Raw genomic sequence first — 57,671 nt, forward strand, 5'->3', positions numbered from 1 at the left:
TCTCCCAGCCCCGGATGTCCTTCCGACTCGTCGTGGAGGGGAGCAGCAGCATGGAATACCGGATCGTGGAGAAGCCGGACTTCCGGATCGTCGGCAAGAAGGCCCGGGTCACCCTGATCTACGTGGGGATCAACCCGGGGATCGCCGAGTTCATCAAGGGGCTCGACAAGGACACGGTCGCTCGGATCGCGGCCCTGTCCGGGGACGACCCGGCCGGGATCCTCTCGGTGAGCGACGACTTCTCGCCGAACCGCGAGGAGGGGTCCGAACTCGACTACTGGCACGCGGTGGTGGCGCGCGACGGTGTCGCCGTCCCGGCGGATCTGGATGTGCTCGACGTCCCGGCCGGCACCTGGGCGGTGTTCACCAACACCGGGCCGTTCCCGCAGGCCCTGCAAGAGATGTGGGGGGACGTGGCGAGCCAGTGGTTCCCGTCCAACCCGTACGAGGCCCGGCCGGGTCCGGAGATCCTCCGGGTCCGCCCCGTACCGGGGACGGGCGACGCCGAGGCGGAGCTGTGGATCCCGGTGGCACGGGCCGTGCGCAGCTGACGGATGGCGGGCGGCAGCCGACGGGCTCCTGCTGTCGGCCGCCCGTCGCCGGACGCCCGCCGCCGGACAACGGCCGACAGATAACCGATGACGAATAACAGATGACAGCTGACAGATTTCGAAATCTGTCAGCTGTCATCTGTTCGTCCACCCCGTTCGGCCCACCACCGCCCGCCAAGCTCCGCCCCCGCCCCGCATGCTGGGGCGGGAGGTGCGGGGGCCGAGGCGCCGAAAAACCCGGGAGTTCCCGAGCAAGCTGCGAGGACAGACGCCATGAAGCAGACCTCCGTGACCACCAACGCCCCCTGCTGGACGGAGCTGGGCACCTCCGACCCGCCCGCCGCCCTGGCCTTCTACACCGAGCTCTTCGGCTGGCAGGTGGACGACACGGCCCGCCCTGGGCACGGCGACTACACCCAGGTGCTGGTCGGGGGCGCCCCGGCCGCCGCCATCACCCCGCGCTACGCCCCGCAGCAGCCGATCGCCTGGACGGTCTGCATCGCGGTCGCCGATGCCGACGCCACCGCCGCGAGGGTCAAGGAGTTCGGCGGGCGGGTCCTGAAGGACCCCACCGACGTCTCCGACTTCGGCCGCTTCTCGGTGGCCGCCGACCCCTCCGGCGCGGTGCTCATCGTCTGGCAGGCCCGCGCCTTCCGGGGCGCCGGGGTGTTCAACGAGCCCGGCTCGCTCGGCTGGGTGGAACTGCTCACCCGTGACCCGGCCGGCGCGCTCGCCTTCTACCCGGAGGTCTTCGGCTGGTCCGTCGCCCCGTCCGAGCACTACCCCCAATGGGGCCTGGACGGACGGGACTTCGGCGGCATGCTGACGATGGACGACCGCTTCCCGCCCCAGGTGCCGCCGCACTGGCTGCCGTACTTCGCGGTCGCCGACGTCGACAACACCGTCGGACGGGCGACGGCGCTCGGCGGGGACGTCCTGATGCCCGCCACCGGACTGCCGGGGGGACGGCGGATCGCCGTGCTGCGCGACCCCCAGGGCGCCGCGTTCGGGGTCTACACCGCCGGCGCCGAGGGCTGACCGGCCCGCCGGGCGACGCGCGAGCGCCGCCACCCGGCCACGGCCATCAGCGCCGCCCCCACCGTGACCAGCAGTGCCCCGAGCGGCACCACGTCGCCGATCCGGTCGTACCAGGTCAGGGTTCCGGGCGCGGTGAGCGGCAGCCGGACGTTCAGCGCGCCGGTGCCGCCGGTGCCGAGCCGGGCGAGCTCCCGGCCCTGGGCGTCGAAGGCGGCCGAGACCCCGGTCAGCGAACCCTGCACGGCCGGCCGCCCGGTCTCGGCGGCCCGGATCGCCGCCAGCGAGACGTGCTGCTCGGGCGCCCAGGTGCGCTGGAAGGTCGAGGTCGAGGACTGGTAGACCAGCACCCGGGCGCCGTCCCGGGCGGCGGTGCGGGCCATGTCGGGGAAGGCCGACTCGAAGCAGATCAGCGCCCCGACGGGCAGCGGCGCGCCCGCCCGGTCGGTGGCGGGCAGGACGTGGAAGGACGTGCCGGGCGCCCGGTTCTCGCCCGCCGCCCGGCTGACCCCGGCGATCCAGCCGAGCGCCGGCCGCAGCGGGATGTACTCGCCGAACGGCACCAGCCGGATCTTGCGGTAGCGGTCCACCACGCCGGCGGGGGAGACCAGTACCGCGTCCTTGGAGATCCGCCCGTCCGCCTTGCGCGCGTCCTCCCCGGCGACGACCTCGGCGCCGGTGGTCGCGGCGAGCCCGCGCAGCGTGTCCAGCGCGGCCGGGTCGCGGTCCAGGTCGGCGGTGGTGCTGCTCTCACCCCACACGACCAGGTCCACCGGCTGCCCGACGAGTCCGGCCGTGATTCGCGCGCTCGCCTCGAACCTGGCCCCGGGGTCCTCCACGATGCCGGGCTGGACCAGTGCCACGGTCGCGGCCCCGTCCCTGGCGGGCGCCTCGCGCAGTGCGAACAGCAGCGGGCCGGAGGCCAGCACCAGCACGACGGAGCCGGCGGCGACGGCCCGCGGCCGCCGGTGCACCGCGGTCAGCGCGATCAGTACCCCGGTGTTCACCGCCGCCACCGCCGCGCTGACCAGCCAGATCCCGCCGGCCGAGGCCAGGGCGAGGATCGCCGGGTGCCGCCACTGGGTGGCGCCGAGCAGCGCCCACGGGCCGCCGAGCGCGGGCCAGGACCGTGCGTACTCGGTGGTCACCCAGACCGCCGGGACGACCAGGAGCGCCAGGAGCGCGCGCCGGGCGGAGAGCGGGGGGTGCAGCAGCCGGTGCACGGTGTACCCGACGCCGCTCTGGAGCGCCCCGAGCAGCACCGCGAGCACCGGCAGCCCCGGCCCGATGGACGGGACCAGCCAGGACATCGCCGCGAGGATGAACCCCGCCCCGAACCACCAGCCGCGCACCGCCGCCTCCCGGCCCGACGGCGCCCGCTGCATCAGCAGCAGCCCGGGCACCAGCGCGATCCACGCCAGCCACGCCTGCCCGGGTTCGGGGAAGGCGAGCACCGGAACCGCTCCGGCCGCCAGCGCTCCGACCCGCCCCCGGTACCGGTGCGGCGCGTGTGGCTCCCGCCCCTCGGTGGGGGTCGTGGTCGTCGTGGTCGGAGCAGGGCCGGTGGGAGCGGTGCGGCGCGACATGCCCCGTATTGTCCGCTCGGACCGCCCTCGGTGCCAGAGGGCCGCACGCGAGGCCGACGCGGATCGGCGGACAGGCGAATCATCGGAACAGCTGGATCACCCCCGAAATCACCTGCGTGAGGAGATTGGCCGCGGAAAGGAGGCCGACCGTGACCTTGATGCGCTCGAGGAGTTTCCCGTTCCCGGCCGTGCTGGTTTCGGTGTTCGTCGTCATGCTTCAAATCTGGTGTACCGGGACGTGTCGAATACGGGGCCGGGCAAAGCGTTACCGAGTGATACGTGGCGGGACCCGGCGGGACGGGAGTGGTGTAACGTTTTACGAGGGATTACGGAAAAAGGGGGCAATACGTGCAAAATGGTGGAGCGCTCGCCGACCTGACCATGCGACTTCGTGAGCTGCACCTCAACGCCGGCGAGCCCAGCACCCGCCGGATCGCCGCCGGGACCGCCGGCGCGGTGAGCCACAGCACCGTCCACCAGGCGCTGACCGGCAGGCGCCTGCCCAGGTGGGGTGCGCTGGAGCTGATCGTGGAGGCGCTCGGGGGAGATCCGGAGGAGTTCCGCGCCGCCTGGAAGTCCGCTCGGCTTCAGGAGGACCGCCCGGAGGAACCCGCCGACCGGGCGATGCCCGCGGGCAGTCGCCGCTATCGGCTGTCGGAAGGGACGGAAACGGGTCTGGGGAGGCAGCGCATTGCGTACCGCATCGCCGAGAGAATGCTCGACTCCGGAAATCATCAAGAAGCTGCGGAATTCCTGAAGAAGGAATTCGAAGGGAGCCCTCGGAGCTCGTTGACGGTGTTGTACCTGCGCGCTCTGGCCAAGTCGAACGACAGCGGGATCACAGCTGTTCTGAAGATGCTCCGGGGCGTGGACATGGAGTCGGCGGACGCGGCCGAAGCGGTCGCCGATTACCTGGAGGACCACCTCGGGGACGTCGAGGCGTCGCTCGGACACATGCTGAACGCCCTTCGGCTCGACCCCGGCAACGGGCTCTACGCCTGGTCCGTGGCGGGCTATCTCGACTACCTGAACCGTCCGGAGGAGGCTCTGCCGTACTACCGGCGGGGCGCCGAGCTCTTCCCGACCGACAACCTCTGCGTGGCCGGCTGTGCCAGGGCGTTGGTCAAGGCCGGCCAGTTCGCCGAGGCCGAGCGGGTCGCCCGGTCGTCGGGCAGCGACGACATCGAGGTCAAGGAGTGGCTTGCCCAGGCCCTGGCACTCCAAGGGAAGTTCGACGAGGCGGAGCAGGAGCTGCGCCCGTTGACGGACCGGGCGTACATCGCGCAGATCCTGGCCCGGATTCTGCTGACCGCCGAGAGGTACGACGACGCGCTGAAGCTGGTGGAACGACGCGTCGACGACGACCACGTCGGTCTCGCCTTCCAGGCCACCTACCTGGACGTCCTGATCGCCGCCGGCCGGACCGAGGAGGCCGAACGCCGGCGGGCCCGCCTCGAAGCGCAGTGGTGGGAACGCGAAGGCCGCCGGTCCTGACACCGGCGGCCTCCGCTCAGCGGGGCGTCACTCCTCGCCGCCCTCCAGGTCACCCTCGGTCTCCAGGAACGCGGCCTGCAGCTGCTCGATCAGCTGCGGGTCCGGCTGCTCCCACAGCCCGCGGCTCGCCGCCTCCAGCAGCCGCTCGCTGATCCCGTGCAGCGCCCACGGGTTGGCGCCCGTGAGGAACTCCCGGTTGACCGGGTCGAGGACGTACTCCTGGGTCAGCTTCTCGTACATCCAGTCCGCGACCACGCCCGTGGTGGCGTCGTAGCCGAACAGGTAGTCCACCGTCGCGGCCATCTCGAAGGCGCCCTTGTAGCCGTGGCGGCGCATCGCCTCGATCCAGCGCGGGTTGACCACCCGGGCGCGGAAGACGCGGGCGGCCTCCTCGGTCAGGGTGCGGGTGCGGACCGTCTCCGGGCGGGTCGAGTCGCCGATGTAGGCGGTCGGCGCCTTGCCGGTGAGAGCGCGCACGGTGGCCACCATGCCGCCGTGGTACTGGAAGTAGTCGTCCGAGTCGGCGATGTCGTGCTCGCGGGTGTCGGTGTTCTTCGCGGCGACGGTGATCCGCTTGTACGCGGTCTCCATCTCCTCGCGCGCCGGGCGCCCGTCCAGCCCGCGGCCGTACGCGTAGCCGCCCCAGACCGTGTACACCTCGGCCAGGTCGGCGTCGGTGCGCCAGTCCCGGCTGTCGATCAGCTGCAGCAGGCCCGCCCCGTACGTGCCCGGGCGGGAGCCGAAGACCCGGACGGTGGCCTTGCGCTCGTCGCCGTGGACGGCGAGGTCGGCCTGGACGTGGGCGCGCACGTAGTTCGACTCGGGGGACTCCTCCTGGGCGGCGGCCAGGCGCACCGCGTCGTCCAGCAGGGCGACGACGTGCGGGAAGGCGTCCCGGAAGAAGCCGGAGATGCGCAGCGTGACGTCGATGCGCGGGCGGCCCAGCTCCTCCAGCGGGATCGGCTCCAGGCCGGTGACCCGGCGCGAGGCGTCGTCCCAGACCGGGCGCACGCCGAGCAGGGCGAAGGCCTCGGCGATGTCGTCGCCGGCCGTGCGCATCGCGCTGGTGCCCCAGAGCGAGAGCCCGACCGAGGGCGGGTAGGCGCCGTCGTTGTCGGCGGTGTACCGCTCGACCAGCGAGGTGGCGAGGGCCTGGCCGGTCTCCCAGGCGAGCTTGCTGGGGACGGCCTTCGGGTCGACGGAGTAGAAGTTGCGGCCGGTCGGCAGCACGTTGACCAGGCCGCGCAGCGGCGAGCCGGACGGGCCGGCCGGGACGAAGCCGCCCTGGAGCGCGTGCAGCACGGCGTCCAGCTCGTCGGTGGTGGCGGACAGCCGCGGCACCACCTGGGTGGCGGCGAAGTCCAGCACCTGGCGGACGGCCTCCCGGACGGTCTCCGGCAGCTCGGCGGTGACCTTCTCGACCGCCTCGGGCGCCCAGTCCTCCGCCTCCATGGCCTCGACCAGGGCGCGCGCCTTGGCCTCGGCCGCGTCGGTGGCGCCGAGGGTGAGCGCCGCCTCGTCCAGGCCGAGCGTCTCGCGCAGGCCGGGCAGGGCACTGACGCCGCCCCAGATCTGCCGGGCGCGCAGGATGGCGAGCACGATGTTGACCCGGTCGGTGCCGGCCGGAGCCTGGCCGAGGACGTGCAGACCGTCGCGGATCTGGGCGTCCTTGACCTCGCAGAGCCAGCCGTCGACGTGCAGCAGGAAGTCGTCGAAGCCGTCGTCCTCGGGGCGCTCGTCCAGGCCGAGGTCGTGGTCGAGCTTGGCGGCCTGGATCAGGGTCCAGATCTGGGCGCGGATCGCCGGCAGCTTGGCCGGGTCCATCGCGGCGATGTTGGAGTGCTCGTCCAGCAGCTGCTCCAGGCGCGCGATGTCGCCGTAGGAGTCGGCGCGGGCCATCGGCGGGACGAGGTGGTCGACGAGCGTGGCGTGGGCGCGGCGCTTGGCCTGGGTGCCCTCGCCCGGGTCGTTGACCAGGAAGGGGTAGACCAGCGGCAGGTCGCCGAGGACGGCGTCCGGGCCGCACTCGGCGGACAGCGCGGCGGTCTTGCCGGGCAGCCACTCCAGGTTGCCGTGCTTGCCGAGGTGGATCACCGCGTGGGCGCCGAAGCCGCCGTCCTCCTGGGCGGCCTCGATCCAGCGGTAGGCGGCCAGGTAGTGGTGGCTCGGCGGCAGGTCGGGGTCGTGGTAGATGGCGACCGGGTTCTCGCCGAAGCCGCGCGGCGGCTGGATCAGCACGAGCAGGTTCCCGGAGCGGATCGCGGCCAGCACGATGTCGCCGTCCGGGTTCTGCGAGCGGTCGACGTACAGCTCGCCGGGGGCCGGGCCCCAGTGCTCCTCGACGTGCTCGCGCAGGCCCTGCGGCAGGGTGGCGTACCAGCGGCGGTAGTCGGCCGCGGGGATGCGCACCGGGTTGCGGGCCAGCTGGTCCTCGGTGAGCCAGTCCTGGTCGTAGCCGCCGGCCGCGATCAGGGCGTGGATCAGCGCGTCGCCCTCGTGGCCGCCCTCGCCGCCGTCGAACGAGGGGAGGTCGTTCCCGAGGTCCATGCCCTCCGCGCGCAGCCGCTCCAGCAGCCGCACCGCACTGGCCGGGGTGTCCAGGCCGACGGCGTTGCCGACCCGGGCGTGCTTGGTCGGGTACGCGGACAGCACCAGGGCGAGGCGGCGCTCGGCGGCCGGAACGTGCCGCAGCCGGGCGTGCTTGACGGCGGTGCCGGCGACGCGGGCGGCGCGCTCCGGGTCGGCGGCGTAGACGGTGAGGCCGTCCTCGTCCAGCTCCTTGAAGGAGAACGGGACGCTGATCAGGCGGCCGTCGAACTCCGGCACGGCGATCTGGGTGGCGGTGTCCAGCGGGGACAGGCCGTCGTCGCTGGCCTCCCACTGGGCGCGCGACCAGGTGAGGCAGAGCGCCTGGAGGATCGGGCGGTCGAGGGCGGCCAGCGCGCCCGCGTCCCAGGCCTCCTCGTCCCCGCCGGCCTGGGCGTCGGCCGGGCGGGTGCCGCCGGCGGCGAGCACGGTGGTGACGATCGCGTCGGCCTCGCCGAGCGCGGCCAGCAGCTCGGGCTCGGCGCCGCGCAGCGAGGCGCAGTAGTAGGCCTTGGCCCGGGCTCCCTGGTCCTCGACGGCCCGGCAGAGCGTCTCCACGAAGGCGGTGTTGCCGCTCATGTGGTGGGCGCGGTAGTAGAGCACCGCGACGGTCGGGCCCTCGGTCGTACGGGCTTCGCGCTCCAGCGGGCCCCAGGCCGGGGCGGAGGCGGGCGGGGCGAAGCCGTGGCCGGTCAGCAGCACGGTGTCGGAGAGGAAGGCGCCCAGCTCGGCCAGGTTGGCCGCGCCGCCGTGGGCCAGGTAGGCGTGCGCCTCGGCGGCGATGCCGGCCGGGACGGTGGACAGCTCCATCAGCTGGGCGTCGGGGGCCTGCTCACCCGTCAGCACGATGACCGGGCGGGGGCCGGCCAGCAGCGTGTCCAGGCCCTCCTGCCAGGCGCGGCGCCCGCCGAGCAGGCGGACCACGACGAGCTCGGTGCCCTCCAGCAGCGCGGGCAGGTCCTCGGGGGTGAGTCGGGCCGGGTTGCCGAGCCGGTAGCGCACCGGGCCCTCGGAAGCGCGGGCGCTGAGCAGGTCGGTGTCGGACGTCGACAGCAGCAGGATCATGTGAAGGCCCTCCCGGCCTTGTCGGTGGCCAGGGCGGCCGGGATCTGGGCCGGGTCGGCCGCTGAGGTGGCCGGAACGGCCGCGCGGTCGACCGGGGTGGTCGTGGCGGCGGCCGGAACGGCCGTGATGGCGGCCGGGGACGCGGGCGCGGGCATGCGACAGCGCTGGAACATGTCTGCCTTCCTCGGGGTCCGCGCCCCGGGCCGGTGGAGGACGGCAGGAGTTCCTGGCTCCCGCGGCCGACCGGTCTACCGGTGAACCGCGGTCACAGTGGCGGGACCGCACCGGGTTCGCACCGGTTTCCTCCCCTGCGCCGTCGCTGGCGTGTGGGCGGCCCGCTGGGACCGCCCGTCAGCATCGTACGGGGTACGGCTGACCTGGGGGAGAGTGAGCTTTCGGACGTTCGGGCATGAGAGGCGACGACGAGGCGGCGGTGAAGCGGGGCCGAAGCGGGGCCGAAGCACGACGAAGCGGGGGCACAGCGGGGCCGAAGCGGGGGGCGGGGCTGGTGGTGAAGCCGATGAGGTGGTCGGGGTGCGGCCCGGGTGTGATGCAGCGGACGGAGGCAAGCGATCGGATCATCTGTATGCTCGCCGCCATGCCACCGACACCCGACGCCACCGCGCCGGGCGCCGCAGGACCCGACCGGGAGGTGCCCGACCGGGGGCGTGCGGACGCCTGCCCCGGAGCGCTTCGTCTGCATACGGCCGACGACGGCGCCCTCGCCCGGATCCGCCTGCCCGGCGGGCTGCTGACGGGCCGTCAGGCTCTCGCCCTCGCCGAGGCGGCCGAGGCCCTCGGCGACGGCGAGCTGGAGACCACCTCGCGCGGCAACGTCCAGCTGCGCGGCCTGGCCCCGCACTGCGCGGCCGAGCTCGCCGACCGGCTGCGCGCCGTCGGACTGCTGCCCTCGGACACCCACGAGCGGGTCCGCAACATCGTCGCCTCACCGGCGGCCGGACTGGACGCCGCGGGCGGCCCCGGCAGAGCCGATGTGCAGGCCTGGGTGCGGGAGTTGGATGCACGACTGTGCGCGAGCGACTGGGCGGCCGGGCTCTCCGGCAAGTTCCTGTTCGCGCTGGACGACGGGCGGGGCGACGTCGCCGCGCTCGACGCCGATGTGACATTGATCGCAGGCCCGGACGGCACCCGGCTGCTGCGCCTCGGGCGAGCCGACCGCGGACACCCGGTCGAGGCCGGGCAGGAGGTGACGGCCGTGCTGGACGCGGCCCGCTCCTTCCTGGCGGCGCTGCGGACCAATGGGCGCAAGGCCTGGCACCTGCGCGAGGTCCCTGACCTGCTGCCGGCCGGCCCGGTGCCGCTGCCCGCTTTCGCCGGTGCCGCGCCCGCCGTCGGTGCGCTGCCCGGCGGGCTCTCGGTGGGACTGCGCTTCGGCCGGGCGGGCGCCGGGCAGTGGCGGACGCTGGTCGCCGCCTCGGCGGGCGAACTGCGACTGACCCCCTGGCGCGGGGCGGTACTGCCCGGCGCTCCGGCCGACCGGCTGCCGGCGCTCGCCGCGGCCGGCTTCCGTACCGAGCCCGGCTCGGCCTGGGAGCGGGCCACCGCCTGCACCGGGCTGCCGGGCTGCGCCAAGTCGCTGGCCGACGTCCGCTCGGACGCGGCCCGGGCGTTGGACTCCGGTGCCGCGTTGGACTCCGGTGCCGGTGCCGCGGCGGGAGCGGGTCTCGCGGTGGAGGCCGGTGCCGGGCCCACAGGTGTGCTGCCCGTCCACTGGTCGGGCTGTGAACGGCGCTGCGGCCACCCGGCCGGGCGCTGGGTGGACGTGCTCGCCACAGGGCGCGGCTACCGGGTGACGGTGAATGCCGCGGGAGCCGGTGCGACGGCTGCCGATGCGGTGGACGTCAAGGACGCGACGGGCGTCGACGTGACGAACGAGGAGATGGCCGAGGCGGTCGCCGAGGCCAGGAGGACCACGAAGTGATCGAGTACGAGAAGGACGGCGCGTCCATCTACCGCCAGTCCTTTGCCACCATCCGCGCGGAGGCCGATCTGGCCGCCCTCCCGGCGGACGTCTCCCAGGTCGCGGTGCGGATGATCCACGCCTGCGGGATGGTCGACCTGGTCGAGGACCTGGTGTACTCGCCCGGTGTGGTCGCCTCCGCGCGCGCCGCGCTGCACGCCGGTGCGCCCATCCTCTGCGACGTCAACATGGTCGCGAGCGGCGTCACCCGCAAGCGGTTGCCCGCCGACAACGAGGTGATCTGCACCCTCACCGACCCGTCGGTGCCCGAACTCGCCCGGAAGATGGGCAACACCCGCAGCGCCGCGGCCATGGAGCTGTGGCTGCCCCGGCTGGAGGGCGCGGTGGTCGCCGTCGGCAACGCGCCGACCTCGCTGTTCCGGCTGCTGGAGATGATCGAGGCGGGCGCACCGCGACCGGCCGCGGTGATCGGCGTTCCGGTCGGCTTCATCGGCGCCGCCGAGTCCAAGCAGGCCCTGGCCGAGCACCCGTCCGGTCTGGAGCACCTGGTGGTGCGCGGCCGGCGCGGCGGCAGCGCGATGGCCGCCGCCGCCGTCAACGCGATTGCGAGCGAAGAAGAGTGACGGAGCATCAGAACCCCACGGGCCGGCTGTACGGTGTCGGGCTCGGCCCCGGCGACCCGTCGCTGGTGACCGTCCGGGCCGCCGAACTCATCGGCAAGGCCGACGTGGTGGCCTACCACAGCGCCCGGCACGGGCGGTCCATCGCGCGCTCGATCGCCGAGCGGTACCTGACGGACGGCCAGATCGAGGAGAAGCTGGTCTACCCGCTCACCGTCGAGACCACCGACCACCCGGGCGGCTACCGCGGCGCGCTGGACGACTTCTACGAGGAGGCCGCCGACCGGCTGGCCGTCCACCTGGACGCCGGGCGCGACGTGGTGGTCCTCGCCGAGGGCGACCCGCTCTTCTACGGCTCCTACCAGCACATGCACAAGCGGCTCGCGCACCGCTACCCGACCGAGGTGGTGCCCGGCGTGACTTCGCTCAGCGCGGCCGCCGCCCGGCTCGGACAGCCGCTGACCGAGGCCGAGGAGACGCTCACCGTCATCCCCGGCACGCTGCCCGAGGAGGAGCTGACGGCGCGGATCGCGGCCGCTGACTCGGCCGTGATCATGAAGCTGGGGCGCACCTTCCCGACCGTCCGCCGGGCCCTGGAGCGGGCCGGGCGGCTGGCGGACGCGCAGTACGTGGAGCGGGCCTTCATGGCGGGGGAGCGGGTCGCGCCGCTCGCCGAGGTCGAGGACGAAACGGTCCCGTACTTCTCGGTCGCGGTGCTGCCGAGCAAGGTCGCGCCGCTGGAGCCGGAGATCCGGCTGTCGGACGGCGTCGGCAGTGTGACCGTGGTCGGCACCGGGCCGGCCGGACCGCTCTGGCTGACCGCCGAGGCTCGCGGCGCGCTGTCCGAGGCCACCGACCTGGTCGGCTACACCACGTACCTGGACCGGGTGCCGGAGCGGCCGGGGCAGCGGCGGCACGGCTCGGACAACAAGGTGGAGTCGGAGCGCGCCGAGTACGCCCTGGACCTCGCCCGGCGCGGGCACCGCGTCGCGGTGGTCTCCTCGGGCGACCCGGGGGTGTTCGCGATGGCCACCGCGGTGCTGGAGGTCGCCTGCGAGGAGGCGTACCGGGACGTCCCGGTACGGGTGCTCCCGGGGATGACCGCCGCCCATGCGGCCGCCTCCCGGGTCGGCGCCCCGCTCGGGCACGACTACGCGACGATCTCGCTCTCGGACCGGCTCAAGCCCTGGGACGTGGTGGCGAAGCGGCTGCGCGCCGCCGCCGGGGCGGACCTGGTGCTCGCGCTGTACAACCCGGGCTCGAAGTCCCGGACCACCCAGGTCGGGCTCGCCCGGGACCTGCTGCTGGAGTACCGGGCGCCGGAGACCCCGGTGGTGATGGCCCGCGACGTCGGCGGCCCGACCGAGCGGGTGCGGATCGTCCGGCTGGGCGAGCTGGACCCGGCGCTGGTCGACATGCGGACCGTCCTGCTGATCGGCTCCTCGCAGACCCGGACGGTCGAGCGGGGCGGCGGCGTGGAGGTCGTCTGGACGCCGCGGCGGTACCCGGAGGAGTAACGGGCGACGGATGACAGCGAACAGATTTCATCATCTGTTCGCTGTCATCCGTTATCTGTCATTCGTCAGCTGTCAGTCGTCGGCTGTCGGCCGTCACCCGTTGGCCGCCGCTCGCCGGACCCCGGCCGCTGCTACCGGGTCGGCTTGGTGAGCAGCAGCTCCGTGTTGTGGTCCCCGTCCGTGCCCAGCAGCGCCGTCGGCCGGCCGTTCGGGTCGTTGTACGACAGCTCGCGGTAGAGCGCCGCGAGGTTGGCGTCCGAGGTGCCGCCGAAGTCCGTCCCGTACGGCGCGGAGGACTCGATCAGCGTGGTGAACAGCGAGAGCGTGCCGTCCCCGTTGTCCGCGATCTCGATGATCCGCCCGTGCTGCGGGTAGTCGATGTGCGAGGCGGTGTTGATCTCCCAGAACGCCCGCTCCGGCACCGCGTGGCCGTGCGGCGTGATCTTGTTCATGTGGGTGTGCCCGTTCACCCACGCGACCACGTTCGGGTAGCGCTGGAGCAGCGCCACCAGCTCGTTGCCGTCGTGCCGCCCCTCGAAGATGTTGCGCGGGTCCGGCAGCAGGTTGCCCATCGTGCCGCTGGTGTGGTGGCTGAAGACGAGGATCAGCTCGTCCGTGCTCCCACCGGTCACCTTGCGTCCGTCGGCGTCGTACCAGTGTCCGCTGTGCGCCTTCAACTGCTGCTCCAGCCAGCGCAGTTGCGCGGTGCCCAGCGAACCGTCGGCGAACCCGGCCTGGTTGGTGGTGTCCAGGCTGATGCCGACCACCTTCTCCGAGATGCGGAAGGTGTAGTAGAGCTTGCCGCTGTTGGCCATGTCCGAGGTGAAGCCGTGCCCGTAGGGGCCGGCGCCGGTGACCGCCGGGTTCAGGTGGGCCTTGGCGAACTCCTTGAGCGTGAACGGCCGGCGGCGCTCGTCCGGGGTGACCTTGCGCACCAGGTCGCCGCTGGCGATCAGCTTCGCCAGCAGCAGCACGGCGCCCGCCGGGTCGCGGCGCAGCGAGTCCGTCAGCTGGGCTGCCGTGGCGTCGTCGCAGCCCTCCAGCTTGTACTGGCCGGTGTACAGGTCGTTCAGCAGTCCGAGGTCCGGCAACGAGCCCTCGATGCTGTCGTCGTGGTTGCCGACCGTGGTGTACCAGGGCGTGCGCAGGCCCGGCGCGTCGAAGGGGCGGCCGGCGGCGGACAGGAAGCCGGGTATCTGCGGGAAGCCCTTCGCCTTGTAGCCGTCGCTGTAGGAGAGTTCGGGGTTCCAGTAGGCCGCGTTGCCGGAGTTCTGCACCCCTTCGTAGCGGCTCGGGTCACCGGTGTTCTGGGCCAGCCGGCCGCCGCCCATGACCTTGAGGTACCAGTCGAGTTCGGCGAGCTCGTGGTTGTCGGTGTTGTCGCCGGTGGCCATCACCATGCTGAACGGCATCCCGGTGTAGGGGCCGCCGGCGAGCGAGTTGACCCGCTCGACGAGGGCCGAGACACCGCGGGCGTTCAGGGCCTCCTGCGGCCGGTAGGCGCTGCCGTTGAGCTTGGCCAGGTACTCGAAGCGCACCGGGGACTCGGTGTCCACCAGGTGCAGGTCGCTGAACTGGACGAAGCTGGCGAGGCCGGTCCGGCGGTCGTCCCGTCCGGTGGTCGCCGACGCCAGGTCGCCGCGCACCATCAGCGGCCAGCCCGGTCCGGCCGTCAGCCGCTTGTAGCCACCGGTGCCGACCGGGGTGGCCACCTGCTCCAGCGTGGTCCCGGTGATCCTGACCGCCCGCTCGGCCGTCGTCGCCAGCGCCCGGTCGCGCGCCGCGGCCGAGGCGAACTGCGCGCCGCCCAGCGACAAGGCCGACCAGGCGGCGGCCACCGACGTACCGGTGAGGAACGTACGCCGACTCATCCCTGCCACAAAAACCCCCACATGCTGATGGCCCGGCGGGGCGCTTCGACCCCGGCCGGGCCCACGTCTGTCATGAACCCGCTTCTGGCGGACCGCCAGATTACTCACTGGTAGGCACGGTGGGCGAGGCCCGTGCAGAGAACTCTTCGGGAACGCGGGGCAGCGGCCCCGTGCAGCTCGTGCGCGGGATTCCTCCGCACCGCGCGGGACGCGGGTGCCGCCACCCCGGTCGGGTCCCATCCGGCCCGGTGGGGGAAAATCGGCGGCGGCGGCCGGTGTGGCCGCCGGAGCGGAGCAGGACGGCGCGGGCGCCGTCGGAAACGGGGCGCAGGTGGCCGCAGCGGGAGCCGAGGCGGGAGCCGGGGCAGGGGGCCGGGCCGGCCAGCTGAAGAGCAGCGGCCTGCGGCCCGGCTGGACGACGGGGGCCTGCGCCACCGCGGCCACCAAGGCCGCGTACACCGCGCTGCTCACCGGCGAGTTCCCGGACCCGGTGGTCATCACCCTGCCCAAGGGTCAGCAGCCCGCCTTCGCCCTCGCCGCCGAGGAACTGACCGCCGCCCATGCGCCGGCGACCGTCGGAGAGCCGGCCACCGCCGAGGAGTCGGCCGCCCAGGAGCCGGCCACCGCCACGAACCCCACCGCCGGAGAGCCGGCTGGTGCGCCCGGTGCGCCCGGTACGACTGGTGTGCCCGGTGCGCCCGGCCCCGACCGGCGCATCGCCGCCATGGCCGGGGTGGTCAAGGACGCGGGCGACGACCCCGACGTCACCCACGGCGCGCTGATCCGCTCGACCGTACGGCCCGGCGCGCCCGGCACCGGGGTGGTGTTCCGGGCCGGTCCCGGGGTGGGGACGGTCACCAAGGCCGGCCTGCCGCTGCCGGTCGGCGAGCCCGCCATCAACCCGGTGCCCCGGCAGATGATCCGGGACGCGGTCGCCGAGGTGGCCGCCGCCCGCGGCGGCAGCGGGGACGTGGTGGTGGAGATCTCGGTCGACCACGGCGAGGAGATCGCCCGTTCCACCTGGAACCCCCGGCTCGGCATCCTCGGGGGTCTGTCCATCCTCGGCACGACCGGGGTGGTCGTCCCCTACTCGTGCTCGGCCTGGATCGACTCGATCCGCCGAGGGGTGGACGTGGCCCGGGCGGCGGGGCGCACCCACGTGGCCGGCTGCACCGGGTCGACCTCGGAGAAGGTCGCGGTGGCGGAGCACGGGCTGCCGGAGGACGCGCTGCTGGACATGGGCGATTTCGCCGGCGCGGTGCTCAAGTACCTCAAGCGCCACCCGGTGCCCCGGCTGACCATCGCGGGCGGCTTCGCCAAGCTGTCCAAGCTCGCGGCCGGCCACCTCGACCTCCACTCGGCGCGCTCCCAGGTGGACAAGGGGTACTTGGCCGAACTGGCCCGTCGGGGCGGGGCCGACGAGGCGCTGGCCGGGGCGGTCGCGGGCGCCAACACCGCACTGGAAGCGGTGCAGTTGTGCCGGGCGGCCGGGGTGCCGCTCGGGGATCTGGTCGCCGAGGCGGCCCGGGCGACGGCGCTCGGCGTGCTGCTGGGCTCGCCGGTCGCGGTGGACGTCATCTGCATCGACCGCGCGGGCACCGTCGTCGGCCGGGCGGAGCCGCTCGGGCCGTGACCCTTGCCCGCCCGTCGCACGGCCTGCCCGTGAGGACGTCGGGCCGTGACCTCGCGGGGTCGTGACCTCGTGGGGCCGTGACACTGTCACGAGTGTCACGACGGCGTGACAACCTCACCTGGTGATGTGAAGAACTGACGCCCATACGGGGTGAGAAACGGACAAATGGAGTACCACGCCGGGCCCCGGTTCTGTCGCCATCTCAACCATGAGATATCGTCTGGCGAGTGACAGGCGACTACCTCACCCGTATCGGCACCCTCATCCGTACCGCGCGCCAGCACCGCGGCTGGTCCCAGGCGCAGCTCGGAGAGGCCCTCGGAACCAGCCAGAGCGCGGTCAACCGCATCGAACAGGGCAAGCAGAACGTCAGCCTTGAGATGATCGCCCGCATCGGCGAAGCCCTCGACAGCGAGATCGTCTCCCTCGGCTACTCCGGCCCGATGCACCTGCGCGTCGCCGGCGGCACCCGGCTCTCCGGTGCGATCGACGTCCGCAGCAGCAAGAACGCCTGCGTGGCGATCCTCTGCGCCTCGCTGCTGACCACCGGCCGCACCACGATCCGCAGCGTCGCGCGGATCGAGGAGGTCTACCGCATCCTCGAGGTGCTCACCAGCATCGGCGTCAAGAGCCGCTGGATCAACGAGGGCCGCGACCTCGAACTCACCCCGCCCGCCGAGCTTGACCTCGCGGCGATGGACGTCGAGGCGGCCCGCCGCACCCGCAGCGTGCTGATGTTCCTCGGCCCGCTGATGCACCGCGCCCAGCACTTCGCCATCCCGTACGCGGGCGGCTGCGACCTCGGCACCCGCACCGTGCAGCCGCACCTGACCGCGCTGCGCCGCTTCGGCCTGGAGGTCGCCACCACCGGCGGCGCCTACCACGCCTCGGTCGAGCCGGGCGCCCCGATGGACCGCCCGATCGTGCTGACCGAGCGCGGGGACACCGTCACCGAGAACGCCCTGCTGGCCGCCGCCCGGCACGACGGCGTCAGTGTCATCCGCAACGCCTCGCCCAACTACATGGTCCAGGACCTCTGCTTCTTCCTGGAGAAGCTGGGCGTGAGGATCGAGGGCATCGGCACCACCACCCTCACCGTGCACGGCGTCCCGCAGATCACCTGCGACGTCGACTACACCCCGGCCGAGGACCCGGTGGAGGCGATGAGCCTGCTGGCCGCCGCCGTCGTCACCTCCTCCGAGCTGACCGTCCGCCGGGTGCCGATCGAGTTCCTGGAGATCGAGCTCGCCGTGCTGGAGGGCATGGGTCTCGACTATGACCGCACCCCCGAGTACCGGGCCCACAACGGTCACACCCGGCTGGTCGACCTCACCGTGCGCCCGTCCAAGCTGACCGCGCCGATCGACACCATCCACCCGATGCCGTTCCCCGGCATCAACATCGACAACGTGCCCTTCTTCGCCGCCATCGCCGCGGCCGCGCACGGCACCACGATGATCCACGACTGGGTGTACGACAACCGCGCGATCTACCTGACCGAGCTGACCCGCCTCGGCGCCGACGTCAAGCTCCTCGACCCGCACCGGGTGCTGGTCCAGGGGCCCACCCGGTGGCGCGCCGCCGAGATGATGTGCCCGCCGGCCCTGCGCCCCGCCGTGGTCATCCTGCTCGCCATGCTCGCCGCCAAGGGCACCTCGGTGCTGCGCAACGTCTATGTCATCAACCGCGGTTACGAGGACCTCGCCGAGCGCCTCAACTCCATCGGCGCCCAGATCGAGACCTTCCGCGACATCTGAGCAATCCGACGGAACGTCATGTCGCTGACCGGCCTCACCCGTTGAGGCCGGTCAGCAGCACGGCGACCTCCAACCCGGTGTCCAGGTAGTCCACGAACACCGGGTTGTTCAGTGTCCAGGGCGAGCGCCGTTCCCGGACCAGCCGGACCGCCTCGCCGCTCTCGTGGCCGAGGCCGATCAGCGCCTGCGCCACCACCAGGCCCGAGCGGTTGTACCCCGAGTGGCAGCGCACCAGCGTCCGCGCCGGCCCCGGCGGACGGCCGCCTCGGTGAGCTCGGCCGCCTCCTGGACGGCGAGCAGTTGACCGGGGGAGAGCGGGGCGTCGGGCACCTCCCGGACGACGTGCTCCACCCCCGGTGCCGGACCGTGCCCGGAACGGGTGAACAGGCTGACCACCAGGTCGAACTCGGCCCGTACGATCGCGAGTTCCAGCTCGCCGCCGGGCCGGGTGAAGTAGTGCCCGCCCATCCAGAGCCCGGGGACGATCTCGTTCCAGGGCTCGGACGGCCCGGGGGTGTCGCGTTCCTTCTGGCGGGTCCGCACGCTCTGCTCGCTCCCTCGTCGCCCGGCTGCGTCCGGCGCTGCGTCCGGTGCCGGTCCTGGCGTTGCCCGGTTCCGTCCGGTTCCGTCCTGTGCCGCCCGGTGGCGTTCGGTGCTACTCGCCGGTGGTGCCGTCGAGGTGCTCGCGGAGCAGATCGGCGTGGCCGTTGTGGCGGGCGTACTCCTCAATCATGTGGGTGAGGATCCAGCGGAGCGAGAAGACCTCGTCGCCGTAGTGGCCCAGGACGTCCAACGACTCGGCGGCGGACACGAGTTCCCGGGCGTGGTCGCACTCCCGGCGCCAGATCGCGAAGGCCTCGTCGGGGTCGGCGGTGTCGGCGTCGAACTCGGCGAAGGACCCGTCCGGGTGCTTCCAGAAGCCCGGCAGGCCCTCGTCGTCGAGGACGTTGCGGAACCAGCTGCGCTCCACCTCGGCGAGGTGGCGGACCAGCCCGAGCAGGGAGAGCCCGGACGGCTCCAGCACGCGGGCGCGGAGCTGCTCCGCGGTGAGGCCCGCGCACTTCATCGCGAGGGTGTCGCGCTGGTAGTCCAGGAAGCCCGCCAGGGTGGCGCGTTCGTCGGCGGTGCGGGGAGTCTGCGTACGCTGGTCATCGGTCATCGGGCCATCCTTCCCGACGTCCACCGGGGCCGCCCCGCAATTTCCGCGGGACGACCGGGCGAGCGGGCACCACCACGACGGTGAGCGGGCACCAGCACGACGGTGAGCAGCCGCAGTGCCCGGGCCGTCCGGTGCCCACGCCGTCCGGCGCCCGAGCCGGCTAGCCCAGGTGCTCCAGCCAGCGCAGTGCGCCGGGGACGTCCGGTGCGACCGGGACGCCTTCCGTGACCGGCGGGCGTTCCACGATGATGACGGGCAGGCCGAGTCCGCGCGCGGCGGTCAGCTTGGGGGCGGTCGCGGCGCCGCCGCTGTCCTTGGTGACCAGGATGTCGATGTCGTGTCCGCGCAGCAGTGCCTCTTCGCCGTGGATCGTGAACGGCCCCCGGTCCAGCAGGACTTCGAACGAGGGCGGTACCGGGGGCTCGGGCGGGTCCACCGAGCGGGCGAGGAAGTGGACCCCGTCCAGGTGGGCGAAGGCGCCGACGCCCTGTCGTCCGACGGTGAGGAAGACCCGTTCCCCGCGCCGGGGCAGCAGGTCGGCCGCCGCGGCGAGGGAGGGGACGGGGAGCCAGTGGTCGCCGTCGACGCGGGTGAAGCCGGGGCGGCGCAGCACCAGCAGCGGGACCGCGGTGGCGGCGGCCGCGAGGGCGGCGTTCCGGGAGATGCCGGCGGCGAACGGGTGGGTGGCGTCCACCACCGCGTCCACCTGCTCGGTGCGCAGCCAGTCGGCCAGACCCTCCGGTCCGCCGAAGCCGCCGATCCGCACCTCCCCGGCGGGCAGCCGCGGCTGGGCGACCCGGCCGGCCAGCGAACTGGTGACCCGGTGCGCGGTCGGGGCGAGCTCGGCGGCCAGCGCCCGCCCTTCGGTGGTGCCGCCGAGGATCAGGACGTGCCGCATCACGCCCCGCAGGGCTCGTGCGGGCGCTCGCGGTCCGCCGAGTAGAGGTGGCTGTCGCGGAACTGCCCGGCGGCCAGCGTGCGGCCGACGAGGATGACGGCGGTGCGGACCACGCCCGCCGCCTTGACCTGCTCGGCGATGTCGCCGACGGTGCCGCGCAGCACCAGCTCGTCGGGGCGGCTGGCCATCGCGACCACGGCGGCCGGGCAGTCCGCGCCGTAGTGGGGGAGCAGTTGCTCGACCACGTCGTCCACGTAGCCGGCGGCCAGGTGCAGCACCAGCAGGGCGCCGCTGCGGCCGAGGGTGGCGAGGTCCTCGCCCTCGGGCATCGGGGTGGCGCGCTTGGCGATCCGGGTGAGGATGACGGTCTGGCCGACGGTCGGGACGGTCAGCTCCCGCTTGAGCGCGGCCGCGGCGGCGGCGAAGGCGGGCACGCCGGGGACAACTTCGTACGGCACGCCGGCCGCGTCCAGGCGGCGCATCTGCTCGGCGACGGCGGAGAAGACGGACGGGTCGCCGGAGTGCAGCCGGGCGACGTCCTGGCCGGCCCGGTGGGCGGTGACCAGTTCGGCGGTGATCTGGTCCAGGTTGAGCTGGGCGGTGTCGATCAGGCGGGCGCCGGGCGGGCACTCGTCCAGCAGCTCGCGCGGGACGAGGCTGCCCGCGTACAGGCAGACCTCGGCGCGGGCCAGGATGCGCTGGCCGCGCAGGGTGATCAGATCGGCGGCGCCCGGGCCGGCTCCGATGAAGTGGACGGTCACGAGGCGTTCTCCTGAGGGGTTTCGGGCTTGACGGCGGACCACTGGGTGACCGGCATGGCCTGGCGCCACCCGGTGAAGCCGCCCACCGGGACGGCGTGGGCGACGGCGAGTTTGACGAGCTCCCCGCCGTGGCGCCGGTACCACTCGGTGAGCAGCGCCTCGGACTCCAGCGTCACGGTGTTGGCGACGATCCGGCCGCCCGGGCGCAGCGCGGCCCAGCAGGCGTCCAGCAGGCCGGGCGCGGTGAGGCCGCCGCCGATGAACACGGCGTCGGGGGTGGGGAGTCCGGCGAGAGCGGCGGGGGCGGGGCCGGTCACCACGCGGAGCCGGGGCACTCCGAGTGCGGCGGCGTTGCGGACGATCCGCTCGGCCCGCGCCGGGTCGCGTTCGATGCCGACGGCCCGGCAGTCGCGGTGGGCGCGCAGCCACTCGACGGCGATCGAGCCGGAGCCGCCGCCGACGTCCCAGAGCAGCTCGCCGGGGGAGGGGGCCAGCGTGGCGAGGGTCGCGGCGCGGACGTGGCGCTTGGTGAGCTGGCCGTCGCTCTCGTACGCGGCGTCGGGCAGGCCGGGGACGAGGGAGGTGCGGGGGCCGTCGCCGAGGTCGACGGCGATGACGTTCAGCGGGTCGCCGGGCGGGTGCGGCCAGCCGTCGGCGGGGCCGTCGAGGTGGCGTTCGGCGGGGGCGCCGAGCTGTTCGAGCACCCGCAGGCGGGCGCCGCCGAAGCCGCGTGCGGTGAGCAGCTCGGCGACGGCGGCCGGGGTGGCGGCGTCGGCGCTGAGCACCAGCAGGCGGCGGCCGGGGTGGAGGGCGAGGGAGAGGGCGTCCAGCGGCCGGCCGACCAGGCTGACCACCTCGGTGGCCTCCAGCGGCCAGCCGAGCCGGGCGCAGGCGTAGGAGACGGAGGAGGGGTGCGGCAGGACGCGCAGGCGCTCGGCGCCGACGGTCTCGGCGAGGGTGCGGCCGATGCCGTAGAACATCGGATCGCCGCTGGCCAGGACGGCGATGCGGCGGTCGGCGTGGGCGGCGAGCAGTCCGGGGACGGCGGGGCGCAGCGGGGACGGCCAGGGGACGCGCTCGGCGGTGACCTCGTCGTGGGGGAGCAGGTCCAGCTGGCGGGGGCCGCCGACGACGGTCCCGGCCTCCCGCAGCGCGGCCCGGGAGCCGGCGGCGAGGCCGGGCCAGCCGTCGGCCCCGATCCCGACGACGGTGATCGGGGGTGGCAGCTCGGGCACCGGGTGGCTCCTCGTCGTTCGATGGGCCGATGAGCGGGAAATCTCATTGGCCGGGGCAGCCTACCTGGCGGTTGTCATCCGCTACCCGTCATCCCACCCTCCCCCCGGTCGCTCCCCAGTCCCCCGATTCGATCAGCGCCGGCCGCTCCCGCAGCCGTGCCTCGGCCCTCGGTCCGGCGAGGTAGACCCAGGCCTCCCGCAGCTCGCCCGCCGCCGTCCGCACCGCCATCCGCCGCCGCACGTACAGCCCGGTCCCGTCCGTCCGGCAGTCCTCCAGCCGGTCCAGGGCGGCCAGGGCTCCGGCGTACGCGCCCGGGCGTACGGTGACGAGCTCGCCCAGGATCCGGCGCCCGGGCGCCGGATCCGGCACCGCGTACGGGAAGCCGGGGCCCTCGTGCAGCGCGGCGCCCTCCAGGACCGCCGGCCGGATCTCGGCGCAGCGTCCGGCCAGGTGGGCGGCGTGATTGCGGCCGCCGCTGCGCAGGGTGCCGTACACGAAGAACGGCAGGGACTCCTCGGATGCGGGCACGGGTTCGACCTCCTCGTCGGGGATCGCCCACCGTACGTCCCGCGGTCCGGGTTCCGATACGGACTGGCGCACCGGGCCGTCCATGCGCTGTCATGTCGGATGTTCGGCCAGCACCGTCCAAGGGGGACACCCATGACATCGCCCGCTTCACCCTCCCAACCGGCCGCGGATCCCGGCCCGACCCCCGGCGTGGCTCCCGACGTTCCCGCCCCCGCCGACGCCCCTGTCCGCGCCGACTCCGCCGTCCCTGCCGACGCGGCCGTCGCCGCCGACGCCGCCGTGAGGGCCAAGGCGGCCCCCACCCGCGGCCCCCGCCTCGGCGGCGCGGTCTGGCTGGCCCTCCTCGTGGTCTACGTCGTCTGGGGGTCGACGTACCTCGCGATCCGGATCGCCGTGGAGACGATGCCGTCCTTCCTCTCCGCCGCCGCGCGCTTCCTCGTCGCCGGCCTGCTGCTGACCGGCTACCTCCTCGTGCGGCAGGGCCCGGCCGGTCTGAAGGTGACCAAGCGGCAGCTGGCCTCTTCCGCCCTGGTCGGCCTGCTGCTGCTGACCGGCGGCAACGGACTGGTGGTCCTGGGCGAGACCTCCGTCCCCTCCGGGCTGGCCGCCCTGCTGGTGGCCGCGGTCCCGCTGTGGATGGTGGTGCTCACGGCGGTCGGCGGCGAGCGTCCGAGGCCCGCCGAGCTGGCCGGGGTGCTGCTCGGACTGGTCGGCCTCGGCGTCCTGTCGGCGCCCGCGATCGGCGGGTCGATCGAGCCGGCCGGCGTGATCATGATCATCGCCGCCACCCTGCTCTGGGCGACCGGCTCCTTCGCGACCAAGAAGATCCCGATGCCCGACAACGTGCTGGCCGCGAGCGCCTACCAGATGCTGGTCGGCGGAGTCGGCGACCTGGTGATCGGATTGGGCCGTGGTGAGCAGCACGGGCTGGACCTCGGAACGGTCTCCGGGCGGTCCTGGCTGGCCCTCGCCTACCTGGTGATGTTCGGCTCGCTGCTCGCCTTCACCGCGTACGCCTGGCTGCTGCGGTCGGCCCCGCTGACCCTGGTCGCCACCTACGCCTATGTGAACCCGGTGGTCGCGGTGCTGCTGGGCTGGCTGATCCTCGCCGAACCGCTGACCGGCCCGACCCTCGCGGGCGGCGCGATCGTGGTGGCGGGCGTCTGCCTGGTGGTGAGCGTCAGCCGGCGTTCGGGCGGCTCGTCGCGCGCCGGGAGTCCGGCCCGTCCGGCGAAGGAGCCGACCGCTCGGAGCTGAGCCCGGCCCACCACCACCGCCCCGGACGACGGCCACGCCGTTCACGGTGTCCACGGCGGCCACGACGTCAACGGCGGCCCGCCCTCGCGCTTCCGGCTCACGGGGGCGGGTCGTCCGCGGTACGGCTCAGAAGGCGTACGGCGGCTTGCCCGTCCACCAGTTGCCGGGCGCGTCCGGGTCGCGGCTGGTCCAGAACTCGATGATCGCGGTGGTGAACTCGGCGGCGGAGAGCACGCCGTCGCCGTCGGTGTCGAGGTGGCGGAAGGCCTCGTCGGCGTCGTCGCGGGAGAGGCCGGCGAAGTGGCCGCGCTGGAAGACGAAGAACTCACCGGCGTCCACCGTCCCGCTGCGGTCGGCGTCGGCGACGGCGAGGAAGGCCTCGGCGAGTGCGCCGAGGATCTCGCGCGCGGCCTCGGGGTCGTCGGCGAGCGAGCCGGTCGAGGTGACGAACTGCTGACGGGTGATCGCCTCGGTGCCGGCGGGCAGGCGGGCGAGGTGCAGGTCGTGCCAGGTCGTCAGGTAGGCGCGGACTATCACGGCCTCGGCCTCGGAACCCTCCTGATGGCCGAGCGAGCGGGCCACCGAGAGGCCCATCAGGACGTGGTCCCGCTCGGTGAGCAGGCCGTCGCCGTCGGCGTCGAGGTGATCGAAGCCGTGGTTGATCTTTGCGATGAGCAGGTCGTCCGACAAATGTGCCTCCTCGGTTGGTGATTCCTTGCTCGGGTCTCCTACGTCACATCGCCTGCACGCTAGCGTCTTGAGCCGGACCGGCGCAGCCGAACGAACGGCGAACGACCTGCCCGTTCACTCCCACGCCACTCGCCGAGCCGTCCGCCGGGCCGCAGGGCCGTCCGTCGAGCCGTCCGCAGGGCCGTCCGTCGAGCCGCTCGCCCGGCGGACGGCCCGGCAGCCCGGACCGTCTCAGTGCACCGCCGCCAGCAGCTCCCTCGTGTACGCGGTGTGCGGCGCCTCGAAGAGCTGGTCCCGGTCGGTGGACTCGACCAGCCGGCCCCGGTGCATCACCGCGACCCGGTCGCAGAAGTGCCGCACCACCGCGAGGTCGTGGGAGACGAACAGGAAGGCCACGCCGAGCCGTTCGCGCAGCTCCATCAGCAGGTTGAGCACCTGGGCCTGCACCGACACGTCGAGCGCGGAGACCGGCTCGTCGGCGATGATCAGCCGCGGCTGCGGGGCCAGCGCCCGGGCGATGCCGATCCGCTGGCGCTGCCCGCCGGAGAACTCGTGCGGGTAGCGGTCCAGGTGCCCGGCCTCCAGCCCGACCTGCTCCAGCAGTTCGACGGAGCGCTCCCGCCGTTCGGCCGGGCCGAGCGAGGTGTGCAGGCGCAGCGGGGTGTCCAGGGTCCGGCCGATCGTCCGGCGCGGGTTGAGCGAGGCGTACGGGTCCTGGAAGACCAGCTGGATCTCGCGGCTGAGCCGCTTCCGGAGCTCCCGGTCGGGCCGGGTGACGTCCTGGCCGTCGTACAGCACCCTTCCGCCGGTGGGTCGTTGCAGTCCGGCCAGGACCCGCGAGGTGGTGGACTTCCCGGAGCCGGACTCGCCGACCAGCCCGAGTGTCTCGCCCGGGGCGATCCGCAGGCCGACGCCCTCGACCGCCCGGACCGGTTCGGCCCGCAGGCCGGGGAAGCGCCGGCGCCCCGGGAAGTGCACGGACAGGTCGTCCACCTCGACCAGCCAGCGCTCGGGGCGCCCGACGGTCCGCGGCCGGAACGTCCGCGAGGGTGTCGGCTCGTCGACCGTCGGCAGGGCGGTGCCCGGTACCGAGTCCAGCCGGAGCGCGGCGCCCACCAGGGCCCGGGTGTACGGCTCGCGCGGCGCGGCCAGCAGCTCGGCGGTCGGAGCGGACTCGATCCCGGCCCCGCCGCGCATGACCAGCGTGCGGTCCGTCGTCCCGGCGACCACGCCCAGGTCGTGGCTGACCAGCAGCACCGCCGTCCCGTGCTCGCGCTGCAACTCGCCGAGCAGGTCGAGGACCTGCCGCTGGACGCGGGCGTCCAGGGCGGTGGTCGGCTCGTCCGCGATGATCAGCCGGGGGTCGTTCATCAGCGCCATCGCGATCATCACCCGCTGGCGCATGCCGCCGGAGAACTGGTGCGGGTAGTCGCGGCTCCGGACCGCCGGAATGCCGACCCGGTCGAGCATCTCGGCTGCCCGCCGGCCCGCCTCGGCGCGGCCCGTGCCCGGGTGGTGCAGCCGGTACATCTCGGCGAGCTGGGCGCCCACGCCGTGGAAGGGGCTGAGCGCGGTGAGCGCGTCCTGGAAGACCAGCGCGGCCCGTCCGCCCCGCACCCCGCGCAGCGCGGACTCCTCGGCACCGACGACCTCCTGTCCGTCCAGCCGGATCGAGCCGGTGACGGTGGTGGTGCGCGGGTCGAGCAGACCGAGGACGGCGAGCCCGACGGTCGACTTGCCGGAGCCCGACTCGCCGACCAGGCCCAGGACTTCACCCGGCGCGAGGTCGAAGGAGAGGTTCCGGACGGCGGTCACGGGTGCGCCGCCGCGCGGGTCGGCGAAGGCGACGGTCAGGTCGCGGACGCTCAGCACCGGCTCGTCGCTCCCCGCCGCGGTGCCCTTCGCCCCTTCGTGCCGCACGCCGTCCCCGGGAACAGTGGATTTCATCGAAGGACTCCCCATCAGCTCAGCCGCACACGCGGATCGAGCCAGGCGACCGCGAGGTCGGCCAGCGCGACGAACAGCACCATGAAGCAGGCGGCCAGCAGCACCGCGCCGACCACGGCGGGCAGGTCCTGGCCGGCGACGGCCTCCGCGGCGAACCGCCCGACCCCGTTCAGGCCGAACACCGTCTCGGTGATCACTGCTCCGCCGAGCAGCACCCCGGCCTCCAGGCCGATCAGCTGCACCAGCGGCCCGGCGGCGCCGCGCGAGGTGTACTTCAGGTGGGCGCGCAGCCGTCCCAGACCCTTGCCACGGGCCGTGCGGACGTACTCCTCGTTCATCGTCTCCAGTAGCTGCGAGCGCGAAAGCCGGGCGAACACGGCCGAGTTGACGAAGCCGAGGACGAACCAGGGGAGCAGCATCCCGCCCGCCCAGGCGGCCGGGTCCTCGGCCGGCGGGGTGTAGGAGGGCAGCGGCAGCAGCCCGGTGGAGTACACCAGCAGCCACTGCGCGACGTACCCGAGGAAGTAGATCTGCACGCTCGCGCCGACCAGGGTGAAGCCGGAGAGCAGCCGGTCGGTCCGCCGCCCGTGCCGCAGCGCGGAGACGAACCCGGTGCCGAGGCCGAACACCAGCAGGACGGCGAGCGCCCCGGCGGTCAGCGAGAGGGTGACGGGCAGGTGGTCGGCCAGTGCCTCGGTGACGGGCTGGTGCAGCCGGTAGGAGTAGCCGAGGCAGGGGGCGTCGCAGTGGATGGTCGAGCCGTCCACGTCGCCGATGTCCCGCCCGGCGACCACGCCGACCAGGTAGTCGGTGTACTGGGTGAGCAGCGGCTGGTCCAGGCCCATGCTCTGGCGCACCGCCGCGACCTGCCCGCTGTCGCAGCGCGGGCCGCAGGCGGCGCGGGCCGGGTCGGCGGGCGCGGCGTAGAAGAGGGCGAAGGCGGCGGCGGACACCGCGACCAGGACCGCGAGGGCCTGGGCGGTCCGCCGCAGGACGAAGGAGAGCATGGCCGATCCGGGGTCGACGTGACGGGGGAGGCGCGCGGAGGGCGAGCAGCTGAGCGGGAAGCGGGCGGGAGGGAGCGGGCGAGCGGGGAGGGGGAAGGGGCCCGCCCCCGTTCCGCCGTGGATTTCGTGGATTTCGTGGAACCCGTGGAACCCGGGAAACAGGAACGGGAGCGGGAGCGGGCCCCGGCACTCAGGACTTCAGGTACAGCCAGGCCAGCGAGACGGTCCCGTAGATCGGGTGGACGAACGCCCCGCCGACGTTGCTGCCGCGCAGCTGGTTGACCGTCGGGTAGGCGAACGGCAGCACCGGCAGGTCCTTCATCACGGTCTGCTCCAGCGCGTACAGCTCCTTGGCCTTGGCGCGGGGTTCGCCGATCTGGTTGATCCGGTCGATCTCCTTGTCGACCTCCGGGTTGCGGTAGCGCGCGGAGTTGATGTCGCTGCCGGCCCGGCCGTCGAAGGAGAACGGGACGAGGGTGGACGGGGTCGGCCAGTCGACCGAGCTGGTCTCCTCGAACAAGTCGTACGGGGAGTCGGTGCGGTGCACCTCGTCCAGGAAGGCCTTGGGGTCGACCGGCTTGGGCACGACGGTGATCCCGGCCTTGCCGAAGCCATCGACCAGCACCTGCGCGACGCGCTGCCCGGTCGGGGTGTTGCGGTACGCGTAGGTCAGGCTCCCGGGCGCCTGCTTGGCCTTGGCGAGCGCGGCCCTGGCGGCCTCCGGGTCGCCCTCGGGCCTGGCCGGGTAGAGGTCGTACTTCTGGTAGTCGATCAGCGCGGGGGAGCTCAGCGTGGTGGCCAGCTCGCCGGTCCGGGCGCCGCCCTGGACCTGGCGGGCCTGCTGACGCGGGTAGGCCAGGTGCAGCGCCTTGCGGACCTCGACGTCGGGCACCCGCTCGTTGTTGATCATCAGCTGAGTGACGAAGGCGCCCTGCCGTCCGGAGACCACCAGTTCCTTGGCCTTCGGGTCGGTGTCGGTGGTCTGGTACAGCTCGGCGGAGAGGGTGTCGGAGGCGGTGGTGGCGTTGGCGCCGCCGTCCCGTCCGGAGAGGATCTCCTGGTTGAGGTTGAGCGCCTCCTTGCCGTACGTGAAGACGAACTTCTCCGGGTACTGGCTGCGGATCGGGTCCGTCTCGGGCTTCCAGGCCGGGTTGCGCTCCAGCACCATGCGGGTGTTCTGGACGTGCTCGACGATCCGGTACGGCCCGGTCGCGAACGGCAGCCGGTCGTAGTCCGTCCCGGTGTCCTTGTCCCGGCGCACCGGGGAGGAGGAGGACTGCGCGGCCATGTACGGGACGTCGGCCTGCGGCTGCGGGAAGCGGAAGACGATCGTGCGCTCGTCCGGCGTCTCGATCGCGTCCAGGTCGCCGGCCTGCGGGCCCGCGTACTTGGTGCGCGCCGCCTCGTAGCTGGCCTCGCCGGTGAGCCACTGCGGCCAGTACGGCGGGCCGACCTCGTAGCCCTTGCCGAAGGTGCGCTCGATGCCGTACTTGACGTCCTGGGCGGTGATCGGCTGCCCGTCCTCCCAGGCGACGCCCGGCTTGAGGCGGTACGTCCAGGTGCGGCCGCCGTCGGCCGGGGTGCCGGTGTCGGTGGCCAGGTCGCCGACCAGCTTGGCCTTGCCGTCCACGACCTGGTACTGGGTCAGCTGGCGGCCCCAGAGCAGCGAGGCGTTGTAGGTGGCGCCCGCGTAGACCTTCTGCGGGTCGAGGTGGCGGAACTCCACGCTGTTGTACACGTTCACCGTGCCGCCCGCGCGGGCGCCCGGGACGGCCGGGGCCGGGCCGGCGCTCTCCTGCTCGCTGCCGAGCACGGCGGTCAGCGGGGAGGTCTCCTTGGCGGAGGCCCCGGCGGCGCCGCCGGAGCCGGTGGTGCTGCCCGCGCCGGCCGAGCAGGAGGTCGCCAGCAGGGCGGTGGCGATGACGGCGAGGGACGGTCTGGTCCAGCGCATGGCGAATCTCTCCTTGCCCCGGCGGATCGTGCCGGGGCGGGCTCGGGTTGATGGAAGGGAGGAGGCGAGGGGGTCAGCGGGCAGTGCGGGCGCGCGGGTCCAGCGCGTCCCGGACGGCGTCGCCGAGCAGGTTGAAGGCGATGACGAACAGCAGCAGCGCCACGCCGGGGAACACCATGTAGGTGGGGTCGGCCCGGAAGACCTCGGAGCCGCGCGCGATCATCCGCCCCCAGTCCGGGACCGGCTCGGTGATGCCGACACCGAGGAAGGACAGCGCGGCCTCCGAGGCCACGAAGGTCGGCACCGCCATGGTGGCGTGCACCAGCAGCTGCGAGCGCACATTCGGCAGAAGTTCGTGGACGACGACATGGAACCGGCCGGCGCCCTGGGCCCGTGCGGACTGCACGAAATCCCTTTCCCGGAGCGAGCGGACGGTGGCCCGCAGGGAAAGCGCGAGCGGAATCCAGCCGAACGCCGAGAAAACCAGGATCAGCACCAGGAACTGCATCCACTCCGGTTCCGCGGTGCCCGGGTCGACCAAACGGGACTGGATCACCGGGCTGAGCGCGAGCAGCAGGAGCAGCGTGGGAAAGGCCAGCAGCACATTCGCGAGGAATCCGAACAGCCGGTCCGTGATCCCGCCCAGGTAGCCGACCGCGACGCCGGCCAGCACGCCCAGGGTGGTGGTCACCGCGGCGGCCGCGAAGGCGATCAGCAGCGAGGTGCGGATGCCGTACAGCAGCTGGGTGAACACGTCCCGGCCGAGGCCGGGCTCCAGGCCGAACCAGAAGTCGCCGGAGATCCCGCCGTTCGGCAGCATCGGCAGTCCGCTGTCGCTGAGCAGGCCCGGGACGTCCTGGCCGTAGTGGTCGACCGGGTTCTTCCCGTACAGCGCGGCGACCAGCGGGGCGCCGAGGGCGAGCAGCAGGAACAGCACCACCACCGCCAGGGCGGCGGCGCCGACCCGGTCGCGCAGGATCCGGCGGAGCAGGCCGGGGTCGGCGGCGGGCGCGGGCCCGGCCGTGGTGCCTGGGACGGTGTCGACCGCTGCCATGAGGCGTAACCCCCGAATTCTCCGCCGCCCCATGGGTGAGGGTGCGCTGGTGTGCATTTCCGGTACGGCGTCCCGGGGTTTTCCCGGTGGCCGCTCGAGCGCCATTGGATCGGATGCGTCCGAGGTTCTGCAAATCACCTTCGGCGGTCGTTCGGGTCATTCCTGCGGAACTGTTTCGGGATATGTGGCGGCTTCATTTCGCCGAAACATCGGCGTTGCAAAAGAACGGACATAGCAGCACATAGCGGACTGCCCGTTCCGCATTCTGAGACCTCCGCCACAGTCCCTCCGGTGTTGGTACGATCCCGGTGGGCCGCAACTGGCGCGTAGGGATGGAATCAACCATCGGGAAGCGGCCCCGTGAATCCTCACGTGAACTTGCCGAGCGCCTGGGCCCCCGCATCCCCACCAGGAGACCGCCATGGCCCAGCAGCCCCACACCGCCGCCTCCGCCGCGGCCGACACCGCCTTCCGCAGCGCCCTCGACGTGGTCGCCGGCGTCGAACCCCGGATCGCCGCCGCCATCGGCCAGGAGCTGGCGGACCAGCGCGCCTCGCTCAAGCTGATCGCCAGCGAGAACTACGCCTCCCCGGCGGTCCTGCTCACCATGGGCAACTGGCTCAGCGACAAGTACGCCGAGGGCACCGTCGGCCGCCGCTTCTACGCGGGCTGCCGCAACGTCGACACCGTCGAGAGCATCGCCGCCGAGCACGCCCGCGAGCTGTTCGGCGCCGACCACGCCTACGTCCAGCCGCACTCCGGCATCGACGCCAACCTCACCGCCTTCTGGGCCGTCCTCTCCCAGCGGGTCGAGAGCCCGGCCCTGGAGCGCGCCGAGGTGCGCAACGTCAACGACCTCACCGAGGAGGACTGGGCGCGGCTGCGCCAGGAGCTCGGCAACCAGCGGATGCTCGGCATGTCCCTGGACACCGGCGGCCACCTCACCCACGGCTTCCGGCCCAACATCTCGGGCAAGATGTTCGAGCAGCGCAGCTACGGCACCGACCCGGCCACCGGCCTGATCGATTACGACGCGCTGCGCGAGACCGCTCGCGAGTTCCGCCCGCTGATCATCGTCGCCGGCTACTCCGCCTACCCGCGCCTGGTGAACTTCCGCAGGATGCGCGAGATCGCGGACGAGGTCGGTGCGACCCTCATGGTCGACATGGCGCACTTCGCCGGCCTGGTCGCGGGCAAGGTGCTGACCGGCGACCACGACCCGGTCCCGCACGCCCACATCGTCACCACCACCACCCACAAGTCCCTGCGCGGCCCGCGCGGCGGCATGGTGCTGTGCCAGTCCGAACTGGCCGAGCACGTCGACCGCGGCTGCCCGCTGGTGCTCGGCGGCCCGCTCTCGCACGTCATGGCCGCCAAGGCGGTCGCCCTCGCCGAGGCCCGCCGCCCCGAGTTCCAGGCCTACGCCCGCGCCGTCGTCGCCAACGCCCAGGCGCTCGCCGAGGGCCTGCTGCGCCGCGGCGGCAAGCTGGTCACCGGCGGTACCGACAACCACCTGGTCCTCGCCGACGTCTCCGGCTACGGCCTGACCGGCCGCCAGGCCGAGGCGGCCCTGCTCGACTCGGGCATCGTCACCAACCGCAACTCCGTCCCGCTGGACCCGAACGGCGCCTGGTACACCTCGGGCGTCCGCCTCGGCACCCCGGCCCTCACCACCCGCGGCCTCGGCACCGCGGAGATGGACGAGATCGCCGACCTGATCCACACCGTCCTGAGCGCCACCGCCCCCACCACCACGGCCAAGGGCTCCCCGTCCAAGGCCGCCTACAGCCTGGACGCCGCCCTCCGCGACGCCACCGCCAAGCGCGCCGCCGACCTGCTCGCCCCGTACCCGCTCTACCCGGGCGTCGACCTGGTCTGACGGCGGACGGCAGACGGCGAACAGATGACAGATTTCGAAATCTGTCATCTGTTCGCTGAAAGTTGTCGGCCGCTGGCGGTCCTCCGCGCACTTCCCTTGCCGGTGACGCGGGCTTCAGGAGCGCCGTAGCCGGACGAGCGAGGCCCAGAGGTCGTCGCCGACCTGGGTGCCATCGGGCAGGAGCAGTCGGCCGACCTGGTGAAACAGGTCGATGCCGGCGTCCCGTGACGACTGCCCGCCCAGCGCGGGCACGACGCGGTTCCGGACGGCGGCGTACGCCGCGGTGTCGGTTGCCGCGGCCTTGAACCACGCGCAGATGGCGGGGACCGCCTGTGGCTCGAACTGCGGGTCCGCCAGGAGGTCCCGCAGACCTTCGTCGATCTCGGTACGGGCCTTCTCATTGGCCGTGCCGAGCAGCCAGGGCCGCGGGCCGTCGAACTGCGCCATCAGCCCCAGCAAGGCGATCTTCCCGGATCGGCGGGCCTTCTTCTCGCGCCAGCGCAGCACCTCGGAGAGCAGCAGGTTCCGTCCCTCCTCCCGGTGGCCGAGACGGTGGAAGACGGCCAGGACACCGGCGAGGAGGGACTGGTCCTTCGAGGTCGAGGCAACCCGACGCAGCCGCGTCATCGCCTTTCGGTGGTCCCTGCCCCCGGGGTCTTCGGCGGTCAGGACGTGCTCGGCCACGTCGACAACCACGGACTGCGTCCCAAGGCGGCGGTCGTCGGCCCAGTCGTAGAGCCGGGCCCACGCGGCCCGCTCCATCCCCGCGTCTTTGAGCACGCGTGTCATGACGGCCGCGCACATGTCCGATCGTCCGGACTCGTGGGCGGTGTCGCGGATCTCGGTCAGAACCGTCGGCGCCTGGTGTCGGGCAGCCAGCGTGGTCAGCGCGGAGATGCTCTTGTCCGCCTCGGCCCGCTCGGCCGGGGCGGTCGAGATCAGCCACTCCAACAGGACGGATCGCATGTCCTCGTAGTTGTCCCAGACGTACGTGAGGACGGCCTGGGCGTAGCCCGGGCGACTGAGCGCGGCGATGTCCTGGGAACTCACCGTCGCATGGAGGGAGGTGAGCCTCTGCCGAAGTCCGCGCCCGGCGAAGACCTGGCCGAGGTTCGTCGGAGCGTGCGTCCGGTCCTTCTTGGCGATCAGGTCCTCCAGGGCACGGGCATCCCGTGAGATCTTGGCGGCCGGCGCGACCCGGTGGAGGGCGAGGGAGAGCAGCAGGCACCGGTCGGGCAGGGACAGCGCACCGCCGGTGTCGCCGCCGTGTGCGAAGACGCCGTCCAACTCGGTGCGCCAGTCACCGAGGGCGTTCTCGACGCTCGTGCGGAGTTCGGGATGGCACGCGTTGTCGCCCGCTTCATCGGGCCGGCCGAGCTTTCCTTCCTCGATCCAGCGGGCCTCCTCCGAGTGGTCGCGCTTGAACTCCAGCCACTGTTCGGCCACGGCGCCGGCGGCGCGTACGGCCTCCACCGCGTTGCGCAGGGACGACAGATGGACCCGGGCGGTGTCCGACCGGAGGTACGGCACGAGCCAGGGCATGCCGGCTGCGGTCAGATGGCGTTCCGCGACGGCGAACGGCTCCGGCGGGGAACGGAGTTCTACCACCCGGACCCCGGGGGCGACGGGCCAGGTTCGCTGTTCGGTCCAGAGATCCGCGGCGATGTTGAGGACCCAGGTCGAGCTGACCTGCTTCAGCTCCGGGACGCTCGCAGCGAGGTCGTCGAGGAACGCCGTCGATGGGTGGTCGGTGAGCGGGTCCTTGAGGTCCAACTGGTAGGCGCACCCGTGCTCCCGGCGGATCCTCGACACCTTCGGGCGCGGCCCGTCCGGTTCGAGTTCGACGAGCTTCGTCTCGAACGGTGTGTGGTGCGCCAGGACATGGTGGACGAAGGTGGTCGAGCCGTAGCCGCGCGGCGCCACCATGATGATCACCCGGACCTCGGGGTCCGCCAAGGCGTCGGCCAGCTGGGCCCGGACGGCCTTCCAAGCGGAGGGAAGGGCGAACGTCCGGGACTCGAGCAGCTTGGTGCGGTCCAGCCTCCGGGCCTCCAGGAAGTCCTGTCGGATCTCCTGATACATCCTGTCGACCTGGCCGATGGCGACCCCGACGTCCGCCATGAAGGTCAACGAGGGCGCAGTGTGCTCCGGCGTGACGGGCTTCCTGGTGGCACCGGCCGGAGCAGTGCGGACCGGCGCGGGCAGGAAGGCCTGGATCCGCTCCAAGTCGTCCCTGGTCATGCGAGGTTGACGCCCCCCATGTTCAGCGTCGCGACTGTTCCGATGGCCGTGCCGACGCTGCCGTTGAAGGTGAGCTGTGGACCGGGCGCGGGGCTCGGTGCGGGCTCCACGGGCGGTTCCCCCCGGCCGAGGGACGCCTTGATCGTCACGGGCGCGAGTCGCGGCACGTGGACCCAGGAGGTGCGGCGGAACTGCTTCTTCGGCACGACTGCCGAGACCTCCAGGAAGTCCCGTTCGGCCAGCGTGTACGTGCGAGCGGCCGCGACGGCTCGTCGGTAGACCTCGTCCGAGAGGATCGCCGCGACGAACGATTCGTGCTCTGCGGCCACGTCGGCCGCGACGCGGACCTCCTCACTGTCCACCAGGCGGCAGGCGTCATTGATGGCGTCGCCCCGGTGATCGGGGGAGAGCGGGCCGAGGTGGATGCTCAGCCGGGTCCGCAGGACCGGATCGTGAGCGCGTCGCGCCCGGTCATGGCGGCGCAGAGCGTCCTCCAGGAGCGCGATGCCCGGGTCGACCAGCCGTACGACCTTCGCGGCGGGCACGATCCTGATCCAGCCGTCACCTGTGTCGCTGCCCCGGCGCTCGTCGGCCCAGAGCGCGGCCAGGCCGATGTGGGTGAAGGTCTCGGCGACGGCGTTGTCCAGCGCAGCCCGCATACCGGGCATTGCGGTCTCCGGCACCTTGCTGTAGCCGACGATGTCGACCACGAGGATGGCCAGGTCGGGTGGGAGGTCGTCCATGTCAACGGGGGCGGGGAGCATGCCTGTCTGTCCTCCTGGTGCGGGGGCGAATCCGAGGTCCGTGTGCCAGGCAGCGATCATGCCTCCGACCGGGCGGTCGGTGCTGCCCAACGGAGGGCAGAGCGGAAGTGACCTGCGCCACTCCAAGGAGACGTCGGCGTGCTACTGCTCGGCGGCGTGCGCACACAGCGCCCGTACGTCGGTTACCGTCACACCACCGCTCGGAGCCGTGGTCAGCCAGCCGTGTCGGCTCCACTCCTTCAGGACCTTGCCGACGGCGTTGCGTGAGGCACCGATGAGCCTGGCGAGGTCCTCCTGCGGCAGCCGGATCCGGGACGGGCCGTTGGGCGTTGCCGGGCCGGAGAGCCGCATGAGAAGACCGGACAGCCGGAGCGCGACGGATCCGGTCGCGAGTTCCAGCTTGGTCCGGTCGGCTTCGCGGAGCCGACTGTAGGAATGCCTGAGCAACGGTCGCAACAGGCCCTGCGATTCGATGAAGTCCGTGAAGTCCACAGCCGGGATCACGCGGACCTGGCAGGGCTCAAGGGTCCGTACGGTCGCGCTGCGCACTCCCTCCGCCAACACCGACATCTCACCGAGGAGTTCGCCGTTGCCGCGGACCGCGAGCAGCTGCTCGCTGCCACGAGGGCCGTCGGCGGTCACCATCACGCTGCCGGTCTCCAGGAGCACGACACAGGTGGCGGGTTCGTCCTGCCGCAGCAGGGTGGCGCGGGACGCGCGGTAGCGCACCGGCGCCAGCCGCTGGAGGAGGATCCAATTCTCGTCACTCAGGAACTCTCGGTGTGACTCCTGCATGCGGCGCCTCCGGTGGCCGGGTTCACGGTCGGCGGATCACCGAGTTGCCGGCCGACACCATGATCCGCTCAGTGTGCCGCAAGCATCAGACCGGCGGCCAGTGTGCCCAACACCAGCCCACAGGACAGCAGATCGACCGCATGCCGGAGAAGGCGGTACTTCCGCAGGACGAGCCGGGAAAGCTCCACCAGGCGTTGTGCGTGCGCCGTTGCGAGATCACCGGAATTCCGCTCCGAGAACGATTCGACCAACTGTTCCGGCGTCAAACCGGCGAATTCCAAGTAGGAGAGAGCGCGGTGGCCGTCGTGGCGGAGCTGGGGCCTGGCGGCTGCCAAGGACAGGGCGAGCGAGCCGATCAGGAGGGTGAGGACGCCCAGGAGCGTAGCCTTGGCCAGCGGGGAGAACGGCGGCAGCGCGCTGCTCAGCGCGGTCGCCATGGTGATGCCGCCGACGGCCGCGGCTCCGATGCCGGTGGCCTTGGCGTCGCTCCGTTGCAGCTCTGCCATGACCTCCTGGGTGGACGACGCCATCCGGCGCGGAGTCTGAGGGCCGGCCGGACCGGTGACAAGGGGACGGATCGCTCGCATGACGGGGCCTTCCCTCGGTGTACGGGTCTCTGTGGCCCCAGTTTCCGCGCGATCTTGGTTCCGCACTGCCCAGTGGATTGCCGATCCGCCGAGATGTGCGTCACTTCCCGGCCCGGATGAGCCGGTCGGTGCGAGCTGGCCCGGAGGTGGCGGACCGAACGGCCCGCGCACCGCCATGGCCAGGGATGCCGTCAGTACTGCAAGGACTTGTACTGGAGGAACTCCTCCAGCCCGTGGCGGCCCAGCTCCCGGCCGAGGCCCGAGTTCTTGTAGCCGCCGAAGGGCGCGAGCGGGTTGAAGCGGCCGCCGTTGAGGTCCACCTGGCCGGTGTCGAGGCGGCGGGCGAAGGCGGCGGCGGTGTCGGTGTCGCGGGCCCAGACGCCGCCGCCCAGGCCGTACGGGGTGCCGTTGGCGAGTTCGGCGGCGTGGTCCTCGTCGCGGTAGCGGAGTATCGCCAGGACCGGGCCGAAGACCTCCTCCTGGGCCACCGTCATCTCCGGGGTCACGTCGGCGAGCACGGTCGGGCGGACGTAGTAGCCGGTGGGCAGCTCGGCGACGGGCTCCGAGCCGCCGACGACGAGCCGGGCGCCCTCGGCCAGCGCGCCGTCGATGTAGCCGCGCACCCGGTCCAGCTGCTTGGCGTTGACCAGCGGGCCGATCCGGGTCCGCGGGTCGGTCGGGTCGCCCGGCCGGTACTGGGCGGCGAGCTCCTCGGCCCGGGCGACCGCCTCGTCGTACTGGTCCTCGTGCACCAGCAGCCGGGTCAGCGCGCTGCAGGTCTGGCCCGAGTTGGCGAAGACGTTGGCGACGTTGGCCTTGACCGCGCGGGCCAGGTCGGCACCCGGCAGCACCACGTTGGCGGACTTGCCGCCCAGTTCCAGGGAGACCCGCTTCAGCCCCCGGCCGGCCGTCTCGGCGATCTGCCGGCCGACGGCTGTGGAGCCGGTGAAGGAGACCAGGTCCACTTCCCGGTGCCCGACGAGCGCCGCGCCCGCCACCGCGCCGGTGCCGGTCACCAGGTGGAAGGTGCCCGCCGGGAAGCCGGCCTCGTGCACCAGTCGGGCGAACAGCCGGGCCACCAGCGGGGTGTCCTCGGCCGGCTTGAGGACCACCGGGCAGCCGGCCGCCAGCGCCGGGACGGCCTTGGCCACGATCTGGTGCAGCGGGTAGTTCCAGGGCGTGATCGCCGCGACCACCCCGGCCGGCTCGGCGTGCACCACCGAGTTGCCGATCCGCTCCTCGAAGGGGTGCTCGGCGAGGAGGGTCAGGTAGGAGGTCGCCACGGAGAGCGGCAGCCCGGCGTGCACGGCCCCGGCGAAGCCGACCGGCGAGCCCAGCTCGGCGACGACAGTCTCGGTGATCTCGTTCTGCGCGGCGGCGATCCCGTCCCGCAGCCGGGTCAGCAGGGCCAGCCGCTCCTCGCGGGTGGTGGAGCCCCAGCTCCGGGCCGCCCGGCGGGCCGCCGTCACCGCCGCGTCGATGTCGGCCGGACCGCCGGCCGGCACCGTGGCCAGCACCTGCTCGGTCGCCGGGTTCAGCACGGTGATCGATCCGGTGTCACCGGAGGGCCGCCACTCGCCGTCGATGTACTGGTCGCCGTGCTCCGGGTACTGCGCGTACTGCCGCACCGATCGTCCTCTCGTCCACTCAGCCGACCCTTGACCAGCAGTGCTGGTCGGAGGTCAGTCAATGCGGCGCGGACGGCCGCGCGCAAGAGTCAATCCCGACCGGCGGACGTGACGGTTACTTCGGGGCGAACCGCGCGGTGTACTCGTCGAACGGCTCGATGCCCACCTCGGCCCGCCGCTCGTCCAGCCGCTCGGGCTCCTCGCAGGGCCACGGCACCGGGCGGCCGTCCGTCACCGCGCCGATCTGCGTCCCGTAGCGCTGCTCCCGGCCCTCGTTGACCGCCAGCCGGTCCTGGAGGAAGGCCAGGTCGCGGGCGCTGGCCTCGCCCCTGGCGACGGCCCCGCCCATCAGGGCCACCGCCCGCCGCTGGACGTCGAGCTGCCGGTCCGCGTGCTGCGCCACCAGCCAGGCCGCCCGGGCGGCCTCGGGGCCGACGGTGCGTTCGGTCGGCCAGCCGTGCGCCGCCATGATCTCCGCGAGCCGGTCGCCGTGCCGGGCGGTGAGCCGGCGCCAGGCCGCCTGATCGGCCAGGTCGGGGCTGTTCGCCAGCCGGGCGGCCGCGCCGTCCTCGGCCATCATCCCGGTCAGCTCCCGCACGAGGGCCGGATCCTGACCGTACTGCCGCGCTTCCGTCACGTCGACGACGCTCCCTGCCCGGGCCCTCCCGTCGAGGACCGTCCGCGACCACGCTAGGCGCGGAAACCGCGACGAAGATCATCCCCGAAGACGGTGACCCGGGGGTGCCCGCCACGGCAGGATGGACATACACGGGGAACGGAGCGCACCGGGAACGGAGCGCACCGCGCACGGTCCCCGCACACAGTCCCCGCGCACGGTCCCCGCGCACGCCGAAGGGCCGGTCGGAGGATTCCGACCGGCCCTTCACCGTGAGTTCACGCGCTCAGGCGCCTCAGACCCGCGAGGGCTCCGGGGCGTCGTCCGGCGCGGCGCTCCGGGCCTCCTCGGCCATCTCCTCGCGGACCGCGGCCAGCGAGGGGTTGGCCCAGGCGCTGGCGACGCCCCAGCGGTAGAACGCCAGCCCGATCGCGGCGACGATCAGCAGGTCCCAGCCCTGCGGCAGGTAGTCGTGCCCGCCGAAGTCGGCGCTGCCCGCCCAGGAGACGCCGGCCATCACGAACAGGTACGCGACCATCCAGGCGCCCGCCTTCAGGTGCGGCTTCAGCTCGGCGAACGGCTTGCGCAGCTCGTACCAGGCCCAGATCGGCAGACCGGCGGCCATCAGCAGGATGACCTTGCCGGTGAGCGGCCAGCGGGCCCAGTAGAGCACCAGCGAGCCGAACACCATCGCGACCGGGGCGATCACCGGCATGGCGCGCAGCCGGACCGGCCGGGGCAGGTCCGGGGCCAGGCGGCGCAGCGCCATCACGGCGACCGGGCCGGTGATGTACGAGATCACGGTGGCCACCGAGACGATCTCGGCCAGCGAGCCCCAGCCGCGGAAGACCGCGAGGAACAGGAAGGCGACCACCAGGTTGAGCACCAGCGCCGGGCGCGGGATGCCGGTCTTGGCGTCGACCTTGCCGAAGATCTTGGGCAGGTGGCCGTTCTCCTGCACGCCGTGGATCATGCGCGAGGTGGTGGCGGCGTAGATCATGCCGGTGCCGGAGGGCGAGATGAAGGCGTCCGCGTACAGCGTGATCGCCAGCCAGTTCAGGCCCCAGGCGATGGCCAGGTCGGCCAGCGGCGAGGTGTAGGAGAGGTTGCTCCAGCCGTTCGCCAGGTCGCCGCCGGGGATGGCGCCGAGGAAGGCGATCTGCAGCGCGACGTAGATCACCAGGGCGATCAGGATCGAGCCGATGACGGCCTTCGGCAGCGACTTGCCGGGGTTGCGGGCCTCGCCGGCCAGGTTGAGCGGGGACTGGAAGCCGTTGAAGGCCCAGACGATGCCGGAGACCGCGACGGCGGTGAACACCGAGCTCCAGCCGTTCGGCGCGAAGCCGCCGTGGTCGGTGAAGTGGGCGGTGTCGAAGTGCGCGAAGAGCAGCGCACCGGCGGTCACCGTCGGGACGACGACCTTGAAGACGGTGATCGCGGTGTTGGTCTTGGCGAACAGCGTGATCGCGAACCAGTTGAGGGCGAAGTAGACGAGCAGCAGCACGCTGGCCAGCGCCACTCCGCTGAGGGTCAGCTCCTTGCCGTCGAACAACCCCTGTGCCCAGCCGAAGTGCCAGGAGCTCATGTACTGCACGGAGGCGGTGGCCTCACCCGGGATGACCGAGACGATGGCGATCCAGTTGGCCCAGGCGGCCAGGTAGCCGGCCAGCGACCCGTGCGAGTACTGGCCGTACCGGACCATGCCGCCGGCCTTGGGGAACATCGAGCCCAGCTCGCTGTAGGTGAGCGCGATGGTCAGCGCCACCGCGGCACCGATCACCCAGGCGAGGATCGAGGCGGGTCCGGCGAGCTTGGCGGCCCGCTCGGCACCGAACAGCCACCCGGAGCCGATGATCGACCCCAGCCCGACCGCGGTCAGGCTGATCGTGCCGAGCGATCGGCGGTAGTTCTGGTGTGATGCCGTCGACGATTCGGGCTCACTCAACGTATCGGTCCTCTCGCTCGTGGTTCATCGGGTGGTGTCGGTGTTTTTGCGATTTTGAGTCGCTATTTCGGACAAACGGAGAGCAGCCTATGTTCCGAAAACGGGCGAATACCTCAGAGGAAGCTCAAACCGTCCGATTGTTGCCATCTCGTGTCCGGCGTCCGGGCCGGTGCGGACCGGCGAGGAGACCGAGGCCACAGTGCCCGGAAGGGGTGGTGGCCGGGGATGGCGACCGGGGTCGGCCCGGGAAAGGGGCGGCCCGAAAAACGAAATTCCCCGTGGGTGCCTTTCGGCTCCCACGGGGAATTCGGCTGTGTCCGAGGGGGGACTTGAACCCCCACGCCCGATAAAGGGCACTAGCACCTCAAGCTAGCGCGTCTGCCATTCCGCCACCCGGACCGGGTGTGTGCTTCGGGGGCTTTTTCCTCGCCCCCTCGGCGACAGAGAGAACATTACCAGGGTTCTGGAGTGCTTCTCACCTGCGCTTCCTCGGGGCGGGGCCACCGGACATCCTGGTCCGAGGCCCGTCCGGCCCCCGCGGGCCGCGGGGGCCGGGCCGTACCGCGTCCGAGGCGGGCCCGCGGTGAGCCCGGAGCCTGCCCGTACCGCGGCCCGTACCGCGGCCCGTACCGCCCGCACACGGCCCGGAGTGCGGCCCGCACAGGTTGGTACGGCCTGGGAACGCGCTCGAATCCGGCCCGAACCGGTGGCGTCCGCGAAGGAACCGGTCGACTCCCGCACCGGCCGCGGTCGGTTGCGGCCGGAATCGGTCCGACACGGGCAACTTGTCGACGGTGCCACGGCCGCCGCGACGGCTCTCGTAGCGTCTGTGGACCGAGGGCGCCATGAAGCGGATCGCCTGATTCCCGGGTCGCGGACGAAGGGCGGCTGGACGTGGAGCAGATCAGCGGAGCGGCGAAGGCCGAACCGAGACGCGACAGGCGGGTGGAGGGCCGGGGCGGGGCCACGGTCTCCGGAGGTCCCGCCGAGGGCGTGTGGCGCTTCCCGGTGCCCGCCACCGAGGCCTCGGTGCCGCTCACCCGGCACGCGGTGCGGGACCGTCTGCTGGCCCAGGGCATGGCCGGGGTGCGCTACCAGGAGCTGGTGGACGACCTGCTGCTGATCGTTTCGGAGCTGGTGAGCAACGCGGTGACGCACGCCGCCGAGCTGTCCCCCGAGGTGGTCACCGAGCTGTCGGTGCGCCGGGCCTCGGTGCGGGTGTCGGTCGAGGACGGCGATCCGTACCGGCCGAAGGCGCTGGAGAACGACACCGCGAGCACCGGCGGGCGCGGCCTGCTGCTGGTGAAGAGCGTCACCCTGCAGGCCGGCGGGGTGTGCGACGTCGAACACACGGGGGAGGGCGGCAAGGTCATCTGGGCCTCGCTGCCCGTCCCCCCGGAGCCCGGCCACTGACCGGCCGGGCCGACGGCCGGGTCGACGGTCGGGTCGACGACCGGGTCGACGACCGGAGCGGCCGGGGCGGTCGGACCAGGACTACCAGTCCCGCCCGGCGATCTCCCGGATGCCCGGCAGCGCGGCCTCGAAGACCGTCTCGAACCAGACCGAGAACGGCCGCTCCGCTCGCAGCTCCCGCAGCTCCTGCGCGGTCACGAAGGCGAAGTCGTCCACCTCCTCCGGGGTCGGCTCGACCGGCGCGGTGACAAGTCCCACGAACAGGTGGTTCCACTCCCGCTCGATCAGCCCGGAGGCCTCGTCCGGCAGGTCGTAGCGGACGGTGCCCGCCTCGCACAGCAGCGCCGGGGCGACGCCCAGCTCCTCGGCGGTGCGCCGGGCGGCGGCGACGAACGGCGGCTCGTCCGGGTACGGGTGGCCGCAGCAGGTGTTCGACCAGACGCCGGGGGAGTGGTACTTGCCGAGCGCCCGGCGCTGGAGCAGCAGCCGGCCCTGGCGGTCGAACAGGAAGACGGAGAACGCCCGGTGCAGGCGGCCCGGCTGCTGGTGGGCCCAGAGCTTCTCGCCCGTGCCGATCGTGACGCCCTCGTCGTCGACCAGTTCCAGCAGGATCTCGGCTCCGGCCGGGGCGGATCCGGTGGCCCGGGGGTCGACCGTGACATCGGTCTCCACGTCGAGACCGGTGTCGATCTCGGCGGCGAAGTGCGTCGGGTCGGTCGGCAGACTCTGGGGCATGGGGCCTCTTTCGGGAGCGGGAGCAACGGGAGCATCGGGTGTCTCCGACGCACCGGGTGGAGTGCGGCGGACACAGCAGGGGCACCGGCGCCGGCGTCGGGCTCCAGTCTGCCGTATGGGTGGCACTCGCCAGGGGTCCCACGCACAACCGGACGGATCATGACCCGGAGGAATCGGAAACCGGCCAGAGAAGGATCCGGGAAGACCCCGAAAGGGGCACGGAAATCGCAGAACCGTTCGCCGCGCGTTCGGAGCCCGTTCGACCGGCCCGGCGGAGCCGGTGCGGACCCCGGGCCGTTCCACCGTCACCCCGGGCCGCTCCGCCGTCACCCTGGGCCACTCCACCGCCGCCGCAGCCGCCGTTCCGCCTGCCGTTCCGGCCGCCGTCCTGCCCGCCCGCCGCCCCGCCCGCAGCCCCGGTCCCGCCGCCCCGTCGGCCGCCCCGGGCCCACGGGCGCGTTCTGGCCGGTCGCCCCGGTCGCCTACCATCACATACGACACGGTGCCCGGATCTGTGCCGGCACCGGCGCGCCGCCGCCCGCCCCGGTCGAACGCCGGTCCGGGCGAACCGGTGGCGCCGCCGACCTCCGGCACAGATCCGCGCACAGCACGACGGATCAGGAGACCCGCATGATCGGCCTCGTTCTGGCAGCCGGCGCCGGCCGCCGGCTGCGCCCGTACACCGACACCCTGCCCAAGGCTCTGGTGCCGGTCGACGGGGAACGGACCGTCCTGGACCTCACGCTCGGCAACTTCGCCGAGGTCGGACTGCGCGAGGCCGCGATCGTCGTCGGCTACCGCAAGGAGGCGGTGTACGACCGCAAGGACGCCCTGGAGAACAAGTACGGCGTCAAGCTCCACCTGGTCGAGAACGACAAGGCCGAGGAGTGGAACAACGCCTACTCGCTGTGGTGCGCCCGCGAGCTGTTCGCCGAGGGCCTGCTGCTCGCCAACGGCGACACCGTCCACCCGGTCTCCGTCCAGCGGACCATGCTGGAGGGCAACCGGCGGCTGACCGAGTCCGGCACCGCCCCCGGCATCCTGCTCGCCCTCGACACGGTGAAGAAGCTCGCCGACGAGGAGATGAAGGTGATCGTCGACCCGGCCACGGGCATGCGCCGCATCACCAAGCTGATGGAGCCGGCCGAGGCGACCGGCGAGTACATCGGCGTCACGGTGATCAACCCGTCCGCCGCCGCCGACCTGACCGACGCGCTGCGCGCCACCTACGAGCGCGACCCGCAGCTGTACTACGAGGACGGCTACCAGGAGATGGTGAACCGCGGCCTGCGGATCGACGTGCAGCCGATCGGCGAGGTCTCCTGGGTCGAGGTCGACAACCACGACGACCTGGCGAAGGCGCGGGAGATCGCGTGCCGGTACTGACCAGACTGGTTCCGTCGCCGCTGTTCGTCGAGATCCGCCCGGGCGCGCTGGACGCGCTCGGCGGCATCCTCGCGGACCAGCGGCTGTCGGCCTCGGGCCGGATCGCGGTCGCGATCAGCAACGGCTCCGGCTCGGCCATGCGCCGTCGCCTGGAGCCGGCCCTGCCCGGAGCCGACTGGTACAACGTGGACGACGGCAGCCTGGACAGCGCGGTGCGGCTGGCCGAGGCGATGCGCGGCGGGCACTACGACGCGATCGTGGGCCTCGGCGGCGGCAAGATCATCGACGCCGCCAAGTACGCCGCGGCCCGGGTCGGCCTGCCGCTGGTCGCGGTCGCCACCAACCTGGCCCACGACGGCATCTGCTCGCCGGTCTCCACCCTGGACAACGACGCCGGGCGCGGCTCCTACGGGGTGCCCAGTCCGATCGGCATCGTGGTCGACCTGGACGTGATCCGGCAGGCCCCGCCGCGCTTCGTGGCGGCCGGCGTGGGCGACGTCGTCTCCAACATCTCCGCGTGCGCGGACTGGGAGCTGTCGCACGCGGTGACCGGTGAGCCGGTGGACGGACTGGCCGTGGCGATGGCCCGCTCGGCGGGCGAGAACCTGCTGCGGCACCCGGGCGGTACCCAGGACCAGGACCTCCTGACGGCGCTCGCCGAGGCCCTGGTACTGTCCGGCATCGCGATGAACATCGCGGGCAGCACCCGGCCCTCGTCGGGTGCCTGCCACGAGATCTCGCATGCCCTGGACGTGCTGTATCCCAAGCGGTCCGCCCAGCACGGCGAGCAGGTCGGCCTCGGCGCCGCCTTCGCCAGCTTCCTGCGGGGCGAGCGCGAGCTGACCGGTCTGATCGTGGAGCGCCTGGCGAGCCACGGACTGCCGGTGACCGCCGCTCAGATCGGCTTCACCGAGGCGGAGTTCACCGAAGCGGTGCACTACGCTCCGAACACCCGACCGGGGCGCTTCACCATCCTCGAACACCTCGACCTCTCCCCTTCCGCAATCAGGGACGCGTACGCCGACTATGTCCAAGCCGTCAACAGCTGACCCCTCCACCGCGGGAGCCCAACGGCCCCCGGTGGACCTGAGCCGCAGGCCCTCGATCGAGGAACTGCGCGCGGTGATCCACCCGGAGGGCATGCTCCAGCGCCGCAGCGCCGAGCACTGGGCCGGACGCCTGTACATGCGGAAGATCTCGCTGCGGATCACCCGCGTGCTCTCCACCATGACGGCGATCACGCCCAACGGCCTGACGTACCTGATGATGTTCACCGGCATCCTGGCCGGTGCCGCGCTGGTCGTGCCGGGCATCACGGGCGCCGTCCTGGGCGCCCTGCTGATCCAGGTCTACCTGCTGCTGGACTGCGTGGACGGCGAGGTGGCCCGCTGGCGCCGGCAGACCTCGCTCACCGGGGTCTACCTGGACCGGGTCGGCCACTACATGTCCGAGGCGGCCCTGCTGACCGGCCTCGGCCTGCGCGCCACCGACCTGCTGCACCGCGAGGGCGCCGGGTCGCACTGGGAGTGGGCCTTCCTCGGCACCCTGGCCGCGCTCGGCGCGATCCTGATCAAGTCCGAGACCGACCTGGTGGACGTGGCCCGGGCGCGCAGCGGCATGACGGCCGTCGAGGACAGCGCCTCGGTGCCGCGGTCCTCCTCCGTCGCCAGGGCCCGCCGGGCGGCCTCCTTCCTGAAGTTCCACCGCCTGGTCGGCGCGGTCGAGGCCTCGCTGTTCGTCCTGGCCGCCGGCGTCGCTGACGCCGTGCACGGCGGACTCCTCTTCACCCGGCTCGCGGTGGTCGTCCTGGCGGCGATCGCGATGCTCCAGACCGTGCTGCACCTGCTGAGCATCGTCCTCTCCAGCAGGCTGCGATGAACGGGACCACCGCGGAGAACTTCCGCCTCGGCGCCGTGATCATCACCATGGGCAACCGGCCGGCCGAGCTGAACGCCCTGATCGAGGCCGTCCGCGCCCAGGAGGGCCCGGCGGTCGAACTGGCCGTGGTCGGCCAGGGCGCGAAGCTGCCCCCGCTGCCGGAGGGCGTGCGCAGCGTCGAGCTGCCGGAGAACCTGGGCATCCCGGGCGGGCGCAACGTCGGCATCGAGCTGTTCGGCCGGGACGGGGCGGACGTCGACGCGGTCCTCTTCCTGGACGACGACGGGAACCTGCCGCGCACCGACTCGGCCCGCCTGCTGCGCGAGGCCTTCACCGCCGACCCGGAGCTGGGCATCGTCGCCTTCCGGATCGCGGATCCGGACACCGGGGTCACCCAGCGCCGCCACGTCCCCCGGCTGCGCGCCAGCGACCCGCTGCGCTCGTCCCGGGTGACGACCTTCCTCGGCGGCGCGAGCGCGGTGCGCTGCAAGGTGTTCGAGCAGGCCGGGCAGCTGCCCGCCGAGTTCTTCTACGCCCACGAGGAGACCGACCTCGCGTGGCGCGCGCTGGACGCCGGCTGGGCCATCGACTACCGGGCGGACGTGGTGCTGCACCACCCCACGACCTCGCCGGCCCGCCACGCGACCTACTTCCACAACGTGGCCCGCAACCGGGTCTGGCTCGCGAGGCGGAACCTTCCGGCCCTGTTGGTGCCTCTCTATCCGGGAACCTGGTTCCTGCTGACCCTGGCCCGCCGCCCCTCCCCGGAGGCGCTGAAGGCCTGGTGGGGCGGGTTCCGGGCGGGCTGGCGCGAACCCTGCGGTCCGCGGCGGCCCATGCGGTGGCGTACCGTCTGGCGACTGACCAGGCTGGGCCGACCACCGATCATCTGATCGCATCCGATGGCACCCGCATCGAATGCCCGATCGCTGCGGCCGGTGCCCACACACCGGCCGGCTCCCCCGAGATCCCAGTGGATCCCCATCGGTGCACCGGCGGACCTCGCCGACCGGCCGCCCCGACCGATCCCGCGTGAAGGACGAATGTGTCGACAGTGAGTGAACCCGTCAGCCTCTCGGCCCCCAGAGGGGTGGACGCGGGCCTGACCCCCAAGCAGCTTGCGGACAAGTACGGTCTGGCGGTCAGCGGTGCCCGTCCCGGCCTGTTCGCCTACTCCAAGCAGCTCTGGGCCCGGCGCCACTTCATCTGGGCCTTCGCCACCGCCCGCCTGGTGGCCCAGTACACCAACGCCAAGCTCGGCCAGCTGTGGCAGGTGGTGACCCCGCTGCTCAACTGCGCGGTGTTCTACCTGGTCTTCGGCGTGATCCTGGCGAGCAAGCAGGGCTTCCCGGACAACACCTACATCGCCTGGCTCTGCATCGGCGTCTTCGTCTTCCAGTTCACCCAGAACGCGGTGCAGGCCGGCACCCGGGCGATCTCCGACAACCTCGGGCTGATCCGGGCGCTGCACTTCCCCCGGGCCAGCCTCCCGATCGCCTTCACCGTGATCCAGCTCCAGCAGCTGCTGATCTCCATGGTCGTGCTGGTCGTCACCGTGCTCGCCGCCGGCATCACCCCGGGCCGGACCTGGCTGCTGATCATCCCGGCGCTGCTCCTGCAGACGCTCTTCAACACCGGCATCTCGCTGGTGATGGCCCGGATCGGCTCCCGGACCAGCGACATCTCCCAGCTGATCCCGTTCGTGATGCGCGCCTGGATGTTCCTGTCCGGTGTGATGTTCAGCATCCAGGACAAGATCACCCACTGGCCGCACTACATCCAGACGCTGATGTCGCTCAACCCGGCGTCGATCTACATGGACCTGCTGCGGCACGCCTTCGCGCCGGTCATCTACAACCCGCACCAGCCGGTGCACCAGGCCCTCCCGCCGCACCAGTGGGCGTACGGCCTCGCCTGGGGCGTGGGCATGTTCGTCGTCGGATACGTCTTCTTCTGGAAGGCCGAGGAGGAGTACGGCCGTGGCTGACATCGACCTGAGCAAGAGCGACACCGTCCTGGACACGGACGTGGCCCGCGAGCCCACCGTCGTCGTCGACGACGTGCACATCGTCTACAAGGTGCACGGCGCCGGCTCCGGCAAGGGCAGCGCCACCTCGGCGCTGAGCCGCATCATCAGCCGCAAGCGCGCCTCCGGCGTGCGCGAGGTGCACGCGGTCAAGGGCGTCAGCTTCACCGCGTACAAGGGTGAGGCGATCGGCCTGATCGGCTCCAACGGCTCCGGCAAGTCGACCATGCTGGCGGCCATCGCGGGCCTGCTGCCGACCGAGAAGGGCGGCATCTACACCAACGGCCAGCCCTCGCTGCTGGGCGTCAACGCCGCGCTGATGAACGAGCTCACCGGTGAGCGCAACGTCATCCTCGGCTGCCTGGCGATGGGCATGACCCCGGCCCAGGTGAAGGCGCGCTACCAGGACATCGTCGACTTCTCCGGCATCAACGACAAGGGCGACTTCATCTCCCTGCCGATGCGCACCTACTCCTCCGGCATGGGCGCCCGGCTGCGCTTCTCGATCGCGGCCGCGAAGACCCACGACGTGCTGCTGATCGACGAGGCCCTCGCCACCGGCGACCAGGCCTTCCAGCAGCGCAGCAAGCGCCGGATCGACGAGCTGCGCAAGTCCGCCGGTACGGTCTTCCTGGTCAGCCACGACAACAACTCGATCCGCGAGGTCTGCGAGCGGACCATATGGATCGAGGCCGGCGAGCTGGTCATGGACGGACCCACCGAGGAGGTCGTCAGCCGCTACGAGCGCGGCGACCGACCGTAGTCTCCGTCACACCCCAGGGGCCGGTTCCGGAACGTCCGGAGCCGGCCCTTCACCGTGCCCGCGGCCCGGTCCGTACGCCGCGCGGCCCCGGCCGGCCCGCCGCCGCGGGGGTGAGCGCGCGGTGCCCGGGGCGGGGCGCTCTTTTCCGCCGGGCCCCGGCGTGCCAGCCTGGTGGTCCCGGGGGGCGGTGTGCCGTGCGTGGCCCCCGCGCTCGGACGCGTGTCCGAGTCGGGCCGGTCGTGCCACGCGGTGTAGAACGGGGGAGTGACAGCAGTGTCGGCTTCGGCCCAGCCCAGAGATACGCCGGTGAACGGTTCCGCAGGACAGACCCTGGACAAGGCGGGCGCGGAGAACTTCCCCGTAGCCCCCTTCTTCCTGCCCGCGGCCTGGCGCGACGACCTGATGGCGGTGTACGGCTTCGCCCGCCTGGTCGACGACGCCGGCGACGGCGACCTGGCCGACCCGGCCGCCACCGCCCGCCTGCTCGGGGTCGAGCAGCCGCCCCCCGCCACCCCTTCGGCCCAGCCCGGCCCGCCGACCCCGCGGGAGACCGCCTTCCGGCTCGCCCTGCTCGACGGACTGGAACACGACCTCGACCGGGTCTTCGAGACCGCGCTGCGCACCCCCGGCGGCTCCGGAACCGGCACCGACCGGCCCCGCCACCCGCTGCTGGACGCGCTCGTCCCGCTGGTCGACCGGCACGGCCTGACCCCCGAGCCGTTCCGCCGTCTGATCGAGGCCAACCGGGTGGACCAGACCACCGCCCGCTACGCCACCTTCGACGACCTGCTCGGCTACTGCACCCTCTCCGCCGACCCGGTCGGCCGCCTCGTGCTGGCCATCGCCGGCGTCTCCACCCCCGAGCGGATCGAGCTCTCGGACGCCGTGTGCAGCGGCCTCCAGGTCGCCGAGCACATCCAGGACGTGGCCGAGGACCTCGCCCACGGCCGGATCTACCTGCCCGCCGAGGACCTGGCCCGCTTCGGCGTCACCGAGGCGGACCTGGCCGCCCCCTCCGCCGACGGCGCGGTGCGCGAGCTGATCGCCTTCGAGGTCGAGCGGGCCCGCACCCTGCTCGACCGCGGCGCACCATTGGTAGGTACGGTTCGGGGGAGGCTTCGACTGCTCCTGGCGGGATTCACCGCAGGCGGCTACGCGGCCCTGGCGGCCGTCGAGGACGCCGGGTACGACGTGCTCGCCCAGCAGGCGAAGCCTGACAAGCGCCGCCTCGCAGCGAAGGCGGCGGCCATCTTCGCGAAGGGAAGGTGAACGCCCGAGTGGCGGTATCACCACTGGCGTCGGCCCAGGTCATGGCGGCGTACCGGTACTGCGAGGCAGTCACCGGACTGCAGGCGCGCAACTTCAGCTACGGCATCCGGCTGCTGCCCGAACCCAAGCGGCTGGCCATGTCGGCCCTGTACGCCCTGGCCCGCCGGGTGGACGACATCGGAGACGGCGACCTCCCGGACGACCGCAAGGCCGAGGCACTGCTGCGCACCCGGGAACTGGTGGACGAGGTCCGCTCCGGGGTCGTCGCCGAGGACGACACCGACCCGATCAAGGTCGCCCTGGCCGACGCGGCCCGGCGCTTCCCGATCCCGCTCGGCGGCTTCGACGAGCTGATCGACGGCGTCGAGATGGACCTCAAGGGCGCCGAGTACCAGACCTACGAGGAGCTGAAGGTCTACTGCCGCTGCGTGGCGGGCGCGATCGGGCGGCTCTCGCTGGGCGTCTACGGCTGCGACGACCCGGAGCTCGGGGCGCGCTACGCGGACACCCTGGGCCTGGCGCTGCAGCTCACCAACATCCTGCGCGACCTGCGCGAGGACGCCCTGAACGGCCGCACCTACCTGCCCGCCGAGGACCTGGTCCGGTTCGGCTGCGAGCAGGGCTTCGCCCTGCCGGAGCCGCCGGTCGGCGCGGACTTCACCGGCCTGGTGGCCTTCGAGGCCGCCCGCGCCCAGGCGGCCTTCGAGGAGGGCCTGCGGCTGCTGCCGATGCTCGACCGCCGCAGCCGCGCCTGCACCGCCGCGATGGCCGGGATCTACCACCGGCTGCTCGGCCGGATCGCCACCGACCCGGAGTCGGTGCTGCGCGGCCGGGTCTCCCTGCCGGGCTGGGAGAAGGCGTACGTGGCGCTTTCCGGGCTCGCCGGGGGGCGTTCTTGATTCTCACACCAGTTCTGTCACGCTGTGTCAGCGTGGAATCACGTGCGGGTAGATCCGTGCCGACCGGACGAGTACCGGCTTCGGCGACCGCCTGCGGGCGGTCCACCGACTGCGAGGGGGAGGGCCGATGACCGGGCGAGCCGATGCCGCGCGCCCGGCCGCCGTCGTGGTCGGCGGCGGTCTGGCCGGGATCACCACCGCACTGCGCCTCGCCGAGGCCGGCCACCGGGTCACCCTCGCCGAGGGGCGGCCGCGGCTCGGCGGCCTGGCCTTCTCCTTCCAGCGCGGCGAGCTGACCGTCGACAACGGCCAGCACGTCTACCTGCGCTGCTGCACCGCCTACCGCGGCCTGCTGGAGCGGCTCGGCGCCACCCGGCTGGTCCACCTCCAGGAGCGCCTCGACATCCCGGTGCTCTCCGTCACCGGGCCGCAGGCCGCCCCGGTGCGCACCCTCGGGCGGCTGCGCCGGGCCGGCCTGCCCGTCCCGCTGCACCTGGCCGCCAGCCTGGCCCGCTACCCGCACCTGTCCCCGGCCGACCGCGCCCGGGTGGTCCGCGGCGCGCTCGCCCTGCAGCGGCTGGACCTCGCCGACCCGGAGCTGGACGCGATCTCCTTCGGCGAGTGGCTGCGCCGCAACGGGCAGAACGCCGCCACCCAGGCCGCCCTGTGGGACCTGGTCGGCGTCGCCACCCTGAACGGCCGGGCCGACCAGGTGTCGATGGCGCTCGCCGGGATGGTGTTCAAGACCGGTCTGCTCTCCGACCCGGGTGCCTCGGACATCGGCGTCTCCGCCGTCCCGCTCGGCACGATCCACCACGACCGGGCGCTCGCCGAGCTGGAGCGGGCCGGCGTCCGGGTGCTGCTGCGGTCCCGGGTGGCCGAACTGAAGCCGGCCGCGCCGCAGCACGACGTCCGGCTGGAGAGCGGGGAACTGCTCACCGCCGACACCGTGGTGCTGGCCGGCGCCCAGGACAGCACGGCCGCGCTGCTGCCGCCGAACGCGATCCCCGGGCAGGACCGGCTGGCCGGCTTCGGCACCGCGCCGATCCTCAACGTGCACGTGATCTACGACCGCAAGGTGCTGCGCCGGCCGTTCTTCGCCGCGCTCGGCTCCCCGGTCCAATGGGTCTTCGACCGCACGGCGCACTCCGGCCTGGCCGCCGCCCCGCTGGGCCGGGCCCACCCGGGCGCCCAGTACCTGGCGCTGTCGCAGTCCGCCGCGCAGGACGAGATCGACCTCCCGGTCGCCGAGCTGCGCCGCCGCTACCTGCCGGAGCTGGGGCGGCTGCTGCCGGCCGCGGCCCAGGCGGAGGTGCTGGACTTCTTCGTCACCCGGGAGCGCACCGCCACCTTCGACCCGGCCCCGGGCAACGGGGCGCTGCGCCCGTCGGCCCGTACCGACGTCGCCGGCCTGCTGCTGGCCGGCTCGTGGACGGCCACCGGCTGGCCCGCGACCATGGAAGGGGCCGTGCGCAGCGGCCACGCCGCGGCGGACGCCGCGCTCGCCGCGGCCGGCACCCGGGTGCCGGTGGACCGCGGCGACGGGAGGTGGCCCAGGTGACGGCGGGCCCCGCCGCCGGAGAGCCCGCCAGAGCCGACGGGCGTACCGTCGAGCGCATCGGCGCAACCACCGGCAGCGGCCCGTCCGGCCGCACCGGCGCCACCGACACCGGCACCACTGATATCGGCACCACCGACACCGGCACCATCGGCACCGGCACTCGATTCGACACCTGCCGCACTGCCGGCACCCGGCCGCCCCGTGCGGTCCGGCACCACGAGGGAGAGGGAACGCACGTGGAGTCACGCACCGGCTTCGCCGTCGGAGGCACGGCGCACGCCGAACCGGTCTCGGTGCCGGAGCTGCTCGCCCGCAGCCGTACGCTCTGCACCCCGCCGCTACGGGCCGCCGTCGCCCGTTTGGCCGCACCCATGGACACCGTCGCCGCCTACCACTTCGGCTGGATCGACCGGGACGGCACGCCGGTGACGGGGGACGGCGGCAAGGCCGTGCGCCCGGCGCTGGCGCTGCTGTCCGCCCGGGCCACCGGCGCGGCGGCCGAGGTGGGGGTGCCCGGCGGGGTCGCGGTTGAACTGGTGCACAACTTCTCCCTCCTCCATGATGATCTGATGGACGGTGACGAGACCCGACGGCACCGGGCCACCGCCTGGACGGTCTTCGGGCCGGCCCAGGCGATCCTGGTCGGCGACGCCCTGGCGACGCTCGGCACCGAGGTGCTGCTCGACGCCGCGGTGACCGGCGGCGCCAGCGCCACCGACGCCGCGCGTGCCGTCCGACTGCTCACCACGGCGACCCGCCGGCTGATCGACGGCCAGGCCATGGACGTCGCCTTCGAACAGCGCGACAGCGTCACGGTCGCGGAGTGCCTGGAGATGGAGGGCGGCAAGACGGCGGCCCTGCTGGCCGCCGCCTCGGCGATCGGCGCCGTCCTGGCCGGCGCCGACGACAAGGTCTCCGGCGCGCTCCAGCGCTACGGCCACCACCTCGGCCTGGCCTTCCAGGCGGTCGACGACCTGCTCGGCATCTGGGGTGCCACCGAGGTCACCGGCAAGCCGCACTGGGGAGACCTGCGCCAGCGCAAGAAGTCCCTGCCGGTGGCCGCCGCACTGGCCGAGGGCGGAGCGGCCTCGCGCCGGCTCGCCGAGCAACTGGCCGACCCGAAGGGACGCGGGGAGGAGAGCGAGCCCGAGCTCGCCGACCGGGCCGCGCTGATCGAGGAGGCCGGCGGCCGCGCCTGGACCCGGGAGGAGGCCCGCCGCCAGCACACGACTGCCCTCGCCGCCTTGGACGAGGTGCCCATGACCGACGAGGTGCGCGAGCACTTCGTCGCACTCGCCGAATTCGTGGTGGTACGAGAGAGGTGACGTTACGTTGACAGCAACCGCGGACGGCCGGCTCGACCCTGAGTACGATCCCGAGCCGGTCGCGGTGGGCGACCGCCCCCCGGCCCTGCTGGGTACGGGGCGGTGGCAGCCCGAGGACACCGACCAGCTCCGGCCGGCCGGTGGAGCGGACCTGCGGCCGGCCGACGCGCGGGAGGCCCTGGCCCGCGCCACCACCCACCTGCTCTCCCTGCAGTCGTCCGAGGGCTGGTGGAAGGGCGACCTGGAGACCAACGTCACCATGGATGCCGAGGATTTACTGCTCCGCCAGTTCCTCGGAATCCGCACCGAGGAGCTGACCCACGCCACCGCCGAGTGGATCCGCTCCCAGCAGCGCGAGGACGGCACCTGGTCCACCTTCCACGGCGGACCGCCCGAGCTGTCCACCACCGTCGAGGCGTACGTCGCGCTCAAGCTGGCCGGCGACGACCCGGACGCCCCGCACATGCTGGCCGCCGCCCGCTACGTCCGCTCCGCCGGGGGCATCGCGGCCGCCCGGGTGTTCACCCGGATCTGGCTCGCGCTGTTCGGCTGGTGGCCCTGGGACCGGCTGCCCGAGATGCCGCCCGAGATCATCTTCCTGCCCAAGTGGCTGCCGCTGAACATCTACGCCTTCGGTTGCTGGGCCCGCCAGACCATCGTCCCGCTGACCGTCGTCTCGTCCCACCGCCCGGTCCGTCCGGCCCCCTTCGCGCTCACCGAGCTGCACACCGACCCGAACGACCCGTACCCCCACCGGCCGCTCGCCCCCGCCACCACCTGGGACGGCCTCTTCGAACGCCTCGACAAGGCGCTGCACGCCTACCACCGCCGGGCCTTCCGCCCGCTGCGCCGACTGGCCGTCTCCCAGGCCTGCCGCTGGATCGTCGAACGGCAGGAGGCCGACGGCTGCTGGGGCGGCATCCAGCCCCCCGCCGTCTACTCGCTGATCGCCCTGCACCTGGAGGGCTACGAGCTGGAGCACCCGGTGGTGAAGGCCGGGCTCTCCTCCTTCGACCGCTTCACCGTGCACACCGAGGACGGCAAGCGCTGGCTGGAGGCCTGCCAGTCCCCGGTCTGGGACACCTGCCTGGCCACCATCGCCCTGGTCGACGCCGGGGTGCCGGCCGACCACCCGGCGCTGGTCTCCGCCGTCGACTGGATGCTCGGCGAGGAGATCCGCAAACCCGGCGACTGGGCCGTGAAGCGGCCCGGGCTCGCCCCCGGCGGCTGGGCCTTCGAGTTCGAGAACGACACCTACCCCGACATCGACGACACCGCCGAGGTGGTGCTCGCGCTGCGCCGGGTCGCCCACCCCGATCCCGGCAAGGTCGACGCGGCGGTGGACCGGGGCGTGCTGTGGAACCTCGGCATGCAGTCCAAGAACGGCGCCTGGGGCGCCTTCGACGTGGACAACACCGGCACGCTGCCCAACAAGCTGCCGTTCTGCGACTTCGGCGAGGTGGTCGACCCGCCGTCCGCCGACGTCACCGCGCACGTGGTGGAGATGCTCGCCGAGACCGGCCGCTCCCGCGACCCCCGGACCAGGCGCGGCGTCGAATGGCTGCTGCGCAACCAGGAGGCGGACGGCTCCTGGTTCGGCCGCTGGGGCACCAACTACATCTACGGCACGGGCTCGGTGCTGCCCGCCCTGGTGGCGGCCGGCGTCCCGGACGAGCACCCGGCGATCCGCCGGGCGGTGCGGTGGCTGGAGGACCGGCAGAACGCCGACGGCGGCTGGGGCGAGGACATGCGCTCCTACGACGACCCGGCGCGCTGGGCCGGGCGCGGCGACTCCACCGCCTCGCAGACCGCGTGGGCGCTGATGGCGCTGCTCTCGGCCGGCGAGGGGCCGCAGGGCCGGGCCAACCCGGCGGTGGAGCGCGGCGTGGACTGGCTGGTGCGCACCCAGCTGCCCGAGGGCACCTGGGACGAGCCGCAGTTCACCGGCACCGGCTTCCCGTGGGACTTCTCCATCAACTACCACCTGTACCGGCTGGTCTTCCCGGTCACCGCGCTCGGCCGCTACCTCAACGGCGCCCCGGGCACGGGCCGGCCCGACGGCGCCCCGGCGATCGGGGCGGCCCGGTGACCACCGCGCCCCTGCTGGTGCTCTGCGCCCTGGGCCCCGAGGTCTGGGCCCTGCGCGGCGGTGACTGGCGCGGCGCGGTCGGCGGCTCCCCGGTACTGGTGCGCACCGGGGTCGGCCGGCGGCGCGCCGGGACGGCCGTCCGGCGGCTGCTCGGCTCCGCCCCCACCGGCTACGGCGCCGTGGTGGTGGCCGGCTTCGGGGCCGCGGTCGGCCCGGGCGTCCTGCCCGGCGACGTGGTGGCCGCCGACGGCGTGCGCGACGCCGAGGGCCACCTGTACCCGGTCGACTCCGGCCCGGGGCTCACCCGGGCGCTGAAGGAGCGCGGCCTGACCGTGCACACCGGCGTCCACCACACCGCCGACCACGTGGTGCGCGGCATCGAACGGCGCGCCCTGCACCTCCAGGGCGCGCTCGCCGTCGACATGGAGGCCGCCGCCGTCCTGGCCGCGCTGTGCGAGGTGCGGCCCGCGCTGCCGGCGGCCGTCCTGCGGGTGGTGGTGGACACGCCCGAGCACGAGCTGCTGCGGTTCGGCACCCTCCCGGCCGGGGTGCGTGCCTGGCGGACCCTGCGGGCGACGGTCCCCGCCCTGGTCGACTGGTACCGGCAGGAGCGCGCGCCCGGCTCCGCAGACCTGAACCACCCCACATCCTCGACGCTCCCCCAGGAGGCGAGCTAGCCATGGCCATGCCGTTGCGCCAGACCGTGCGGGTCGGCACCTACCTCATGCAGCAGAAGCTGTTCAAGCGCCGGGACAAGTTCCCGCTGATCGTGGAGCTGGAACCGCTCTTCGCCTGCAACCTCGCCTGCGAGGGCTGCGGCAAGATCCAGCACCCGGCGGGTGTCCTGAAGCAGCGGATGCCCGTGGCCCAGGCGGTCGGCGCGGTCCTGGAGTCGGGTGCCCCGATGGTCTCGATCGCTGGCGGCGAGCCGCTGATGCACCCGCAGATCGACGAGATCGTCCGGCAGCTGGTCGAGCGCCGCAAGTACGTCTTCCTCTGCACCAACGCGCTGCTGATGCGCAAGAAGATGGACAAGTTCACGCCCTCGCCGTACTTCACCTTCGCGGTGCACATCGACGGCATGCGCGAGCGGCACGACGAATCGGTGGCCAAGGAGGGCACCTTCGACGAGGCGGTGGCCGCGATCAAGGAGGCCAAGCGCCGCGGCTTCCGGGTCACCACCAACAGCACCTTCTTCAACACCGACACCCCGCAGACCGTCATCGAGGTGCTGGACTACCTCAACGACGAGCTCAAGGTGGACGAGATGATGATCTCGCCCGCCTACGCCTACGAGAAGGCGCCCGACCAGGAGCACTTCCTCGGCGTCGAGCAGACCAGGGAGCTCTTCCGCACGGCCTTCGCCGACGGCAACCGCAAGCGCTGGCGCCTCAACCACAGCCCGCTCTTCCTGGACTTCCTGGAGGGCAAGGCCGACTTCGAGTGCACCCCCTGGGGCATCCCCAACTACTCGCTGTTCGGCTGGCAGCGGCCCTGCTACCTGATGGCCGACGGCTACGTGCCGACCTACCGCGAACTGGTCGAGAAGACCGACTGGAGCAAGTACGGCCGCGGCAAGGACCCGCGCTGCGAGAACTGCATGGCCCACTGCGGCTACGAGCCGACCGCCGTCCTCGCGACGATGGGCTCGCTCCAGCAGTCGCTGCGCGCCATCACCGAGACCGTCAGCGGCAACAAGGGCCGCTGAGACGGGAGCCGGCCCCCGG

The 57,671-nt window shown here is 72.9% G+C and carries 47 protein-coding genes, 1 tRNA gene, 1 pseudogene and 2 riboswitches (1 of these 51 running past the window's edge); of the genes and pseudogenes, 24 read left to right on the forward strand and 25 right to left on the reverse strand.

What is annotated here, in order from left to right; genetic code table 11:
• Together ACFVVA_RS03295 and ACFVVA_RS03300 are read left to right on the forward strand one after the other, a co-directional pair.
• A protein-coding gene (locus tag ACFVVA_RS03295; RefSeq protein WP_387685188.1) for a GyrI-like domain-containing protein crosses the window boundary here: on the forward strand, window positions 1-551 show its 3' portion. The gene continues 325 nt to the left of window position 1, outside the view; the window shows 551 of its 876 coding nt (coding positions 326-876); its start codon lies beyond the left edge, outside the window; it ends in the stop codon at window positions 549-551.
• 273 nt (window positions 552-824) lie between these two features.
• Window positions 825-1,589 (forward strand): VOC family protein, encoded by a 765-nt coding sequence (locus tag ACFVVA_RS03300; protein ID WP_387685190.1) that lies wholly within the window; start codon window positions 825-827, stop codon window positions 1,587-1,589.
• Here the strand turns inward: ACFVVA_RS03300 and lnt are convergent.
• Window positions 1,565-3,172 (reverse strand): apolipoprotein N-acyltransferase, encoded by a 1,608-nt coding sequence (lnt, locus tag ACFVVA_RS03305; RefSeq protein ID WP_387685192.1) that lies wholly within the window; start codon window positions 3,170-3,172, stop codon window positions 1,565-1,567. The two genes, ACFVVA_RS03300 and lnt, sit on opposite strands and share 25 nt — an antisense overlap.
• A 79-nt stretch (window positions 3,173-3,251) precedes the next feature.
• On the reverse strand, window positions 3,252-3,386 hold the full coding sequence (locus ACFVVA_RS03310) for a hypothetical protein (RefSeq protein WP_387685194.1): 135 nt from the start codon (window positions 3,384-3,386) through the stop codon (window positions 3,252-3,254).
• A 134-nt stretch (window positions 3,387-3,520) separates the two neighbouring features.
• Here ACFVVA_RS03310 and ACFVVA_RS03315 point away from each other — a divergent pair, with 134 nt between their 5' ends.
• The gene (locus ACFVVA_RS03315; protein WP_387685196.1) at window positions 3,521-4,666 is read left to right on the forward strand and encodes a tetratricopeptide repeat protein; all 1,146 of its coding nucleotides are present in this window, start codon (window positions 3,521-3,523) and stop codon (window positions 4,664-4,666) included.
• Between the two features lie 27 nt (window positions 4,667-4,693).
• On the opposite strand, the gene cobN is transcribed toward ACFVVA_RS03315, so the two are convergent.
• Complete coding sequence (cobN, locus tag ACFVVA_RS03320; protein WP_387685198.1) at window positions 4,694-8,317, reverse strand: cobaltochelatase subunit CobN; 3,624 nt, start codon at window positions 8,315-8,317, stop codon at window positions 4,694-4,696.
• Window positions 8,314-8,490 carry a hypothetical protein gene (locus ACFVVA_RS03325; RefSeq protein ID WP_387685200.1) on the reverse strand — a complete coding sequence of 59 codons (177 nt, stop codon included), beginning with the start codon at window positions 8,488-8,490 and terminating at the stop codon, window positions 8,314-8,316. The genes cobN and ACFVVA_RS03325 overlap by 4 nt, the downstream gene beginning before the upstream one ends.
• A 47-nt stretch (window positions 8,491-8,537) precedes the next feature.
• A riboswitch (cobalamin riboswitch) is annotated at window positions 8,538-8,623 on the reverse strand.
• A 280-nt stretch (window positions 8,624-8,903) separates the two neighbouring features.
• On the opposite strand from ACFVVA_RS03325, the gene ACFVVA_RS03330 reads away from it, so the two are divergent.
• Genes ACFVVA_RS03330 through ACFVVA_RS03340 form a run of 3 tightly spaced genes read left to right on the forward strand, consistent with a single transcriptional unit; the run spans window position 8,904 to window position 12,396 of the window.
• A complete protein-coding gene (locus ACFVVA_RS03330; protein ID WP_387685203.1) occupies window positions 8,904-10,259 on the forward strand; it encodes a hypothetical protein in 1,356 nt (451 codons plus the stop codon).
• Entirely contained in the window at window positions 10,256-10,882 is a 627-nt protein-coding gene (locus ACFVVA_RS03335) for a precorrin-8X methylmutase (RefSeq protein WP_359901678.1), read from the forward strand. The genes ACFVVA_RS03330 and ACFVVA_RS03335 overlap by 4 nt, the downstream gene beginning before the upstream one ends.
• Window positions 10,879-12,396 (forward strand): precorrin-2 C(20)-methyltransferase, encoded by a 1,518-nt coding sequence (locus ACFVVA_RS03340; RefSeq protein ID WP_387685205.1) that lies wholly within the window; start codon window positions 10,879-10,881, stop codon window positions 12,394-12,396. The genes ACFVVA_RS03335 and ACFVVA_RS03340 overlap by 4 nt, the downstream gene beginning before the upstream one ends.
• 131 nt (window positions 12,397-12,527) lie before the next feature.
• Here ACFVVA_RS03340 and ACFVVA_RS03345 read toward each other — a convergent pair whose 3' ends face one another.
• On the reverse strand, window positions 12,528-14,267 hold the full coding sequence (locus ACFVVA_RS03345) for a TIGR03767 family metallophosphoesterase (RefSeq protein ID WP_387685207.1): 1,740 nt from the start codon (window positions 14,265-14,267) through the stop codon (window positions 12,528-12,530).
• Between the two features lie 331 nt (window positions 14,268-14,598).
• On the opposite strand from ACFVVA_RS03345, the gene ACFVVA_RS03350 reads away from it, so the two are divergent.
• Window positions 14,599-15,900, forward strand: coding sequence for a cobalt-precorrin-5B (C(1))-methyltransferase (locus ACFVVA_RS03350; protein ID WP_387685209.1), 1,302 nt, complete (start codon window positions 14,599-14,601; stop codon window positions 15,898-15,900).
• Between the two features lie 227 nt (window positions 15,901-16,127).
• Window positions 16,128-17,657 (forward strand): UDP-N-acetylglucosamine 1-carboxyvinyltransferase, encoded by a 1,530-nt coding sequence (locus tag ACFVVA_RS03355; RefSeq protein WP_380348769.1) that lies wholly within the window; start codon window positions 16,128-16,130, stop codon window positions 17,655-17,657.
• Between the two features lie 34 nt (window positions 17,658-17,691).
• Here the strand turns inward: ACFVVA_RS03355 and ACFVVA_RS03360 are convergent.
• From ACFVVA_RS03360 to ACFVVA_RS03385, 6 genes and pseudogenes are all read right to left on the reverse strand, one after another.
• A pseudogene (locus ACFVVA_RS03360) lies at window positions 17,692-18,200 on the reverse strand (protein phosphatase).
• Window positions 18,201-18,312: 112 nt separating this feature from the next.
• Complete coding sequence (locus ACFVVA_RS03365) at window positions 18,313-18,816, reverse strand: DinB family protein (protein ID WP_387685211.1); 504 nt, start codon at window positions 18,814-18,816, stop codon at window positions 18,313-18,315.
• A 160-nt stretch (window positions 18,817-18,976) separates the two neighbouring features.
• Window positions 18,977-19,714, reverse strand: coding sequence for a cobalt-precorrin-6A reductase (locus tag ACFVVA_RS03370; RefSeq protein WP_387685359.1), 738 nt, complete (start codon window positions 19,712-19,714; stop codon window positions 18,977-18,979).
• Window positions 19,714-20,475: a precorrin-4 C(11)-methyltransferase gene (gene cobM, locus ACFVVA_RS03375; protein ID WP_387685213.1), complete on the reverse strand. Its 762-nt coding sequence runs from the start codon at window positions 20,473-20,475 to the stop codon at window positions 19,714-19,716. The genes ACFVVA_RS03370 and cobM overlap by 1 nt, the downstream gene beginning before the upstream one ends.
• Entirely contained in the window at window positions 20,472-21,710 is a 1,239-nt protein-coding gene (cbiE, locus tag ACFVVA_RS03380) for a precorrin-6y C5,15-methyltransferase (decarboxylating) subunit CbiE (protein WP_387685215.1), read from the reverse strand. The genes cobM and cbiE overlap by 4 nt, the downstream gene beginning before the upstream one ends.
• Before the next feature lie 88 nt (window positions 21,711-21,798).
• Window positions 21,799-22,239, reverse strand: a complete 441-nt coding sequence (locus tag ACFVVA_RS03385; RefSeq protein ID WP_387685217.1) for a gamma-glutamylcyclotransferase family protein — start codon at window positions 22,237-22,239, stop codon at window positions 21,799-21,801.
• A 189-nt stretch (window positions 22,240-22,428) separates the two neighbouring features.
• On the opposite strand from ACFVVA_RS03385, the gene ACFVVA_RS03390 reads away from it, so the two are divergent.
• On the forward strand, window positions 22,429-23,496 hold the full coding sequence (locus ACFVVA_RS03390; protein WP_387685219.1) for an EamA family transporter: 1,068 nt from the start codon (window positions 22,429-22,431) through the stop codon (window positions 23,494-23,496).
• Window positions 23,497-23,622: 126 nt separating this feature from the next.
• On the opposite strand, the gene ACFVVA_RS03395 is transcribed toward ACFVVA_RS03390, so the two are convergent.
• From ACFVVA_RS03395 to ACFVVA_RS03415, 5 genes are all read right to left on the reverse strand, one after another.
• Entirely contained in the window at window positions 23,623-24,186 is a 564-nt protein-coding gene (locus tag ACFVVA_RS03395) for an EF-hand domain-containing protein (protein WP_359901645.1), read from the reverse strand.
• Window positions 24,187-24,417: 231 nt separating this feature from the next.
• On the reverse strand, window positions 24,418-26,133 hold the full coding sequence (locus tag ACFVVA_RS03400) for a dipeptide ABC transporter ATP-binding protein (protein ID WP_387685221.1): 1,716 nt from the start codon (window positions 26,131-26,133) through the stop codon (window positions 24,418-24,420).
• Window positions 26,134-26,147: 14 nt separating this feature from the next.
• Entirely contained in the window at window positions 26,148-27,140 is a 993-nt protein-coding gene (locus ACFVVA_RS03405; RefSeq protein ID WP_359901642.1) for an ABC transporter permease, read from the reverse strand.
• A 190-nt stretch (window positions 27,141-27,330) separates the two neighbouring features.
• Complete coding sequence (locus tag ACFVVA_RS03410; RefSeq protein WP_387685223.1) at window positions 27,331-29,091, reverse strand: ABC transporter substrate-binding protein; 1,761 nt, start codon at window positions 29,089-29,091, stop codon at window positions 27,331-27,333.
• Between the two features lie 73 nt (window positions 29,092-29,164).
• Complete coding sequence (locus tag ACFVVA_RS03415) at window positions 29,165-30,145, reverse strand: ABC transporter permease (protein ID WP_387685225.1); 981 nt, start codon at window positions 30,143-30,145, stop codon at window positions 29,165-29,167.
• 305 nt (window positions 30,146-30,450) lie between these two features.
• A riboswitch (ZMP/ZTP riboswitch) is annotated at window positions 30,451-30,547 on the forward strand.
• Between the two features lie 19 nt (window positions 30,548-30,566).
• Here ACFVVA_RS03415 and ACFVVA_RS03420 point away from each other — a divergent pair.
• Window positions 30,567-32,024: a glycine hydroxymethyltransferase gene (locus ACFVVA_RS03420; RefSeq protein ID WP_387685227.1), complete on the forward strand. Its 1,458-nt coding sequence runs from the start codon at window positions 30,567-30,569 to the stop codon at window positions 32,022-32,024.
• Between the two features lie 114 nt (window positions 32,025-32,138).
• On the opposite strand, the gene ACFVVA_RS03425 is transcribed toward ACFVVA_RS03420, so the two are convergent.
• The 8 genes from ACFVVA_RS03425 to ACFVVA_RS03460 all read right to left on the reverse strand — a co-directional run bounded on the left by ACFVVA_RS03425 (window position 32,139) and on the right by ACFVVA_RS03460 (window position 40,999).
• A complete protein-coding gene (locus ACFVVA_RS03425) occupies window positions 32,139-34,265 on the reverse strand; it encodes a hypothetical protein (RefSeq protein ID WP_387685229.1) in 2,127 nt (708 codons plus the stop codon).
• Entirely contained in the window at window positions 34,262-35,029 is a 768-nt protein-coding gene (locus ACFVVA_RS03430; protein ID WP_387685231.1) for a hypothetical protein, read from the reverse strand. The genes ACFVVA_RS03425 and ACFVVA_RS03430 overlap by 4 nt, the downstream gene beginning before the upstream one ends.
• A 141-nt stretch (window positions 35,030-35,170) precedes the next feature.
• The gene (locus ACFVVA_RS03435) at window positions 35,171-35,824 is read right to left on the reverse strand and encodes a Crp/Fnr family transcriptional regulator (protein WP_387685233.1); all 654 of its coding nucleotides are present in this window, start codon (window positions 35,822-35,824) and stop codon (window positions 35,171-35,173) included.
• 68 nt (window positions 35,825-35,892) lie between these two features.
• Window positions 35,893-36,330 carry a Pycsar system effector family protein gene (locus ACFVVA_RS03440; protein ID WP_387685235.1) on the reverse strand — a complete coding sequence of 146 codons (438 nt, stop codon included), beginning with the start codon at window positions 36,328-36,330 and terminating at the stop codon, window positions 35,893-35,895.
• Between the two features lie 272 nt (window positions 36,331-36,602).
• A complete protein-coding gene (locus tag ACFVVA_RS03445) occupies window positions 36,603-38,039 on the reverse strand; it encodes an aldehyde dehydrogenase family protein (RefSeq protein ID WP_387685237.1) in 1,437 nt (478 codons plus the stop codon).
• Window positions 38,040-38,154: 115 nt separating this feature from the next.
• Window positions 38,155-38,619, reverse strand: coding sequence for a DUF6624 domain-containing protein (locus ACFVVA_RS03450; protein WP_387685361.1), 465 nt, complete (start codon window positions 38,617-38,619; stop codon window positions 38,155-38,157).
• Window positions 38,620-38,950: 331 nt separating this feature from the next.
• Window positions 38,951-40,600, reverse strand: coding sequence for an APC family permease (locus tag ACFVVA_RS03455; protein WP_387685239.1), 1,650 nt, complete (start codon window positions 40,598-40,600; stop codon window positions 38,951-38,953).
• Between the two features lie 314 nt (window positions 40,601-40,914).
• A tRNA-Leu gene (locus tag ACFVVA_RS03460) sits at window positions 40,915-40,999 on the reverse strand.
• 546 nt (window positions 41,000-41,545) lie between these two features.
• On the opposite strand from ACFVVA_RS03460, the gene ACFVVA_RS03465 reads away from it, so the two are divergent.
• Window positions 41,546-42,013, forward strand: a complete 468-nt coding sequence (locus tag ACFVVA_RS03465) for an ATP-binding protein (RefSeq protein ID WP_387685362.1) — start codon at window positions 41,546-41,548, stop codon at window positions 42,011-42,013.
• Window positions 42,014-42,094: 81 nt separating this feature from the next.
• Here the strand turns inward: ACFVVA_RS03465 and idi are convergent, their stop codons facing one another.
• Window positions 42,095-42,748, reverse strand: coding sequence for an isopentenyl-diphosphate Delta-isomerase (gene idi / locus ACFVVA_RS03470; RefSeq protein ID WP_387685241.1), 654 nt, complete (start codon window positions 42,746-42,748; stop codon window positions 42,095-42,097).
• A 630-nt stretch (window positions 42,749-43,378) separates the two neighbouring features.
• On the opposite strand from idi, the gene ACFVVA_RS03475 reads away from it, so the two are divergent.
• The 13 genes from ACFVVA_RS03475 to hpnH all read left to right on the forward strand — a co-directional run bounded on the left by ACFVVA_RS03475 (window position 43,379) and on the right by hpnH (window position 57,652).
• Complete coding sequence (locus tag ACFVVA_RS03475) at window positions 43,379-44,134, forward strand: phosphocholine cytidylyltransferase family protein (protein WP_359901623.1); 756 nt, start codon at window positions 43,379-43,381, stop codon at window positions 44,132-44,134.
• Window positions 44,122-45,183, forward strand: coding sequence for an iron-containing alcohol dehydrogenase family protein (locus ACFVVA_RS03480; RefSeq protein ID WP_359901620.1), 1,062 nt, complete (start codon window positions 44,122-44,124; stop codon window positions 45,181-45,183). Before ACFVVA_RS03475 ends, ACFVVA_RS03480 begins: the two co-directional genes overlap by 13 nt.
• A 91-nt stretch (window positions 45,184-45,274) precedes the next feature.
• Window positions 45,275-46,012: a CDP-alcohol phosphatidyltransferase family protein gene (locus ACFVVA_RS03485; RefSeq protein ID WP_387685364.1), complete on the forward strand. Its 738-nt coding sequence runs from the start codon at window positions 45,275-45,277 to the stop codon at window positions 46,010-46,012.
• On the forward strand, window positions 46,009-46,905 hold the full coding sequence (locus tag ACFVVA_RS03490; protein ID WP_387685244.1) for a glycosyltransferase family 2 protein: 897 nt from the start codon (window positions 46,009-46,011) through the stop codon (window positions 46,903-46,905). The genes ACFVVA_RS03485 and ACFVVA_RS03490 overlap by 4 nt, the downstream gene beginning before the upstream one ends.
• 152 nt (window positions 46,906-47,057) lie before the next feature.
• Window positions 47,058-47,999, forward strand: coding sequence for an ABC transporter permease (locus ACFVVA_RS03495; RefSeq protein ID WP_380348796.1), 942 nt, complete (start codon window positions 47,058-47,060; stop codon window positions 47,997-47,999).
• On the forward strand, window positions 47,992-48,801 hold the full coding sequence (locus ACFVVA_RS03500) for an ABC transporter ATP-binding protein (RefSeq protein WP_387685246.1): 810 nt from the start codon (window positions 47,992-47,994) through the stop codon (window positions 48,799-48,801). The genes ACFVVA_RS03495 and ACFVVA_RS03500 overlap by 8 nt, the downstream gene beginning before the upstream one ends.
• Window positions 48,802-49,107: 306 nt before the next feature.
• Window positions 49,108-50,070, forward strand: coding sequence for a squalene synthase HpnC (gene hpnC, locus ACFVVA_RS03505; RefSeq protein WP_387685249.1), 963 nt, complete (start codon window positions 49,108-49,110; stop codon window positions 50,068-50,070).
• 41 nt (window positions 50,071-50,111) lie between these two features.
• Window positions 50,112-50,969, forward strand: coding sequence for a presqualene diphosphate synthase HpnD (gene hpnD / locus ACFVVA_RS03510; RefSeq protein WP_380539628.1), 858 nt, complete (start codon window positions 50,112-50,114; stop codon window positions 50,967-50,969).
• A gap of 127 nt (window positions 50,970-51,096) precedes the next feature.
• Window positions 51,097-52,530, forward strand: coding sequence for a hydroxysqualene dehydroxylase HpnE (hpnE, locus tag ACFVVA_RS03515; RefSeq protein WP_387685251.1), 1,434 nt, complete (start codon window positions 51,097-51,099; stop codon window positions 52,528-52,530).
• Between the two features lie 236 nt (window positions 52,531-52,766).
• Window positions 52,767-53,855 (forward strand): polyprenyl synthetase family protein, encoded by a 1,089-nt coding sequence (locus ACFVVA_RS03520; protein WP_387685366.1) that lies wholly within the window; start codon window positions 52,767-52,769, stop codon window positions 53,853-53,855.
• A 151-nt stretch (window positions 53,856-54,006) separates the two neighbouring features.
• Window positions 54,007-55,944, forward strand: a complete 1,938-nt coding sequence (gene shc, locus ACFVVA_RS03525; RefSeq protein WP_359901739.1) for a squalene--hopene cyclase — start codon at window positions 54,007-54,009, stop codon at window positions 55,942-55,944.
• On the forward strand, window positions 55,941-56,621 hold the full coding sequence (locus ACFVVA_RS03530) for a 1-hydroxy-2-methyl-2-butenyl 4-diphosphate reductase (protein ID WP_387685253.1): 681 nt from the start codon (window positions 55,941-55,943) through the stop codon (window positions 56,619-56,621). The genes shc and ACFVVA_RS03530 overlap by 4 nt, the downstream gene beginning before the upstream one ends.
• 2 nt (window positions 56,622-56,623) lie before the next feature.
• A complete protein-coding gene (hpnH, locus tag ACFVVA_RS03535) occupies window positions 56,624-57,652 on the forward strand; it encodes an adenosyl-hopene transferase HpnH (RefSeq protein ID WP_359901601.1) in 1,029 nt (342 codons plus the stop codon).
• Window positions 57,653-57,671 lie beyond the last annotated feature (19 nt).

Origin of the sequence: Kitasatospora sp. NPDC058048, assembly GCF_042885555.1 — a bacterium.
GTDB lineage: Bacteria > Actinomycetota > Actinomycetes > Streptomycetales > Streptomycetaceae > Kitasatospora > Kitasatospora lactacystinica.

Bases quoted from the DNA above. Each gene is read 5' to 3' on its own strand.
- ACFVVA_RS03300 (WP_387685190.1), top strand. From the start codon at position 825: ATGAAGCAGACCTCCGTGACCACCAACGCCCCCTGCTGGACGGAGCTG.
- lnt (WP_387685192.1), bottom strand. From the start codon at position 3,172: ATGTCGCGCCGCACCGCTCCCACCGGCCCTGCTCCGACCACGACGACC.
- ACFVVA_RS03310 (WP_387685194.1), bottom strand. From the start codon at position 3,386: ATGACGACGAACACCGAAACCAGCACGGCCGGGAACGGGAAACTCCTC.
- cobN (WP_387685198.1), bottom strand. From the start codon at position 8,317: ATGATCCTGCTGCTGTCGACGTCCGACACCGACCTGCTCAGCGCCCGC.
- ACFVVA_RS03325 (WP_387685200.1), bottom strand. From the start codon at position 8,490: ATGTTCCAGCGCTGTCGCATGCCCGCGCCCGCGTCCCCGGCCGCCATC.
- ACFVVA_RS03330 (WP_387685203.1), top strand. From the start codon at position 8,904: ATGCTCGCCGCCATGCCACCGACACCCGACGCCACCGCGCCGGGCGCC.
- ACFVVA_RS03345 (WP_387685207.1), bottom strand. From the start codon at position 14,267: ATGAGTCGGCGTACGTTCCTCACCGGTACGTCGGTGGCCGCCGCCTGG.
- ACFVVA_RS03365 (WP_387685211.1), bottom strand. From the start codon at position 18,816: ATGACCGATGACCAGCGTACGCAGACTCCCCGCACCGCCGACGAACGC.
- ACFVVA_RS03370 (WP_387685359.1), bottom strand. From the start codon at position 19,714: ATGCGGCACGTCCTGATCCTCGGCGGCACCACCGAAGGGCGGGCGCTG.
- ACFVVA_RS03400 (WP_387685221.1), bottom strand. From the start codon at position 26,133: ATGAAATCCACTGTTCCCGGGGACGGCGTGCGGCACGAAGGGGCGAAG.
- ACFVVA_RS03405 (WP_359901642.1), bottom strand. From the start codon at position 27,140: ATGCTCTCCTTCGTCCTGCGGCGGACCGCCCAGGCCCTCGCGGTCCTG.
- ACFVVA_RS03410 (WP_387685223.1), bottom strand. From the start codon at position 29,091: ATGCGCTGGACCAGACCGTCCCTCGCCGTCATCGCCACCGCCCTGCTG.
- ACFVVA_RS03415 (WP_387685225.1), bottom strand. From the start codon at position 30,145: ATGGCAGCGGTCGACACCGTCCCAGGCACCACGGCCGGGCCCGCGCCC.
- ACFVVA_RS03420 (WP_387685227.1), top strand. From the start codon at position 30,567: ATGGCCCAGCAGCCCCACACCGCCGCCTCCGCCGCGGCCGACACCGCC.
- ACFVVA_RS03425 (WP_387685229.1), bottom strand. From the start codon at position 34,265: ATGACCAGGGACGACTTGGAGCGGATCCAGGCCTTCCTGCCCGCGCCG.
- ACFVVA_RS03430 (WP_387685231.1), bottom strand. From the start codon at position 35,029: ATGCTCCCCGCCCCCGTTGACATGGACGACCTCCCACCCGACCTGGCC.
- ACFVVA_RS03435 (WP_387685233.1), bottom strand. From the start codon at position 35,824: ATGCAGGAGTCACACCGAGAGTTCCTGAGTGACGAGAATTGGATCCTC.
- ACFVVA_RS03440 (WP_387685235.1), bottom strand. From the start codon at position 36,330: ATGGCAGAGCTGCAACGGAGCGACGCCAAGGCCACCGGCATCGGAGCC.
- ACFVVA_RS03450 (WP_387685361.1), bottom strand. From the start codon at position 38,619: ATGATGGCCGAGGACGGCGCGGCCGCCCGGCTGGCGAACAGCCCCGAC.
- idi (WP_387685241.1), bottom strand. From the start codon at position 42,748: ATGCCCCAGAGTCTGCCGACCGACCCGACGCACTTCGCCGCCGAGATC.
- ACFVVA_RS03475 (WP_359901623.1), top strand. From the start codon at position 43,379: ATGATCGGCCTCGTTCTGGCAGCCGGCGCCGGCCGCCGGCTGCGCCCG.
- ACFVVA_RS03485 (WP_387685364.1), top strand. From the start codon at position 45,275: ATGCTCCAGCGCCGCAGCGCCGAGCACTGGGCCGGACGCCTGTACATG.
- ACFVVA_RS03490 (WP_387685244.1), top strand. From the start codon at position 46,009: ATGAACGGGACCACCGCGGAGAACTTCCGCCTCGGCGCCGTGATCATC.
- hpnD (WP_380539628.1), top strand. From the start codon at position 50,112: ATGGCGGCGTACCGGTACTGCGAGGCAGTCACCGGACTGCAGGCGCGC.
- hpnE (WP_387685251.1), top strand. From the start codon at position 51,097: ATGACCGGGCGAGCCGATGCCGCGCGCCCGGCCGCCGTCGTGGTCGGC.
- hpnH (WP_359901601.1), top strand. From the start codon at position 56,624: ATGGCCATGCCGTTGCGCCAGACCGTGCGGGTCGGCACCTACCTCATG.